The sequence below is a fragment of the Pseudomonas migulae genome, assembly GCF_024169315.1.
Lineage (GTDB): Bacteria > Pseudomonadota > Gammaproteobacteria > Pseudomonadales > Pseudomonadaceae > Aquipseudomonas > Aquipseudomonas migulae_B.
Genome location: NZ_JALJWR010000001.1, coordinates 5,079,360 through 5,137,030, shown reverse-complemented (window position 1 = coordinate 5,137,030; position 57,671 = coordinate 5,079,360). Strand labels below are relative to the sequence as shown.

Genomic DNA, 57,671 nt, shown 5'->3' with positions numbered 1-57,671 from the left:
TAGGCTGATACTTTCCATCTCGATCACCACTCAATAGTCCGAAAACGAAGTGCCTGGGGCGTGTTCACAATAAGTGACCATCGGCCCGAGAAGAAAGTTCTGGATTCCAGTTGCAGACGCGTCGGCGTCGCTGGTTGATGGAGCATGCATGGGGGAGATGACAGGTTTGTGTATTTTGGGCAGTGGGGATCGGGATTGGGATTGGGATTGGGTGAATATCCGTTTCTTTGGTAATGGCAGCTATTGGTTTCGCCCTTACGGCGAGTTACTTGGAAAAGCGCCAAGTAACCAAGCGCCTGCGCCCCTGACGTACGGTGGCTCGCTTAGGCTCGCCATGCCCTCGCTCCGGTCCTGCTCCGTGGGCCCGCCGCCATCGGCCATCCATGGCCGGGGGCGGCTACCGCGGCATCCTTGCCGCGGTGCCCACTACGCAGAACCTGCGCTCGGCCTTCCGACGGGGCAGATCAAGATCAAAAGCCAGATCAAAAACAAAGCGAGGCGGCCTGAAAGCCGGCCTGAAGTCCGTCAGGATCATCGGCGGTGAACACCCATGTCATGCCCGCCAACATTCCCCTGTGGGAGCTAGCCTGCTAGCTCCTACAGGGGAATGCGTACGATCAATGAGCCAGGTCGGCCCGAAGGCCGCCTCGCGGTGCTGTGGCGGTGGTCGCCCCCTCGAGAGGCCGAGTGCAGGTTCTGCGCAGTGGGCAACCCGGCAGGGATGCCGGGTTAGCCGCCCCCGGCCATGGATGGCCGATGGCGGCGGGCCCACGGAGCAGGACCGGAAGGAGGGTATGCCGAGCCTTAGCGAGGCACCGAACGAAAGGGGCAAAAGCCCTTTGGTTACTTTGGGGCTTTTCCAAAGTGACTCGCCGTAAGGGCGAAACCCTAAGTCGCCGTTACCGCAAAAACGGATATGTACTCAACCGTTAAAGCGGCTTCCCACGATTCCCATGCTGACCAACAAAAGCCTGCACAGCCTTGAGGTCATTTGGCAACACAGTGCAACGCTCATCCCGCTCAAACAGATCAGCCAAATGCACCGGCAATTCCAGCGCCTTGCCGACACCAGCCTTCTCCACCGCATCCGGGAATTTGACCGGGTGTGCGGTGCCAAGGATCACCATCGGAATATCCAGACTACGACGGCATTCACGCGCAGCCTTCACGCCGATCGCCGTGTGCGGGTCCAGCACTTCGCCAGTCTGCTCATAAACTTCGGCAATGGTTTCGCAAGTTTGCGCATCATCCACCGCCAACGAATCGAACAGCTTGCGCGCTTCAGTCCAGCGCTCCTGTTCAACGCTGAAACCACCGCCCTGCTTGAACGAATCCATCAGACCGGCAATCGCCGCGCCATTGCGACCGTGCAGATCAAACAGCAAACGCTCGAAGTTCGACGACACCATGATGTCCATGGACGGCGACAGCGTGGCGTGCAGGGTTTCCTTGACGTACTGATTGCCGCTCATGAAGCGGTGCAGGATGTCGTTGCGGTTGGTAGCGACGATCAACTGGTTGATCGGCAGGCCCATGTTGCGCGCCAGGTAACCGGCGAAGATGTCGCCGAAGTTGCCGGTCGGCACCGAGAACGACACCGAACGCGCCGGGCCGCCCAACTGCAGGGCTGCGTGGAAGTAGTAAACGATCTGGGCCATGATCCGCGCCCAGTTGATCGAGTTCACCGCCACCAGGCGCGTGCCTTTGAGGAAGCTCTGGTCGGCGAAGCTCGCCTTGACCATTTCCTGGCAGTCATCGAAGTTGCCTTCGATGGCGATGTTGTGGATGTTCTCGCCAAAGATGGTGGTCATCTGGCGACGCTGCACTTCGGACACGCGGTTGTGCGGGTGCAGAATGAAGATGTCGACGTTTTCGCAGTGCTTGCAGCCTTCGATGGCGGCCGAACCGGTGTCGCCGGACGTAGCGCCGACAATCACCACGCGCTCGCCGCGTTTTTCCAGCACGTAGTCGAGCAAACGACCGAGCAGTTGCAGGGCGAAGTCTTTGAACGCCAGGGTCGGGCCGTGGAACAGCTCCAGCACCCACTCGTTGCCGTTCAGCTGACGCAGCGGCGCGACGGCGCTATGAGCGAATACGCCGTAGGTTTCTTCAAGGATCTTTTTGAAATCGGCATCAGGAATGCTGCCGGTAACAAACGGGCGCATCACCCGGAAAGCCAGCTCGTGATACGGCAGGCCGGCCCAGGAAGCGATTTCTTCCTGGGTGAAACGTGGCAGGTTTTCCGGGACGTACAGACCGCCGTCGGTGGCGAGACCGGCCAGCAGGACGTCTTCGAAATTCAGGGCCGGTGCCTGGCCGCGGGTACTGATATAACGCATGACTGGCTCCAATAGACAGTGTTCGCAAACCCGGGCCCGCATGCAGGCCCGGTGAACGATAACGGCTTAGTTCAGGTGCTCGACGCGGATCCGTACAACCGGACCGACCACGCCTGTCAGGGCTTCGAGGGCGGCGATCGCATCGTTCATGTGCTGTTCCAGCACACGGTGAGTCAGCAGGATCATCGGCACCAGACCGTCATGCTCTTCGACTTCTTTCTGCATGATCGATTCGATGTTGATGCCGCGCTCCGACAGGATGCTCGCGACCTGAGCCAATACGCCCGGGTGGTCCTTGGCCTGAATGCGCAGGTAGTAAGCGCTTTCGCAGGCTTCGATCGGCAGGATCGGGTGCGCCGACAGCGAATCCGGCTGGAAAGCCAGATGCGGCACACGGTTTTCCGGGTCGGAGGTCATGGCGCGAACCACGTCCACCAGGTCGGCGATCACCGACGAAGCGGTCGGCTCCATGCCGGCGCCGGCGCCGTAGAACAGGGTCGAACCGGCAGCGTCACCGTTGACCATCACCGCGTTCATCACGCCATTGACGTTGGCGATCAGGCGATCGGCCGGGATCAGCGTCGGGTGCACGCGCAGTTCGATACCGGCCGCGGTGCTGCGCGCCACGCCCAGGTGCTTGATGCGATAGCCCAGCGCTTCGGCGTAGTTCACGTCAGCCGTGGTCAGCTTGGTGATGCCTTCGGTGTAAGCCTTGTCGAATTGCAGCGGAATGCCGAACGCGATGGAGGCCAGGATCGTCAGCTTGTGGGCCGCGTCGATGCCTTCAATGTCGAAGGTCGGATCGGCTTCGGCGTAACCCAGGGCTTGCGCCTCGGCGAGTACGTCTTCGAAGGTGCGACCCTTCTCGCGCATCTCGGTGAGGATGAAGTTGCCGGTGCCGTTGATGATGCCGGCGACCCAGTTGATGCGGTTGGCCGACAGGCCTTCGCGAATCGCCTTGATCACCGGAATGCCACCGGCCACAGCCGCTTCGAATGCCACGATCACGCCTTTCTCGCGAGCCTTGGCGAAAATTTCATTACCGTGAACGGCGATAAGCGCCTTGTTCGCGGTGACCACATGCTTGCCATTCTCGATGGCCTTGAGTACCAGCTCGCGGGCAACGGTATAGCCGCCCATCAGCTCTATAACGATGTCGATCTCAGGGTTCGTGGCCACTTCGAAGACATCGTTGGTAATCGCAATACCGGTCGTTTGGAACTGAGGCTTTGGCGTGCGCATGGCAATTTGTGCCACTTCGATTCCACGCCCGGCACGACGAGCAATTTCCTCGGCGTTGCGCTGAAGTACGTTGAAGGTACCGCCACCGACGGTCCCTAACCCACAGATGCCTACTTTGACCGGTTTCACTGTGAACTCCCCATGAAACGGCCGACTCAAGGCCGGCCGTGAAAACAGCCGCATGCTCGCGGCTCTCTATTAATGGCCCGGCAAATGTTGCCACCGGACCATGATCGTCAAAGACTGGCCGTGACGATGCGAATTTATTTCGCGCCCAGCGCCAGTTTGGCGACTTGTGGCGCAGGCTGGTAGCCCGGAATGACCTGACCGTCGGCCAAAACGATGGCCGGTGTGCCGTTCACGCCAATCGACTGCCCGAGGGCGAATTGCTTGGAAACCGGGTTATCGCACTTGGCGGCCTTGATTTCCTTGCCGTCGACCATTTTGTCCATGGCGGCTTTCTTGTCTTTCGAGCACCAGACGGCTTGCAGCTGTTCGTCACCCGGCGAGCCCAGGCCCTGGCGCGGGAACGCGACGTAACGCACTTCGATCCCGCGCTTGTTCAGCTCAGGCACTTCGGCGTGCAGTTTGTGGCAGTACGGGCAGGTGGTGTCGGTGAACACGGTGATGTGCGATTTGGTTTCGCCGATGGCCGGGTAAACCACGGTTTCCGCGAGCGGAATCTCGTTGACCAGCTTGGAAATGCCCAGGCGTTCGGCCTTCTCGGTCAGGTTGACCGGTTTGCCGTCCTTGAGCTGGAACATGTAGCCCTGAACCACGTACTGGCCGTCGGCGCTGGCGTAGAGCACGCGGCTGCCCTTGAGTTTGACTTCGTACAGGCCAGGCAACGGGCTGGCGGAAATGCTTTCTACCGGCACTTCGAGCTGGAGGTTTTCCAGGCTTTTACGAATGGCTTTGTCGGCCGCGTCATCGGCGACGGCAAAGGTGCTGACCAACGCAATGGCTGCGGCGGCGAAAATCTGGGTCAGACGCATGAGAACTCCTGAAGGCGGACAAATGGGAAGGCCAGAACGCCCGTGCCGAAACACCGGGTCTTAACCGCCCATCGTGCAAACCGGCAAAGCCTATCACATAAGGGCTGCGTGGCCGAATGCGCCTGTCGCAAGACGCTGCATTGTTAGCTGACACCCATTATTGTGGTGAGGGAGCTTGCCCCCGTTGGACTGCGAAGCAACCCCAAAATGGGACTGCTGCGCAGTCCAACGGGGGTAAACCCCCTCGCCACAGGTCAGCATTTCAATTTCGGTAACGGTGCTAGCCGCGCGGGTGGTGTTTGGCGTGCAGATCCTGCAATCGAGCCCGGGCAACATGGGTGTAAATCTGGGTGGTCGACAGGTCGCTGTGGCCGAGCAGCATTTGCACCACCCGCAAATCGGCGCCGTGGTTGAGCAAATGCGTGGCGAACGCGTGGCGCAAGGTGTGCGGCGACAGCGACTTGCCGATCCCGGCGACTTTGGCCTGATGTTTGATCCGGTGCCAGAAGGTCTGGCGCGTCATCTGCTCGCCGCGCTGACTGGGGAACATGACGTCGCTGGGACGTCCGCCGAGCAGCTCTTGGCGGCCATCGCGCATGTAGCGCTCGACCCAGACAATCGCCTCCTCGCCCATCGGCACCAACCGCTCCTTGCTGCCCTTGCCCATCACCCGCAGCACACCCTGACGCAGGTTGACCTGCTCCAGCGTCAGGCTGATCAGCTCCGTCACCCGCAAGCCGCAGGCGTACAGCACTTCGAGCATGGCGCGGTCTCGCTGGCCGATTGCTTCACTCAAGTCCGGCGCCTTCAGCAGCGCTTCCACGTCTGCTTCCGACAAGGATTTGGGTAACGGCCTACCGAGCTGAGGCATATCGACGCGCAAGGTCGGATCGACCGCGATCAACTTTTCCCGCAGCAGGTAGCGATAAAAGCCGCGCACACCCGAGAGAAATCTCGCCGTGGAACGGGGTTTGTAGTTCTGCTCCAGGCGCCAGGCCAGGTGATCGAGGATCAATTCGCGGCCAGCGTTGATCAACTCCAGCCCCTTCTCCTGCAGCCAGCCATTGAACAGGGCCAGATCGCTGCGATAGGCATCGCGGGTGTTATCGGAAAGACCTTTCTCCAGCCACAGCGCGTCGAGAAACTGGTCTATCAAGGGATGATCGATGGCGGGCATAAAGGCTCAGGCAAGACCGACAGTACGGTCAGGGAAGATAAATCGCAGGCAACAAAAAAGCAGCCCGTAGGCTGCTTTTTTCTGCATCGGAAGCTGGACTTAAGCCAGTTTTTCCTTGATGCGAGCTGCTTTACCGGACAGGTCACGCAGGTAGTACAGCTTGGCTTTACGTACGTCACCGCGACGTTTAACGGCCATGCTGTCGATTTGCGGGCTGTAGGTCTGGAAAGTACGCTCTACGCCAACACCGTTGGAGATTTTACGAACGGTGAAAGCACTGTTTACGCCGCGGTTACGCTTGGCGATAACAACACCTTCGAACGCTTGCAGACGCGAACGGTCGCCTTCCTTCACTTTCACCTGAACGACAATGGTGTCGCCCGGGGCAAAGGTAGGGATCTCTTTGGTCATCTGCTCTGCTTCGAGTGCAAGGATGATTTTGTTAGTCATGCTGTGCTCCTAAGGTAAATCGTCGGATCTACCATCGATACGTTGTTAACTATCGTCCCGCTCGCGGATGTATTCCTCGAGCAGCTTCTTCTCTTCTCCAGAAAGCGAGCGGCTTTCCAGAAGATCGGCGCGTCGTTCAAAGGTCCTACCAAGGGACTGCTGTAAACGCCAACGCCGGATGTGCGCGTGATTGCCACTTAGCAATACGTCGGGAACACGCTGATCCGCATACACCTCCGGTCGGGTGTAGTGCGGGCAATCCAGCAAACCATCCGTAAAGGAATCTTCCTCGGCGGAGTCCGCATGCCCTAAAGCTCCAGGCAGCAGTCGTGTAACCGCATCGATCAGGACCATCGCCGGCAGCTCGCCGCCAGACAGTACATAGTCGCCAATCGACCACTCTTCATCGACATGAGCATCAATAAAACGCTCGTCAATGCCTTCATAGCGGCCGGCAATCAGGATCAATGCATCCAGATTCGCCAACTCGCGTACCGCCGACTGAGTCAGTTGACGGCCTTGGGGGGACAGGTAAATCACCTTCGCCGCCTCCCCGGCTGCTGCCTTGGCCTGAACCAGAGCATCTTCCAGGGGCTTGATCTTCATCACCATGCCCGGACCACCGCCAAATGGGCGATCATCCACAGTGTGATGTCGATCCGTCGTGTAGTCTCGCGGATTCCAACAGGTGAGCTGCAAGAGCCCCTGTTTCACCGCCCGACTGGTGATGCCGTACTCGCTGATGGCGGAGAACATCTCGGGAAACAAACTGATCACTTCTACGCGCAAATTAGCCACGTTTAGAAGTCCGCGTCCCAATCCACCTTCATCTCGCCTGCCGCAAGGTCGACAGCCAACACGCATTGCTCCGTATAGGGCAACAGGCGTTCGCGATCATCCAGGCTGCCAGCGCAAGGCTTGACCACCATGACATCGTTCGAGCCAGTCTCCAGCAGGTGATCGATCTTCCCGAACAGTTGCCCGAGGGTGTCGATAACCTTGAGACCTTCCAGCTGGTACCAGTAGTACTCGCCGTCGGTCAGTTCCGGGAACAGGTTGCGCGGCACGCAGATCTCATAACCGGCCAGAAGACGAGCTTCTTCGCGATCATCGAGGTCCTTGAGCTTTGCGACCAGGAACTTGTCATTCCCGCGTCCGCTGACCAGCTCTACCTGCTTTACATTGCCGTCACGCTTGAGCGTCCAGGTTTTGTAGTCCAGCAGGTTCTTGATTGGATCAGTAAAGGAATACACCTTCACTTCGCCGCGAACGCCATGAACAGAATAAATTTTGCCGATAACGATCAAATCATCAGCAACAGCTGGCGTCGCGTTCATATTGCTCAGGCCGCAGCCTTAGCAGATTCCTTCAACAACTGAGCAACGCGCTCAGAAGGTTGTGCACCAACGCTCAGCCAGTAGGCTACGCGCTCTTGGTTCACGGACAGACGAACTTCTTGACCACGAGCAACAGGGTTGAAGAAACCAACCTGTTCCTTGTGCGAACCGTCGCGCGGGTTGCGGCTGTCGGTTACGGTCAAGTGGTAAAACGGGCGCTTTTTGGAGCCGCCAAGGGCAAGACGGATTGTTAGCATGTGAACATCGTTCCTGTAGTCGGTGCTGCAAATCTAAAGGCACAGCGGGCATAGGTGCCCGAAAGGCCGCATATTCTAAGGAATATCCGGACTTTTGCAAATGTCTTTTTCCGGCGGTCTATCGGCCGCCATCCAGATTTGCTATAGAGCCGTCGTTGAAAACGGCCAGTCAGCTCCCGCCAAGTGCGGGTTTGCTGGAGATCCCACTTCCGTGTGGGCTGCGCAAGAGCAAGCCCTTGCGCGAATTCTTTACATTTTCGGCATGCCGCCGCCGGGCAACATACCGCCCATGCCGCGCATCATTTTGGCCATTCCGCCTTTCGCGGAGAATTTCTTCATCATCTTCTGCATCTGCTTGTGCTGCTTGATCAAGCGACCGATGTCCTGCACCTGGGTGCCGGAACCCATGGCGATCCGGCGCTTGCGCGAACCGCTGATCATCTCAGGGTCGCGGCGCTCGGCCGGGGTCATGGAATTGATGATGGCTTCCATCTGCTTGAATTGCTTCTCTGCCGCGCCCTGGGCGTTGCCCATCTGCGCCAGGTTCACACCGCCGATGTTCGGCAGTTTGTCCATGAGACCGCCGAGGCCGCCCATGTTCTTCATCTGTTGCAGCTGATCGCGGAAGTCTTCGAGGTCGAAGCCCTTGCCCTTCTTCAGCTTCTTGGCCAGTTTGTCGGCCTTGTCCTTGTCGAGGGTCGCTTCGGCCTGTTCGATCAGGCTGAGCACGTCGCCCATGCCGAGGATGCGCGACGCGATACGCTCAGGGTGGAACGGTTCGAGCGCTTCGCTCTTCTCGCCCATACCGATGAACTTGATCGGCTTGCCGGTGATTGCACGGACCGACAGCGCGGCACCGCCACGGGCATCACCGTCGACCTTGGTCAGGATCACACCGGTCAGCGGCAGTGCATCGCCGAAGGCCTTGGCCGTGTTCGCGGCGTCCTGGCCGGTCATGGCGTCGACCACGAACAGCGTTTCGACCGGGTTGATCGCGGCGTGCAACGCCTTGATCTCGCCCATCATCTCTTCGTCGATGTGCAGACGACCGGCGGTATCGACGATGACCACGTCGATGAATTTCAGTTTCGCTTCTTTAATAGCCGCTTGCGCGATCTCGACCGGCTTCTGGCTCAGGTCGGACGGGAAGAAGGTCACGCCCACTTCACCCGCGAGCATTTCCAGCTGCTTGATCGCTGCTGGACGGTAGACGTCCGCGGACACGACCATGACCGACTTCTTCTTGCGCTCCTTAAGGAAGCGCGCAAGTTTGCCGGCGGTGGTGGTTTTACCGGCGCCCTGCAAACCGGCCATCAGCACGACGGCGGGTGGAACGGCGCTCAGGTTCAGGTCTTCGTTGGCCGCGCCCATCAGGCTTTCGAGTTCGGCCTGGACGATCTTCACGAAAGCCTGGCCCGGCGTCAGGCTGCGCGACACCTCGGTGCCGACGGCGCGTTCCTTGACCGAATTGACGAAGTCCTTCACCACCGGCAAGGCGACGTCGGCTTCGAGCAACGCCATGCGCACTTCGCGCAGGGTGTCTTTGATGTTGTCTTCGGTCAGCTTGGCCTTGCCGGTGACATGGCGCAGCGTCTGCGAGAGACGGTCGGTTAAGTTTTCAAACATTGCGCGATCCTTTCAGGCCCTGTGTAGACCGGGATAATGGCGGCCCAGACCGGAATCAACATGTGCTCGGCGAGCCTGCGGCGTGGGCAGGTCGCGGATTATAGCGAAGACTGCGACTGGCGGACACCTCGCACTTTCGTGCCGTGTCGGTTCTATGCCAAACTCAGCGCCTTTCGGGCTTGCCTAACAGGATTTATGCTCCCCTTGTCACCCAGTTTACTGACCACTCTCGCCGCCGCCTGCTTATATGCCGCTGCGACCATCTATCAGGGCACTCGCCTGGCCACCGGAGCCAAGGCGAACAAACGCCTGCTGGTCACGCTCGGCGTTTTGGCCGTGCTCGCTCACAGCGCCAGCCTGTTCACCCATCTGCTGACGCCCATCGGCCTGGGCCTGGACTTCTTCAGCGCCGCCAGCCTGATCGCCGCCGCGGTCATCGCCCTGACCCTGCTGGCCTGCTCGCGGATCCCGGTGGAAAACCTGCTGATATTGCTGTTCCCGCTGGGAGCCGCGACCGTGCTGCTGGCGCAGTTCGCCCCCGCCGGCACGGTGCAGATCATCGATGAAGCGCCGGGCATCCTCGCGCACATCCTGCTGTCGATCCTTGCGTATGGCATGTTCACCATCGCGGTGTTCCAGGCCTTGCTGCTGCTGGTTCAGGACCATCAACTCAAGCACAAGCATCCATCCGGGCTGATCAAGAACTTCCCGCCGCTGCAAACCATGGAAAGCCTGCTGTTCGGTTTCCTCTGGGCCGGCTGGACCCTGCTTTCACTGTCCTTGATCTCTGGCTGGCTGTTCGTCGACAACCTGTTCGCCCAGCACCTGGTGCACAAAACCCTGCTGGCGTGCCTGGCCTGGATCGTCTTCAGCGTGCTGCTCTGGGGTCGTAACCGCCTCGGCTGGCGCGGGCACAAGGCCATTCGCTGGACCCTCGCCGGTTTCTGCCTGCTGATGCTGGCGTATTTCGGCAGCAAGCTGGTCCGTGAATACATCCTGCACATCTGACGGGCGGCATTAATGGACGACTTGCCCATAGGGCCGATGCTCGCTGTAGTGGCCCTGTTGATTTTATGGTCGGGGCTGTTTACCGCGATCGAGGCAGCGCAGCAGCACTTGCTGGCCCAGCGCACGGCCTCGCGTTCCAGCGACAAGCCGGTGGCGAAGTTGAGTTTTCCGCTCAACAGCCTGATTTTCTGCAACACCCTGTGCCGCGCACTGGTGGTGGTCATCAGCACTTTGCTGGCGATTTTCACCTGGACCGACAATGGTCCATGGGCGGCTTGCGTCGGCGCTGGCGTGATTCTGCTGGTATTCGCCGACTACCTGCCGCGCACCCTCGCCGCCCGCTACCCTGACGCGATCCTGTCCCTGGGCAACACCTTGCTGGGCGCCCCCCTGAAAATCATCTACCCGGCCGCCTGGCTGCTCAATGGCATCAGCCAGTTGTTGATGCGACCGTTTGCCCGCAAGGCCAACGTGGTGCAGCAGAGCGAAGACGAAACGCCAAATGATCGGCGCGACGACCCTGAACACTCTGTCTGCCGCCCGCACCCGGTGGCGGGCATCCATGCGTTGGACAACATCACGGTCAACGACATTCTGGTGCCGCGCAGTGATGTCGACGGGATCAACCTCGACGACTCGATCGAAGAAATTATCGAGCAGCTTCGGGCCAATCGGCGCACGCGCCTGCCGGTTTTCCACAGCGACATCAATCAGGTCGAGGCGGTGCTCAACACCCGGCAGATCCGCCATCTGCTGCCCGATGGCCACCTGACTCGCGAGGCGCTGCTGGCCGCGTGTCACGATCCGTACTTCGTGCCGGAAAGCACGCCGCTGCAGTTGCAACTGCTGAATTTCCACAAGCAGCAGCGACGCCTGGGCATGGTGGTCGACGAGTACGGCGAAGTGCTGGGCATCGTCACGCTGGAGGACATTCTCGAAGAAATCGTCGGCGAATTCGAAAGCCAGCACAGCCTGGACAACCCGCACATCCATCCGCAGGCCGATGGGCGACTGGTGATCGATGGCGCAGCCTCGATTCGCGACTTGAACAAAAGCCTCGGCTGGCACCTGCCCAGCGACGGTCCGAAAACCCTTAACGGGCTGGTGACCGAGGCGCTGGAGACGATTCCGGACAGCGCGGTGTGCCTGAAGATCGGGCGTTATCGGCTGGAGATTCTGGAGACCGAGGACAATCGCGTCACTCGGGTTTTGATTTGGCATACAAGCTCAGTGCCAGTAGTTATCTGAACCCTGATTCATTCCCCTCTGTTGAAGGGTTTATCTGTGGCGAGGGGATTTATCGAAACGTCGCACCGCCCCGTTGCGTTGCGAAGCGGCGCCAAAACCTGCAACCGTGCCTTCCTGATACATACGTATACCGATCTTACGACTGCTTCGCAGCCGGACGGGGATAAATCCCCTCGCCACAACTGCATTGCCAGCCCTTAGTCACTTGTTGCCATCACAAGCCCTGGGCCACTTGTTTGATCGTTAGCCACCTTCCTATAATCGAATCCGCTTACCCAAGCCCCGCCACACCCCCGTGCTACCCGCACTTCGCATCAAACCCACATCCCTGGGTGTTCGACCATAATAATTCGCTCCACTGGGGCACATGACTGTCAGGGATAACCGCATGACGACCAGCACGACTTATACCGAAACCACGCCTACGCAACCGACAAACTCCGCCACCCGCGTGGCCACCGCGAGTTTCATCGGCACCGCCATCGAGTTCTACGACTTCTACGTATATGCCACTGCCGCGGCGCTGGTGATCGGTCCAGTGTTCTTTCCGCAGACCTCCGGCACCGCCCAGATGTTGTCGGCGTTTCTCACGTTCGGCATCGCTTTCCTGGCGCGACCGCTGGGCTCGGCGCTGTTCGGGCACTTTGGTGATCGAATCGGGCGCAAATCGACCTTGGTTGCCTCCCTGCTGCTGATGGGTGTCTGCACCACCCTGATCGGCGTGCTGCCGGGTTACGACGCCATCGGGGCCTGGGCGCCGATCCTGCTCTGCGTGCTGCGCTTCGGCCAGGGTCTGGGACTGGGCGGCGAATGGGGCGGCGCGGCATTGCTGGCCACCGAGAATGCACCGAAGGGCAAGCGTGCCTGGTTCGGCATGTTCCCGCAGCTTGGCCCTTCGATTGGCTTTCTGGCGGCCAACGGACTGTTCCTGACGCTGGCAATGACGCTGAACGACGAACAGTTCCGTTCGTGGGGCTGGCGGATTCCATTCCTGCTCAGCGCCGCGCTGGTGATGGTCGGCCTGTATGTACGCTTGAAACTCCACGAAACCCCGGTCTTCGCCAATGCCATGGCGCGCCAGGAACGGGTGAAGATCCCGCTGGTCGAGCTGTTCAGCCAATACTGGATGCCGGTGTTGCTGGGTGCCGGGTCGATGGTGGTGTGCTACGCGCTGTTTTACATTTCAACGGTGTTTTCGCTGAGTTATGGCGTGTCGACGCTCGGCTACACCCGCGAAACCTTCCTCGGCCTGCTGTGCTTCGCCGTGTTGTTCATGGCCGCCGCGACGCCGTTGTCGGCGTGGGCCAGTGACCGTTATGGGCGCAAACCGGTGCTGATCATCGGGGGCGTGCTGGCGGTTCTGTCCGGGTTCTTGATGGAGCCGTTGCTGACCCAGGGCTCGACGTGGGGCGTGGCGTTGTTCCTGTGCATCGAACTGTTTCTGATGGGTGTGACGTTCGCACCAATGGGGGCGCTGTTGCCGGAACTGTTTCCGACACACGTGCGCTATACCGGCGCGTCAGCGGCCTACAACCTGGGCGGCATCGTCGGAGCCTCGGCAGCGCCATTCTTTGCGCAGAAGCTGGTGGCGATGGGCGGTTTGAGTTATGTCGGCGGGTATGTGTCGGGGGCGGCGGTGCTGAGTTTGATTGCGGTGCTGTGCCTGAAGGAGACGCGGCATAACGATTTGAATCGGGTGGCCTGAAGAAAAAGCAAAAGCTTCGCGAGCAAGCCCGCTCCCACATTAGATTTTGGGTGTATACAAAATCTGTATTCACACCGATCAAATGTGGGAGCGGGCTTGCTCGCGAATGGCGCGCCTCGGTTTACAGCTCTACAACAACAGCCTTAGAAGCGCGGGTCGCTTTAGCGCGAGCAGCCTCGATCGACTCATCCCGCGCCAGCGCCACACCCATCCGGCGCTGACCATTGACCTCAGGCTTGCCAAACAGACGCAACGCCGTATCCGGCTCGCTCAACGCAGCGCCCAGATTGGCGAAAGCCGTCTGGGTCGATTGCCCTTCAACCAGAATCACCGCCGAAGCCGATGGCCCGAACTGACGGATCAACGGGATCGGCAGGCCCAGAATCGCCCGCGCGTGCAGCGCGAATTGCGACAGGTCCTGAGAGATCAGGGTCACCAGACCGGTGTCATGCGGGCGCGGCGAGACTTCGCTGAACCACACTTGATCGCCTTTGATGAACAGCTCGACACCAAACAGACCTCGACCGCCCAAGGCTTCAGTGACCGCCTTGGCCACACGCTCGGATTCCGCCAGGGCCACCGGGCTCATGGCTTGCGGCTGCCACGACTCCTGATAGTCGCCTTTCTCCTGGCGGTGACCGACAGGCGCGCAGAACGTGGTGCCGCCGACGTGACGCACGGTCAGCAGGGTGATTTCGTAGTCGAAGTCGATAAAACCTTCAATGATCACGCGGCCCTTACCGGCGCGGCCGCCTTCTTGCGCGTAATCCCACGCGGTCTTCACATCATCGGCGCTGCGCAGCAGGCTCTGGCCTTTGCCCGAGGAGCTCATGACCGGCTTGACCACGCACGGGAAACCCAGGTCCTGAACGGCCTTGCTGTAATCCTCGAAGGTGTCGGCAAAGTAGTACGGCGACGTCGGCAGGCCCAACTCTTCAGCGGCCAGGCGACGGATGCCTTCACGGTTCATGGTCAGTTGCGCGGCACGCGCGGTCGGGATCACGGTGAAGCCTTCGGCTTCCAGTTCGACCAGGGTCGCGGTGGCGATGGCTTCGATTTCCGGCACGATGAAGTGCGGCTTCTCGGCTTCGATCACTGCACGCAGGGCGGCGCCGTCGAGCATGTTGATCACATGGCTGCGATGGGCGACTTGCATGGCCGGCGCGTTGGCGTAACGGTCGACGGCAATCACTTCAACGCCCAGGCGTTGCAGCTCGATCACCACTTCCTTGCCCAACTCACCACAGCCACACATCAATACGCGGGTCGCGGTTGGCGACAATGGAGTTCCGATACGGGTCATCTCAGGTCCTCAAAGGAGCGGATCATCGAGGGATGCAACGCCATGCGCGCTTCCCATGGGGAGAAAGCGCGGCATTTTACATGAACCTGAGGGTTTGGCTTCAGCCGGCGACAGCCTGTTTGCGCAAGCGCCAGGCCATGATCAGCCACACGGCCGTTACGCCGGCGAACTTCGAGCCCATGGCGGTGAGGATCACGGCCGGGGTGAAGGCGTCGATCATGCCGAAGAAGATGAAGGTATCGAGGGGAATGCTCAGGGCCGAACTTATCCACAGGCGGTCGTGCAGCGGACGCTTGGTGATGCTGAATACCAGCCAGTCGATGCACTCGGACACCGCGAACGCCGTGGCGCTGGCCAGGGCGATGGACGGATCGGACGTGACATACGACAGCACCAGCGCCGCCAGCATGGCCGCGATCGCGCCATGGCCGAAGCGGGTTTGCACCATGTCGCGCAGCACAAACACCAAACCGCCCCACGCGGACCAGATGATGTCCAGGTGTGGCGCGGTGGAGAAGGCGTAGTTGATCAGCACGACGCTGCTTATGTAAGCGATCAGGAAGAGCATGGGGCGGGGGGATACCTGTCAATTTGGCGCACAGATTACTTTATCTATGATTCACACATAACCTGTGGCGAGGGGCTTGCCCCCGTTGCGCTGCGAAGCAGTGCCATACCCAGCACCCGTGCACTGTCAGGTACACGCTATTTTCCTTTTTTGCGACTGCTTCGCAGCCGGACGGGGGCAAGCGCCCTCGCCACAAGGATCTCGTCGACCAAAGAAACTCACATGGCTCAGGAATCGGATTTGGAAGGCAGCATCCACAGCAATCCGCTGGACTTGGCCCGTTCATGGCACAACCCCAACACCACCCGGCGCTCTTCGTTGTCCATCCGGCTCCAGCGCGTGATCTCTTCCACTGTGCGCTGGCACCCGGTGCAAATGTCATCGTCGTCCAGCGCGCAGATATTCACGCAAGGCGATCGGACCGGGCGTTCTGGCGTGTTCATTCTTCCTGCTCGACCAGATCGCGGGCATAGCGCTGCGAGTTATGCACATAGTGCGCGGCGCTGGCCTCCAGCATTTTCTTTTGCGGTTCGGTCAGCTCGCGAACAACCTTCCCCGGCGAGCCCATGACCAGCGAACCGTCCGGAATTTCCTTGCCCTCGCCGATCAGCGAGTTGGCGCCGATGATGCAGTTCTTGCCGATCTTCGCGCCGTTGAGGATGACCGCGTTGATACCGATCAGGCTGTAATCACCGACGGTGCAGCCGTGCAGCATGGCGTTGTGGCCGATGGTCACGCCAGTGCCGATGGTCAGCGGATAGCCCATGTCGGTGTGCATCACGGTGCCGTCCTGGACGTTGCTGTTCTTGCCGATCAGGATCAGTTCGTTGTCGCCACGCAGCACGGCGTTGAACCAGACGTTGGCGCCCTCTTCCAGCTTAACCTTGCCCACCAGCACGGCATTGGGTGCAACCCAGCTCTGCGGATGGGTTTCGACACGGGCGTCGCCCAGGCGGTATTTCATCGTGTAGTCCTCAGGCCAGGCAGGCTTGCTGGTAAAAAGCAGGTCTCACGCCATACGAATCGATGGCTTCAGGTGTTGATAAAACTCTTGGGAGGCTGGTGCAGGCTGATTTTGGCGTCATAGAGCAGGTTGATCAACTCGACGATCATGATCGCCGTCAGGCCCCAGATCTTGTACTCGCCATAACGATAACTCGGCACATACCAGCTGCGCCCCTGGTAATCGATACGATGGGTGTGTTCGCGCGGGTCCTTGCGGAAGAATTCCAGGGGCACGCTGAACACGGCGGCGATCTCGGCATCGTTGGCCCGGTACTCGACGAAATCCGGAATCACACCGACGTAAGGCGTGACCTTGATGCCGTGCAGGGAGATCAGCGGGCTCAACGGTCCGATCACTTCGACCAGTCCCGGCGGCAGGCCGATTTCTTCTTCGGCCTCACGCAGCGCGGTGAAAATCAGGTCCGGGTCTTCGGGGTCCCGTCGTCCGCCCGGGAAGGCGACTTCACCGCCATGGGTCGAGAGCCCGCTGGCGCGCAGGGTCAGAACCAGTTCCGGTTCATCACTGCGAGTGATGGGCACCAGTACCGCGGCCTCAGGGAAACGCTTGTCGGTTTCCAGTGTGCGTGGAGTGTGGTTGCTTACTCGATGCAGTAGCTCGTCCAGCATGAGTCTTCTCGATTTATTCTCTACCTCGCATCATGCACCAATCGCACCGACCGCCCAACCCCCGAACTGCCGCGTGTCGCGAAACGACAACTTGCCGACTGACACCGCCGCACGCCAAGATAGGCGCAGCATTCAGGAACCCAAGCATGAAATTTTGCAGTCAGTGCGGCAACCCGGTGACCCAACGCATTCCGGAAGGCGATTCGCGCCTGCGTTTTGTCTGTGACAGTTGTCACACCATTCACTACCAGAACCCCAACATCGTCGCCGGCTGCGTGGCGACCTGGGGCTCGAAAGTGTTGCTGTGCCGACGTGCCATCGAGCCACGGCTCGGTTACTGGACCCTGCCCGCCGGTTTCATGGAGAACGGCGAAACCATCGAGCAGGCGGCCATTCGCGAAACGGCTGAAGAAGCCTGCGCGCGGGTGCGCAACCTGAGCATCTATACGCTGATCGATGTGCCGCACATCAGTCAGGTGCATGTGTTCTTCCGCGCCGAGCTGGTGGACCTGGATTTTTCCGCCGGCCCCGAGAGCCTGGAAGTGGCACTTTTCGACGAAGCCGACATCCCGTGGTCCGACCTGGCTTTCCGCACGGTGGGCCGTACCTTAGAATGCTTCTTCGCTGATCGGCGGACCGAGGTCTACCCCGTGCGGTCCGAGTCGATTCCGCCGCTTGCTCAGCCTGCCATTACCTGAAAGCGTTTGTCAGTAAAACCACCTATAACTATTAAATCGTCGTGACACTCCTAGGGATATCGTTTCAATGCGCTGGTTGCTTGCCCTGTTTTGCCTGTCGTTCGCTGTCGTGTCCCAGGCTTCCACCGTGGTCACCCTGGATGGCAAATCCATCGAAAAAGTACTGGTGCTCAAGTCCGCCCATCAACTGCAATTGATCGCCGACGGCAAACCGTTGCGCACCTACCGCATTTCCCTGGGCAAGCAGCCTAGGGGCGCAAAGTTGATGGAAGGCGACAAGCGCACGCCCGAGGGGTTTTACTGGGTGGACTGGCGCAAGGTCAGTGACCGATTCAACCTGGCGATGCACATTTCCTATCCGAACGTCACCGACTCTGCCCGCGCCCGCCGCGAGGGCGTCGAGCCTGGCGGCATGATCATGATCCACGGCACGCCCGACACCTATGACTACCCGGAAAACCTGTTCCACACGCTGGACTGGACCGACGGCTGCATCGCCATGCGCAACATGGACATGCGTGAAGTCTGGGGTCTGGTGCCGGACGGCACGATGATCGAGATTCGCCCGTAATCCCCAATCTATGAGGGTAATGCTGTTCGGGCACCTAAATTTGTGAATTGCATCGCCGTCGGCTTTGTGTTCTGACCACTACCTTCGGTCGCCCTTCGAAAAATAAATTCAAAAGATCGCAGCCTGCGACAGCACCTGACGGGGAGATACCAATTTCCTCCGCAGGTGCTGCCGAAGGCTGCGATCTTTGCTTCCAAAATCCCCACCTCTAATACCACTTGAAACCAAAGCATATTTACGTCGCTCAACAGGGCAGGCTTTGCCGCGCCCAGAGCAAAGTACTGGCATTGACATGGTATTTAAGTGGTATTAGTTTTCGCTGCACTACCGGGCGACAACATTCCAATATCCGCATCGGACACCCCACATGAATGACCTCCAGGCACTCCGTCCTGACGACACCCAGCCCACGCCGCTGTACCTGCAACTGGCGCGCAATCTGGAAGCGGCGATCCATGCCGGCCAGTGGAAAGCCGAGCAGGCGATGCCGTCGGAACGCAACCTGAGCGAACTGCTGGGCATCTCCCGCGTGACCGCGCGCAAGGCGCTGGAGGTTCTGTTCGATCAAGGACTGATTCGCCGCAATCAGGGCTCCGGCACCTTCATCACCCCACGTCTGGAGCAACCACTGTCGCGCCTTTCGGGGTTCAGCGAGATGTTGCGACTGAAAGGCTTCGTCCCCGGTTCGCAATGGCTGGAACGTGAAATCACCCCGCCCACCCACGAAGAACTGATCCGCCTCGGTCTCTCGCCGAACGACAAGGTGGCGCGACTCAAACGCCTGCGCAAAGCCGACGACACCGTGATGGCCATCGAGATGAGCACCCTGCCCGCCTCGATCATTCCCAAGCCGCTGGCCGTGGGCGACTCCCTTTACGAATACCTCGACGGCATTGGCAAACCGATTGTCCGCGCCTTGCAGCACATTCAGGCGATCAACGCCTCGGACGAATTCGCCGCGCTGGTCGGAATCGCCCCCGGTACCGCCATGTTGCTGATGACCCGGGTCGGCTACCTCGAAGACAACACACCAATCGAAGTCACCGACACCTATTGCCGCAACGACTACTACGACTTTGTCGCAGAGCTTCGTAGATAAAGCGCTTCGCTGCTCAAACCGAGAACCGATCATGTCCGAAGACAACATCCTCACCGCCGGCGGCTGGATACGCGGCCGGCTGATTCACCAGCACGGCAAGGTCGTGTCGATCGAAGGCGTGCCCTGTAATCCGGCAGACAACGACCTGCCTTACCTGCTGCCGGGTTTCATCGACCTGCACGTTCACGGCGGCGGCGGCAAAGACATCATGGAAGGTGCGACCGCCTTCGAAACCATCACCCGAACCCACGTGCGTTTCGGCACGACTTCGCTGTTGGCGACCACCATGACCGCGCCGAGCGAAGAGATTTCGAGCGTGCTCAAAGCCGTCGGCGAGTTCTGTGAGCAACGCCCGACCGGCAGCGCCCGGGTGCTCGGCGTGCATCTGGAAGGCCCGTACATCAACCCCGGAAAACTCGGCGCCCAGCCGAATTTCGCCCACACCGCGTTGATGGCCGAAGTCGAAGAATACCTGGCGCTGGCGCCGATTCGCGTGATCACCATCGCCCCGGAAATCGCCGGCCATGACGCCTTGATCCGCGCCCTCAGCGCACGTGGCGTGCGCATGCAGATCGGCCACACCCTCGGCAGTTATGAGGAAGGCGTGGCGGCGCTGAATGCCGGCGCGACCAGTTTCACTCATCTCTACAACGCCATGAGCCCGCTGCATCACCGCGAGCCGGGCATCGTCGGCGCGGCGCTGGCCCACGCAAAATACGCGGAACTGATTCCAGACTTGCTGCACGTCCACCCCGGCGCAATCCGCGTAGCCCTGCGCTCGATCCCGTGCCTGTATTGCGTCACCGATTCCACCGCCGCCGCCGGAATGCCCGACGGTGAATACAAGCTCGGCAGCCACACCGTGACCAAATGCCTGGGCGGCGTGCGCTTGCCCGACGGCACCCTGGCGGGCAGCACGCTGACCATGGATCAGGCCCTGCGCAATCTGGTGAAGATCGGTTTGCCGATCAGCGAGGCTTCGCAGCGTCTTTCGCAATTCCCCGCCGACTACCTCGGCCTCACTGAACGCGGACGCCTGCAACCCGGCGCCTGGGCCGACTGCGTGCGGCTGGATCGCTCACTCACACTCACCGCCGTCATGGTCGAAGGAGAAGACATTGACTTCAAAAATGCTTGAAGAGGCGCTGTCCTCGTTCGAAGCCGTGCAAGCGCAATTGCAGCAGCTCGACCCGCAGATGATCGAGATCGCCGGCCGCCTGCGCCGTCAGCCGCCGCAAGTGGCGATGACGGTCGCTCGCGGCAGCTCCGACCATGCCGCCAGCTACTTCGCCTACCTGACCATGCAGCAACTGGGGATTCCCGTGGCGTCGATGCCGATGTCGGTGGTGACCATGCAGCAAGCGCCCTTGAAGGTCAGCGGGCAGGTGGCGTTCGCCTTCTCGCAATCCGGGCAGAGCCCGGACCTGGTCAACAGCCTGCGTTTGCTGCGCAAGCGCGGCGCCTTGAGCATTGCCATGGTCAACGCCGAGAGCTCGCCGCTGGAAGCCGCGTGTGAATTCAGCCTGCCGCTGTGCGCGGGAACGGAAAGCAGCGTCGCCGCGACCAAGAGCTTTATCGCCACCCTCAGTGCCAGCGCCCGCCTGATCGCGCACTGGAAACAGGACGAGGAGTTGCTGGAGGCCGGCCTTGCACTGCCAGAAGGTCTGCGCGACGCCGCCCGACAGGACTGGAGCCTCGCCATCGACGCACTGCGCGATTGCCAGCGTCTGATGGTCATCGGCCGAGGCGCCGGTTTTGCCATCGCCCAGGAAGCGGCACTCAAATTCAAGGAAACCTCGGCGATCCAGGCTGAAGCCTTCAGCAGTGCCGAAGTCCGTCACGGGCCGATGGCGTTGATCAACGAGAACTATCCATTGCTGGTGTTTGCCCCACGGGGTGCCGAGCAGGCGGGCTTGCTCAGCCTCGCCGCCGACATGCGCCAACGCGGCGCCCGCGTGTTGCTGGCCGCGCCGGATGACATCGCCGAACGCGACCTCACCCTGACCCGCGCCGAGCACCCGGCCCTTGACCCGATTCTGGCGATCCAGAGTTTCTATGTCATGGCCGCCGGTTTGGCAGTCGCCCGTGGCATGGACCCCGACCAGCCGCGGCACCTGAGCAAAGTCACGCGCACGCATTGATTCAAATGGCGAATGCATAACCCTGTAGGAGCAGAGCTTGCTCGCGAAGACGTCGGTACATCCGATGCTTCATCGGCGGCTGGAATGCCGCCTTCGCGAGCAATCGAGCGTCGACCGGCTGCTCCTACAGGAGACGGCGTTGATCCGAACTGTATTTTTAATGAGACCGAGCCATGCACAACAATAATAAAGAGCTGACCCTCAGCGCCCCGCTCAGCGGTCCGGTGCTCACACTCGCCAAAGTCCCGGACCCGGTGTTCGCCAGCGGCGCCATGGGCGACGGCATCGCCATCGACCCGCTGAACGACACCCTTCATGCGCCCTGCGCCGGGGTGGTGGTGCACGTCGCCCGCACCGGCCACGCCATCACGTTGCGCGCCGACAACGGCGCCGAACTGCTGCTGCACCTGGGCCTCGACACGGTCGAGTTGCAGGGCGAAGGGTTCTCGATGCTGGTCAAGGAAGGCGCTCGGGTCAGCAACGGACAACCGCTGTTGCGCTATGACCTGGACAGGGTGGCGCAGCAATGCAAAAGCCTGGTCAGCCTGATGATCCTGACCAACAGCCAGGACTTCCAGGCCCGGCCGATCACGCTGAAATCAGTGAAAGTCGGCGAGCCGTTGCTGCACATCATTCGTCGGCATGCGCCGGGGACGCAGACTGAAGCGGACCTGGCCGGGGAAGCCTTTGTCGGCCACATTCGTATCGCTTATCGCGGCGGCCTCCACGCTCGCCCGGCAGCGCTGATTCGCCAGACCGCTCAGGGTTTCAAGAGCAAATCGCAGCTGCACTTCGCCGGTAAATCGGCGACCTGCGACAGCCTGATCGGGCTGATGGGCCTGGCCGTCGGCGAGCAGGATGAAGTGCAGGTCAGCTGTCAAGGCCCGGACGCCGAAGCGGCGCTGCAAGCCTTGTTGGTGGCGTTATCCACCGCGCTGGCCGAGGACAATCATGCGGTTGCGCCGGCACCGATTGACCGACGCAACCGGACGGCTGAAGCGGGTGTGCTGCACGGTGTCTGCGCTGCTCCCGGTCTGGTCAGCGGGCCATTGTTTCGCTTGAACGCCATCAGCCTGCCGATGGATGCCGGCAACCACGACCCCGAACAACAACTGCACGCCCTGGATACCGCACTGACCGTCGTGCGCAGTGAAATCGGCAGCACCCTGGCCCAGGCCAAAAAGCACAAGCACACCGATGAAGAAGCAATCTTCGCCGCCCACCTCGCGCTGCTCGAAGACCCGGCGCTGCTGGAGGCGGCGAACGCCTCCATCGACCGGGGCATGGCCGCGACGCACGCCTGGAGCCAGTCGATCGACCTGCAATGCGAGATGCTTGCGCAACTCGGCAGTCCGCTGCTGGCCGAACGCGCCAACGACCTGCGCGACCTCAAGCAACGGGTGCTGCGCGCCTTGCTCGGCGAGACCTGGCATTACGACGTACCGGCCGGCGCCATCGTTGCGGCCCATGAGCTGACTCCGTCCGACCTGTTGCAACTGAGCCAGCAAGGTGTCGCCGGCCTGTGCATGGCCGAGGGCGGCGCGACGTCCCATGTGGCGATTCTCGCTCGCGGCAAAGGCTTGCCGTGCATGGTCGCGCTGGGGTCGACGCTGCTGGATCAACAACAGGGACAAGCGGTGGTGCTGGATGCCGACGGCGGTCGCCTGGAACTGCTGCCGACCGCCGAACGTTTGGCGCAAGTGCATCAGGCACAACTTGACCATCAGCAGCGCCGCGCCGAGCAACAAGCCCAGGCACATCACCCGGCACTGACCCTCGACGGTTTGCACATTGAAGTCGCTGCCAATGTCGCTTCCAGCACTGAGGCCGCCGATGCGCTGGCCCAGGGTGCCGATGGCGTCGGTCTGCTGCGTACCGAGTTTCTGTTTGTGGATCGCAACAGCGCTCCGGACGAAGAAGAACAACGCAGCGCCTATCAAGCCGTGCTCGACGCCATGGGTCAGAAGTCGGTGATCATCCGCACCATCGACGTGGGTGGCGACAAGCAACTCGACTACCTGCCGCTCCCCGTCGAAGCCAATCCAGTGCTGGGTCTGCGCGGTATTCGCCTGGCCCAGGTCCGTCCGGAAATCCTCGATGAGCAACTGCGTGCGCTGCTGCACGTCAGTCCGCTGTCGCGCTGCCGGATCCTGCTGCCGATGATCACCGAAGTCGACGAGCTGCTGCACATCCGCCAGCGCCTCGACGCCTTGTGCTCTGAACTCGGTGTGACTGAACGCCCCGAGCTGGGCGTGATGATCGAAGTCCCGGCCGCTGCGTTGCTGGCCGAGCAACTGGCCGAGCACGCCGACTTCCTGTCCATCGGCACCAACGATTTGTCGCAATACACCCTGGCCATGGACCGCGACCACGCGGGCCTCGCTTCCCGGGTCGACGCGATGCACCCGGCGCTGCTGCGGTTGATCGCCCAGACCTGCGCCGGTGCGGCGCTGCATAAGCGCTGGGTCGGCGTGTGCGGTGCGCTCGCCTCCGATCCGCTGGCCACGCCGGTCCTGATTGGCCTCGGCGTCAGCGAGCTGTCGGTCAGCCCCGTGCAGGTCGGCGAAATCAAGGACCGCGTCCGCCACCTCGACGCCGCCGAATGCCGACGCCTCAGCCAAGGCCTGCTCAAGCTGAGCAGCGCCGCGGCCGTGCGTCATGCCTGTCACCAGCAATGGCCTCTGAGCTGAACAACAAAAAAAATCCAGGGAGATCCGCCATGTACCAATATTTCATCGAAGGCCTGCAACGCCTCGGCCGCGCGCTGATGCTGCCGATCGCGATCCTGCCGATCGCCGGCCTGTTGCTGCGTCTGGGCGACACCGACCTGCTGAACATCGCCATCATCCACGACGCTGGCCAGGTCATCTTCGCTAACCTGGCGATGATCTTCGCCATCGGCATCGCGGTCGGTTTTGCCAAGGACAACAACGGCACCGCCGGCCTCGCCGGGGTGATTGGCTACCTGGTGATGATCTCCACCCTCAAGGTGCTCGACGCGAGCATCAACATGGGCATGCTCGCCGGGATTGTCAGCGGCTTGATGGCGGGTGCGCTGTACAACCGCTTCAAGGACATCAAGCTCCCGGAGTATCTGGCGTTCTTCGGCGGACGGCGTTTCGTGCCGATCGTCACCGGGTTCGCCGCGGTCGGCCTGGGCGTGGTGTTCGGGTTGATCTGGCCACCGATCCAGCACGGCATCAACAGCTTCGGCACCCTGATGATGGAGAGTGGCAGCTTCGGCGCCTTCATCTTCGGCGTGTTCAACCGCCTGCTGATCGTCACCGGGCTGCACCACATCCTCAACAACATGGCGTGGTTCGTCTTCGGCAACTTCACCGACCCGACCACGGGCGCAGTCATCACCGGCGACCTGTCGCGCTATTTCGCCGGCGACCCGAAAGGCGGCCAGTTCATGACCGGCATGTTCCCGATGATGATCTTCGGCCTGCCCGCCGCGTGCCTGGCGATGTACCGCAACGCCCTGCCGGAACGCCGCAAGGTGATGGGCGGGATCTTTTTGTCGATGGCACTGACCTCGTTCCTGACCGGCGTGACCGAGCCGATCGAATTCGCCTTCATGTTCCTCGCGCCGTTTCTGTATTTGCTGCATGCGCTGTTGACCGGGTTGTCGATGGCCGTCACCAATGCGCTGAACATCCACCTCGGTTTCACCTTCTCCGGCGGCTTCATCGACATGATTCTCGGTTGGGGCAAATCCACTAACGGCTGGCTGGTGGTTCCGGTCGGGCTGGCGTATGCGGTGATCTATTACGTGGTGTTTGATTTCTGCATCCGTCGATTCAATTTGAAAACGCCGGGGCGTGAAGGGGTCGCCATCACCGAGACAGCGGTGGTCGCCGAAAACGAGCGGGCCGGCGCTTATATCAAGGCGCTGGGCGGCGCGCAGAATCTGATCACCGTGGGTGCCTGCACCACTCGGCTGCGGCTGGACATGGTGGATCGCAGCAAGGCCAACGATGCCGAGCTGAAAGCGCTGGGCGCGATGGCCGTGGTGCGTCCGGGCAAGGGTGGGAGTTTGCAGGTGGTGGTCGGGCCGATGGCCGACAGCATCGCCGATGAGATCCGCTTGGCGATGCCGGCGCTGGGCCGCACGGTGGTGTCCACGCCACCGGCTGCCATCGACACGCCGGCACCGGCTGCGGTGCCGACGCCGGAAGCACAGCAATGGCTGAACGCGCTGGGCGGCGGAGAGAACGTGTTGCAGATGGATTGCGTGGCCATGACCCGGATTCGCCTGCAACTGGCGGATGGCAAGGCGTTGTCGGAGTGCGATTTGAAGGCGTTGGGTTGTCAGGGAGTCAGTCAATTGGAGGGTGGCGTCTGGCATCTGTTGATTGGAGACAGGGCTGCGAGTTTGAGTGATGCGCTGGAGGTATTGGTCAATCGCAGCGAGGTGAGCGCCAAGGTTTAGGCCTTCAGCGCCTGAAAGGCCGCTATCGCTGGCAAGCCAGCTCCCACAGGGGGCGGGGGTGTCAGCGGAAATCGGGTCGGCTGTCGGGCCGCCATCGCTGGCAAGCCAGCTCCCACAGGGGGCGGGGGTGTCAGGGGAAATCGGGTCGGCTGTTGGGCCGCCTTCGCTGGCAAGCCAGCTCCCACAGGGGGCGGGGGTGTCAGCAGAAAACTGGTCGGCTGTCGGGCCGCCTTCGCTGGCAAGCCAGCTCCCACAGGGGGCGGGGGTGTCAGCGGAAAACTGGTCGGCTGTCGGGCCGCCATCGCTGGCAAGCCAGCTCCCACAGGGGGCGGGGGTGTCAGGGGAAATCGGGTCGGCTGTTGGGCCGCCTTCGCTGGCAAGCCAGCTCCCACAGGGGGCGGGGGTGTCAGCGGAAAACTGGTCGGCTGTTGGGCCGCCTTCGCTGGCAAGCCAGCTCCCACAGGGGGCGGGGGTGTCAGCAGAAAACTGGTCGGCTGTCGGGCCGCCTTCGCTGGCAAGCCAGCTCCCACAGGGGGCGGGGGTGTCAGCGGAAAACTGGTCGGCTGTTGGGCCGCCTTCGCTGGCAAGCCAGCTCCCACAGGGGGCGGGGGTGTCAGCGGAGAACTGGTCGGCTGTCAGGCCGCCATCGCTGGCAGGCCAGCGCCTACAAAAAGCTGGCCGGCGCACACCCGCTTTCCACCACTCATCAGGCCGAGCGTTAGCTCGCCTGCAGCTCTTGATCTTGATCCACCCGCCCCTTCGGGAGGCTGAGTGGAGGTTCTGCGCAGTGGGCAACCCGGCATGGATGCCGGGTTAGCCGCCCCCGGCCATGGATGGCCGATGGCGGCGGGCCCACGGAGCAGGACCGGAGCGAAGGAACGCCGAGCCTGAGCGAGGGGCCGGACGCCGGGGCAAGACTTTTTGGTTCCTTTTGTGGCGTTTGACAAAAGGGACTCGCCGTAAGGGCGAAACCGCCAGCCGCCGTTACCGCAGAAATGGATATGTACCCAACCACCCAAAAACCTGGTCGGCCCAGAGGCCGCCACTACCTGTCCAGACCCTGAACACACACCTTGAATTATCCAAGACCATTGAAACCACCCCCCACCTGCCCCATCTAAGACCCATACCCCATTGCGCAGGTGCCCCATGAGCGACCAGCAAGAATTCCCCGAAGACCCGAGCGAATACGCCGACCCAGAGAACGCCGAACACCACTCCACCGGCAAAGGCCTCGCCCTGCCCGGCCAGAACCTGCCGGACAAGGTCTACATCATCCCGATCCACAATCGCCCGTTCTTCCCGGCCCAAGTGCTGCCGGTGATCGTCAACGAAGAACCGTGGGCTGAAACGCTGGACCTGGTGAGCAAATCCGATCACCACTCCCTGGCCCTGTTCTACATGGACACGCCCCAGGAAGACCCGCGCCATTTCGACACCTCGGCCCTGCCGCTCTACGGCACGCTGGTCAAGGTGCATCACGCCAGCCGCGAAAACGGCAAACTGCAGTTCGTCGCCCAAGGCCTGACCCGTGTGCGAATTCGCACCTGGCTCAAGCACCATCGCCCGCCGTATCTGGTGGAAGTCGAATACCCGCACCAGCCCACTGAGCCGACCGACGAGGTCAAGGCCTACGGCATGGCGCTGATCAACGCGATCAAGGAACTGCTGCCACTCAACCCGCTGTACAGCGAAGAGTTGAAAAACTACCTCAACCGCTTCAGCCCCAACGATCCGTCGCCGCTGACCGACTTCGCCGCCGCGCTCACCTCGGCCACCGGCAGCGAGCTGCAGGAAGTGCTCGACTGCGTGCCGATGCTCAAGCGCATGGAAAAAGTCCTGCCGATGCTGCGCAAGGAAGTCGAAGTCGCGCGCCTGCAGAAAGAAATCTCCGCCGAAGTTAACCGCAAGATCGGCGAGCATCAGCGCGAGTTCTTCCTTAAAGAGCAATTGAAAGTCATCCAGCAAGAGCTGGGCCTGACCAAGGACGACCGCAGCGCCGACATCGAGCAGTTCGAGCAACGTCTGGAAGGCAAGGTGTTGTCGGCGCAGGCGCAGAAACGCATCGAAGAGGAAATGAACAAGCTGTCGATCCTCGAAACCGGATCGCCGGAGTACGCGGTCACCCGCAACTACCTCGACTGGGCCACCTCGGTGCCGTGGGGCGTGTACGGCGAGGACAAACTCGACCTCAAGCACGCGCGCAAGGTGCTGGACAAGCACCACGCCGGCCTCGACGACATCAAGGACCGCATCCTCGAATTCCTCGCGGTCGGTGCCTATAAAGGCGAGATCAGCGGTTCCATCGTGCTGCTGGTGGGTCCGCCGGGCGTGGGCAAGACCAGCGTCGGCAAATCCATCGCCGAATCCCTTGGCCGACCGTTCTATCGCTTCAGCCTCGGCGGCATGCGCGACGAAGCCGAGATCAAGGGCCACCGCCGCACCTACATCGGCGCGCAGCCGGGCAAACTGGTGCAGGCGTTGAAAGACGTCGAAGTGATGAACCCGGTGATCATGCTCGACGAGATCGACAAGATGGGCCAGAGCTACCAGGGCGACCCGGCCTCGGCGCTGCTGGAAACCCTTGACCCGGAGCAGAACGTCGAGTTTCTCGACCACTACCTGGACCTGCGTCTGGACCTGTCGAAAGTGCTGTTCGTCTGCACCGCCAACACCCTCGATTCAATCCCCGGCCCATTGCTGGACCGGATGGAAGTGATTCGCCTGTCGGGCTACATCACCGAAGAAAAAATCGCCATCGCCAAGCGTCACCTGTGGCCGAAACAACTGGAAAAGGCCGGTGTGTCCAAAGGCAGCCTGTCGATCAGCGACAGCGCATTGAAGGCACTGATCGACGGTTATGCCCGTGAAGCCGGGGTGCGCCAGTTGGAAAAACAACTGGGCAAACTGGTGCGTAAAGCCGTGGTGAAGCTGATCGACGAACCGAAAGCGGTGATCAAAATTGCGCCGAAGGATCTCGAAGCGTCACTGGGTCATCCGGTGTTCCGCAATGAGCAAGTGCTGTCCGGCACCGGCGTGATCACCGGCCTGGCCTGGACCAGCATGGGCGGCGCAACCCTGCCGATCGAAGCGACGCGGATTCACACGCTCAACCGGGGCTTTAAACTGACCGGGCAATTGGGTGATGTGATGAAAGAGTCGGCGGAAATCGCCTACAGCTACGTCAGCTCCAACCTGAAGTCGTTTGGCGGTGATCCGAAGTTCTTCGACGAAGCGTTCGTCCACCTGCACGTCCCGGAAGGCGCCACCCCGAAAGACGGCCCGAGTGCCGGTGTGACCATGGCCAGCGCCCTGCTGTCCCTGGCCCGCAACCAGCCGCCGAAAAAAGGCGTCGCCATGACTGGCGAACTGACGCTGACCGGGCATGTATTGCCGATTGGCGGGGTGCGCGAGAAGGTGATTGCGGCGCGGCGGCAGAAGATCTTCGAACTGATTCTGCCGGAGCCTAACCGTGGGAGTTTTGAGGAATTGCCGGATTATCTGAAGGAAGGGATTACCGTGCACTTTGCCAAGCGCTTTGCGGATGTGGCGAAGATTCTGTTCTGACGGTCCTGTAGCGTTTGCAAGATCGCTTTCGCGGGCAAGCCTCGCTCATACGGTCATGTGTCGTACCCAATGTGGTGTAACACACAATCTGTAGGAGCGAGGCTTGCCCGCGAAGGCGTCAGCCCGGACGACATCTCTCCCGCTGTCCGTCACAATTTGTCTCATCTTCAGTTATGCTCGCCGTTCGTCGTGAATGCCGGAGCCACTGACCTTATGTCCCCCACCCGCCTGTTTATCCCCCTCGCGCTCGTCCTGCTGACCGCTTGTACTACGCAACCCAAACAGAACGTGACTGTGGAAAAACAAAGCGCATGCCCGGTGAAGATGCACAACGGGCAAAACCTGATCCTGACCCTGCCAAGCAACCCGACCACGGGTTACCGCTGGGCGATCCAGGATTCGGCGGGGGGTGTATTGCGCGCACTCGGGCCGGAGGTTTATCGAAACCCGGAAGATGCCGGTGTCGTGGGCGCCGCCGGTGTGTCGACCTGGCGCTTCCAGGCGTTCGCGGCCGGCTCGGGGCGTTTGCGCCTGACGTCGCAACAGCCTTGGGCACCTGAAGTGCCGGCGGTAGAAACCTTCGACTGCGCGATCTCGGTTAACTGATCGTGGGCTGGCTGATCCTGGCGCTGATGGGCGCGGTGACCTTTCTCTACGGCGTGAGTGTGCATGCCACGCTGCTTTGCCTGCTGGTCAAACCGATGCCCGTCCTGGCCTTGCTCGGTTGGCTGCACGACGCACCGCCCAGCGAGTATCGGCGCTGGATCAGCCTTGGATTGATTTTTTCCCTGCTCGGCGACGTATTGCTGGCGTGGCCGGTGGATTTGTTTGTGTTTGGTCTCGGGGCGTTCCTGGTCGCGCATCTGGCGTATCTGAAGGCCTACTTGAGCGATTGCCGGCGATTGGCGCTGCTACCGCTGATTATCGCGCTGGCTGTCGGCGCGGTGTTGCTGGGGATTTTGATTGCCAATGGGCTGGGTCCATTGCTGATCCCGGTGATTGTCTATGGCCTGGCCATCAGCGCCATGCTCTGGAGGGCGCTGGCTCGCCTGGGCACCGACATCCCAAAACGCTCGGCACTCCTGGCGGCAGCGGGTGCGCTGGCGTTTGTGTTCTCGGACAGCGTGATTGGTATCAACCGGTTTGTTGCGCCGTTTAATGCCGCGCCTTACGTGATTATCCTCAGTTACTGGCTGGGGCAATGGGGTATCACGGCGTCGGCGTTCACTCAAAAACAACACTGACCCCTGTGGCGAGGGGATTTATCCCCGTTCGGCTGCGAAGCAGGCGCCAAGCGACGACTCAAGGACTGCTGCGCAGTCCAACGGGGATAAATCCCCTCGCCACAGATAAATCCCCTCACCCCATCCGACAACCCGCGCATCCCCGCGCCAAGTTGGCTAAAATGCCGGCCTTTTCCACCTACGCCGCTGGAACCGCCGTGAGCAAAGAACCCGATCGCCTTTTCGCCCAGCCTTTGGCCCAGGTGCCTGACTTCGCCTTTAACGAGGACGTGGTGCGGGTGTTCCCGGACATGATCAAGCGCTCGGTGCCAGGTTATCCGACCATCGTCGAAAACCTCGGCGTGCTCGCCGCACAATTCGCCCAGCCCAACAGCGTGCTCTATGACCTGGGTTCGTCCCTCGGTGCAGTGACCCAGGCGTTGCGCCGACATGTGCGCACCGACGGTTGCCGCGTCATCGCTGTGGATAACTCCGCCGCCATGGTCGAACGCTGCCGCGAATACCTCAACGGTCAGGACTCGATGTTCCAGGAGTTGCTCCCGGTCGAAGTGATCGAAGGCGACATCCTCGCCCTGCAATTCCAACCCGCCTCGGTGGTGGCGCTGAACTTCACCCTGCAGTTCATTGCGCCGGATCAGCGCACTGCGTTGCTCTCGCGTATTCGCCAATCATTGCTGCCCGGCGGCGCGTTGATCCTCTCGGAAAAGCTGCGCTTCAACGACCCCGAAGAACACGCGCTGCTCACCGACCTGCACGTCGCCTTTAAACGCGCCAACGGCTACAGCGAACTGGAAATCGCCCAGAAGCGCAGCGCCATCGAAAATGTCATGAAGCCCGACAGCCTCGAAGAACACCGCGAACGCCTGCTGGCTGCCGGTTTCTCGAAAGTCGTGCCGTGGTTCCAGTGTCTTAACTTTGCCTCGTTGATTGCCTTGCCATGATTGATCTGTCCCCCCTCGCCCGCCGCTTGGCGGGCACTCCGCTGGCCGATTGGGCCAACACCCTACAAGCGCAACTCGACAAGAAGATGGAAAAGGGTCACGGCGACCTCGAGCGCTGGCAAAGTGCGCTGGACGCCTTGCCGAAGATCCAGCCGAGCGAAGTGGATTTGCTGAACGGTCTGACGCTGGACACCGATTGCGACGACGCAACCCGCGCGCAGATGCGTACAGCGCTGATGGGCTTGTCGCCGTGGCGCAAAGGGCCGTTCGATCTGTTCGGCGTGCATGTCGATACTGAATGGCGCTCGGACTGGAAATGGTCGCGGGTCGCCCCGCACCTGGACCTGAAGGGCAAACGCATCCTCGATGTCGGCTGCGGCAACGGCTACTACATGTGGCGCATGCTCGGTGCCGGAGCGGACAGCGTGATCGGCGTCGATCCGAACTGGCTGTTCTTTTGCCAGTTCCAGGCGGTGCAGCGTTACCTGTCCGAGCCGAATGCCTGGCACCTGCCGTTCCCGTTCGAAGACCTGCCGCCCAATCTTGAAGGGTTCGACACGGTGTTTTCCATGGGCGTGTTCTACCACCGCCGTTCACCGATCGAGCATTTGCTGGCGCTGAAGGATTGCCTGGTCAAGGGCGGCGAACTGGTGCTGGAAACGCTGGTGATCGAAGGCGATCAGCAGCAAGTGCTGGTGCCGGAAGATCGCTATGCGCAGATGCGCAATGTGTGGTTCCTGCCGTCGGTGCCGGCGCTGATGCTCTGGTTGCGCCGCGCCGGGTTCACGGATGTGAAGTGCGTGGATGTGAGCGTGACGACCATCGAGGAACAGCGCGGGACGGAGTGGATGAAGTATCAGTCGCTGAGTGATTTCCTTGATCCGGACGATCACAGCAAGACTGTTGAAGGGCTGCCGGCGCCGATGCGTGCCGTGATCGTCGCTCGCAAGTAAAAGCTTCGCGGGCAAGCCTCGCTCCTACGGATCACCGATTCCTGTAGGAGCGAGGCTTGCCCGCGAAGGCGGTGGATCAGTCAACATATCTGTTGGATGTTAAACTGCATTCGCGAGCAAGCTGAACTGGTCAAGTAATCTTGGACACCAATTAAGGTTTACGCCGCCAGTCTCTCCATCGTGACTGGCGGCCGGTAGTCGTTGTAACTGTGAGGCCTGGCGATGTTGTAGCGCGAGACATAGCGCTGCACATCCGCTCGGGCCTCATGTTCCGATCCGTAGCCTGTTTCGGGCACCCACTCTGATTTCAAACTGCCAAAGAAGCGCTCCATCGGAGCGTTGTCCCAGCACTCGCCCTTACGGCTCATGCTTTGCCGGAGCCCGTGTGCCAGCAGCTCATTCCTGAACTTATGGCTGGTGTACTGACAACCTTGGTCTGAGTGAAACAGTACGTCTTTTGGGCGACTGCGCAACTCAACCGCCATCCGCAAGGCTTCGCAGGTCAGGGTGGCATCGGAGATCATCGAAAACGACCAGCCCACGATCCGGCGGGCGTACAAATCCAGAACCGCCGCGAAATACAGCCACCGCTTACCGACCTTGATATACGTCACGTCCCCGCACCACACCTGATTGACCGCCGTGACATCAAACTTGCGCTTGAGGACGTGCGGCGCCACCAACGCCTCAACGCCGGGCGATTTGTACTTATGGCGCCGGCGCTGACGGCTGGCGATACCAGCTTCGCGCATCAAGCTGCGGGCCATGTACCGCCCGACACGATGTCCATCAGCTTGCAGCTCTTTGGCCAAGGTGCGTGCGCCCGCAGACTCCCTCGACGCCCTGTGATGCTTAACCAGCACGGCCTTGAGCTTCTCCCGCTCAGGGTTCACTTTGCCTTGGCGCTGACGCCAGGCGTAAAAGCTGCTGCGGTTGACACCAAAAACCCGACAGCAATTGTTAACGCCGTACTGCTCGTCCAGCTCATCGATCAACGAGAATGATCTTTGGCGTCCAAAAGCAGGAGAGCACTGGCCTTTTTTAGGATTTCGATATCCAGGTCTTTTTGCCTGAGCAAGGCTTTGAGTTTCTGGATCTCTCGCTGATCCGCGGTAATCGCCTTGGCGCCCACCGGAGTCGAGCCCAAGCGCTCCTTGCGAACTTGATCGACCCAGCGGCGCAAGGCCGTAGGACCGATATCCAGATTGGCACAGACCTCGGGAACCGACTGCCCCTCATCCAGCACCAGGCTGGCAGCCTTGAGTTTGAACTCACTCGAATAGGATTTACGCATATCCAAACACCTCAGATTTGGGCGCCATCATAGCGCCCGATTGAGATGTCCAAAATCATTAGGCCAGTTCAAGCCCGCTCCCACATTGGTCGGTGTTTATTCTGAAGGTTTTGCGCGACGGGCCTTGAAGAACTCACTCAAAACCGCCCCGCACTCTTCCGCCAACACCCCACCTTCATACAACACCCGGTGATTCAAAAAGCCCTGGGTAAAAAACTGCCCCTGACTCTGCACAATCCCCGCTTTCGGCTCCAAAGCGCCATACACCACCCGCGCAATCCGCGAGTGCACGATCAACCCGGCGCACATGCTGCACGGCTCGAGCGTCACGTACAGCGTGCTGCCCGGCAGGCGGTAGTTGCTGGCCGCCAAAGCCGCGGCACGGATCGCGACCATCTCGGCATGCGCGCTCGGGTCGTTGCCGCTGATCGGGCAATTGAAACCACGACCGATGATTTCACCGTCCTGAACCAGCACCGCGCCCACCGGCACTTCGCCCAGCGCCGCACCTTGGGCGGCCAGGGCCAGGGCTTCGCGCATGAAATCACGATCACGGCTGCGGTCGATGATCGCGGCGGGACGAATCTGACGCATCACGCCACCTCGATGGCGGCCATCAGGCCGGTTTCCATGTGGTCGATCACATGGCAATGGAACATCCACACCCCAGGGTTATCGGCGACCAACGCGACTTGCGCACGTTCGTTCTTGCCCAACAGGTAGGTGTCGGTGAAGTACGGAATCACCTTGTGCCGATTCGACGCAATGACTTTGAAGCTCATGCCATGCAAGTGAATCGGGTGCTGATACTGAGTCATGTTCTTCAATTCGAAAATGTAGCTCTTGCCCTTCTCAAGCTTGGCAATCGGACGGTCGGCGCAGGTCTTGTCGGTGATGTCCCACGCCTTGCCGTTGATCTGCCACAGGCTCGGCGGCTTGCCGTTGTCGACGTTCACCGACACCGAGCCGACCCATTCGAAATTGAAGTTGAGTTTCTCGGCATTGGCCAGGTCGGGCTCGGCCACCGGGTTGGCGGGCAGCGCGGGCGGCCACTGGGTCGGTGCATCGGCGTTCGCCACGGAGCGGAACGTACCCAGGCGAACCGGGCCGTTGCGCAGGGATAGCTCTTCACCGGCCGGTGGCGCCTTGATCGCCAGGCAAATGCGCATGCCCGGGCCGAGCCAGTATTCCTTGCCGAGCGGGCGCGGTTCGATGGGGTTGCCGTCCAGCGCGTAGATCTGCGCTTCGACGCCCGGAATGTTGAGCCGGTAGGTCAGGGTGTTATCGAGGTTGAGCAGACGCACCCGGGTGATCTGCCCGGCGGGCAAGTCGATCACCGCTTGCGAGACACCATTGATGGTCGACAGACGCCCTGCGGTACCGCCACGGGCTGCTTCGCGAGGAATACTGAACGCAACGAACGCGCCTTCTTCATCGACGTGCCAGCTCTTGAGGCTCAAGGTCTTTTCGTATTTGAAACCGGTCGGTTCGCGCTCTTCGATGATCAACGGACCCACCAGGCCCCGGCCAAGTTCTTCGCTGCTGTTCACGTGCGGGTGATACCAGTAGCTGCCGGCGTCGGGCACGCGGAATTTGTAGTCGAAATATTCACCCGGCAAGACCGGAAGCTGCGAGACGTAGGGCACGCCGTCCATTTCCAGCGGCAGGCGGATGCCGTGCCAGTGAATGGTGGTCGCCACCGGCAGATGGTTGATGAACCGCACCCGCAGCCATTCGCCCTGACGCACGCGCAACTCGGTGCCCGGCGCCGACGGGCCGAACGCCCAGGCTTCGGTCTTGTGCCCCGCCACCAGCTCGACGTCCAGCGGCGCGGCGATCAGTTCATAGTCGTGACCGGTCTCCGCGTCGGCCATCTTGCCCAGCCAATACCGCGATGCGCCCCCCGCTCCGACACCAACGACAACAAGACCGGCCAGGCCACCGAGAATTTGGCGACGGGTAAAGGACATGAACTCAACTACCTCACGTATCAGCGACAGGCCCGAGGGCCTGTAAAAGGCGAATACGATACACCTGCAATTGAGAAATATTAAGTGAAGTATTGTCGCGCCACTCCCCCAACGACGACCGCGAGAAGTGACAAGGGGCGCCTTGATGACGCCCCTGCAGTTCGAACTACGTCGCAATGTCCTTCGAAACGCTGGTTGCCCACTGCATCACAAATACGGCCACTCTTTGTTCAATGCGGCTTTCGACGGTTCGCAAGCGTAGCAAGGGAATTTCACACTTGCGCAGGATGCTGTCTTTCAAGGCATCGCGTTCAGCCTGATCCGGCTTGTCATGGCTGCCACCATCGACCTCTATCACGCCCAGCGGTTTTTTCCCGACCTTGAAATAGAGCACGAAGTCGCAACTGGCGCCGTTTCTCATGAATGAGCGCTCCCGTGGTGTCAGGCTTTCGCTGGCTGGCGAGGCCAATTGGTTCAGCACGATCTGCGAGTGGAACGTGATCGCCTGGCACGCCTCCTGACTCAGCATCTCTCGCAGTATCTGCGCAACGATCCGCTCGGACTTGTACTCCGAATCATTGCGTCGCAATCGCGCATTGAGTCGTTCGAGCGATTGGTCGTATTCGTTGTAGAGCAGGTCAAAGGCCGATATTACCGGCGCGCGGTGCATCTGCCCTTCTTCGGCGTAGTATTCGATGTAGCGCACCAACGCCGCGACATGCCCGTTGTTCGCCGTGAAGACTTCGTCTCCGGTAACCAGCGTGAAGCGATTTTTGGCTCTGGATACCGCCACATTGACCATGCGCGGATCATCCACGAAAGCCAGTAATTTCGGAGTATTGCTCTTTTTATCCAGCACGGTTGAAAAGACGATCTCGTCGCACTCTCGTCCTTGGAATTTATGCACGGTGTCATTGACGAAATCAGCCGGCAACAGCGTGCCTGAAAGCGTCGCCTGTGCCCTGAAAGGTGCAATGAAGCCCCTTCCGTCCTCTCCCTCCCATGTACTTTCGCCTTCGCCTTCAAGCATCGCCAACAGCGAATCAAGCTCTCGCAGGTTAGTTGTCTTTCGCGTGTGGTTGCCCTTAGCGGTAACGAGCAGCGACAACGGCTTTTCCCCACAGTCTTGCGTCATCGCAACCAACTGGTTGTCGTAGAACTGCTGATTGCAGAACTGAATGATTCGCGGGTGACAACGATAGTGCTCTTTCAACAAAGTCATCGGGATCGAACCCTTGAACACACTAATGCACGAATCGAGCAGGCTGTATTTCTCGCAGTCGTAGTCGTCCTTGGGCGCCGTCATGCCCAGTTCTGCCGGAATGTGCGCCAACTGCTTTCTGTCGCCGACGATAATCAGGTTCTTCGCACAACCCAGCGCCAATATTCCCGGAACGATGTCCTGTTGGGAGGCCTCGTCAATAATGACGTAGTCGAGCATCGCCCCGCCTTGAAGCGAGTTGATGATCGAATGCGTACTGCTGGAGATGATTGGATAGCGCCTCACGAATTCATCGAATTTGCGCTTGTAAGTCTTGGCGTCAAAGGGCTCGTCCGGCACATGCTGATGCAGGTGCTGCTTGAGATACTTCATCGAAGCGCCCGTCAGCTCATCCAGCAGCGCCTGGTAATTGCCGAGTCGCAACGTCTCCTGATGAGTGGCCAATGCGGCTTTTCGTTCCTGCAGTGCCTTGTCGTAGTAATGAAGCTGCAGGCCATAGAAGGTCGATTTGCGCTTTTCCCAGTTATCAAATGGCCTGATGCGCAAAATCCTGAAATTGAACAGCAGTTCGATTCTGTCCTTGACCCTGACACGGTCGCCTCCAAGATGCGTCAGGTAAGCCATCAGGTCGGCGGCCTTCTGCGGGGTAAGCTTGTACTTATCCAGGGCGACGGGAGCCTGCACGCCGTTATCCTGCTGCCATTGCCGGAGATAGCCCTGTTCCACCTCAAGCTCATGGATTTCAGTCTGCAGCTGCGCCACCACGTTCCGAACCTGCAGAAATTGCTTCAACTGCTGCAAGACGACCTGGATACGCTCCATCGAAGGCGAGGTTTGAGGAATAGCCGAAGGTCGAGGACGAGGGTTGGCGAAGAATGCTTCGCGGTTCTCTTTGCTGCCCAACTCGGCGACAAGATAATCCAGCCCGGACTTGCCCAGTTTTTCACAGACATTCGCGACGGCTGAATTGTTGTTGGACACCACCGCCACGTTTTTCCCACGCAACAGGATATTGGCGACGATGTTCAGAATGGTTTGGGTCTTGCCAGTGCCAGGAGGCCCTTCGATCAGACTGATCTGTGAGGTGAAGGCACGCTCGACGGCTTGAAGTTGGCTTTCATTGATACCGAAAGGAAAGATGAAGTCTCCCGTTTGTGTATGCCGTCCGTTCTGCCCGGAGCAGTAGGCGTGCAATGCCGTATCAGCGCATGCAGTTATTGCATCCAGCTGTCGCAACACATTTTCGGCGATTGGCTTGTCCTTCAGGTCGGCTCGATCAACTCGGGCAGTAGCCACAGAACGGAAATAGTGGAATGCCGGCTCGTCCTTCATCGCCGTCGGTGGAACCAGTTCGATCGCGTCCATCTTGAACACGTAACTCGTCGTGTTCCCCGGATACTGAATGACGGCGTACTTCTCACCGTAGATCACAGCCTTCGCAATTGCGCTTGTTACTGAGCTGCCCTTTTTCCGTAGTAGCTGGTCTTTCACCTCTCGGGTAGGAACGACCTCGCAGTCATCCAACGGGTTAGGAAAGCTCTTGCCCGATGGATAGTGGCAAGTCAGCAAAAATCCACCGCGCCTGTCACTTTTTATTGTCCAGTCACTGATCTGCCGGGTCTTGTCTACACCGCACACGTTGATGGAAACCATATTTTCCTTAAACAGGCTCGATTAACGCCTGTACACATCCATGTTGTCGGAATCCAAATCTAGCGACTTGGCGAAATTGATACTATTTTGACATCACTCTTTATCCGGGCACCAGCATCAGTGGGTACATCGAATAGACCGATATAAAAGGATTACTCCAGATGCAACAAGGGCGCCTCCCGGCGCCCTTGCTGTTTAACTTATTCCCACTCAATCGTCGCTGGCGGCTTGCTCGACACGTCGTAAGTGACGCGGGAGATGCCTTCGATTTCATTGATGATCCGGCCGCTGACGGTTTCCAGCAGTTCGTAAGGCAGGTGAGCCCAACGCGCGGTCATGAAGTCGATGGTTTCCACGGCACGCAGGGCCACGACCCAGGCGTAACGACGGCCATCGCCGACCACGCCAACCGATTTCACCGGTTGGAACACAACGAATGCCTGGCTGACCTTGTGGTACCAGTCGGCCTTGCGCAGTTCTTCGATGAAGATGTGGTCGGCGCGACGCAGCAGGTCGGCGTATTCCTTCTTCACTTCACCGAGGATCCGCACGCCCAGGCCCGGGCCCGGGAACGGGTGACGGTAGACCATGTCGTACGGCAGGCCGAGTTCCAGGCCCAGACGACGGACTTCGTCTTTGAACAGCTCGCGCAGGGGTTCAACCAGCTTGAGGTTCATTTCTTCCGGCAGGCCGCCCACGTTGTGGTGCGACTTGATCACGTGAGCCTTGCCGCTTTTCGCGCCAGCCGACTCGATCACGTCCGGGTAGATGGTGCCCTGGGCGAGGTACTTGATGTTGTCCAGTTTGTTGGACTGGGCATCGAAGACGTCGATGAAGGTGCGGCCGATGATCTTGCGCTTTTTCTCTGGGTCGCTTTCGCCTGCCAGATTGTCGAGGAACTGGTCTTCGGCGTTGGCGCGGATCACCTTGACGCCCATGTTCTCGGCGAACATGGCCATCACTTGCTCGCCTTCGTGCAGACGCAGCAGGCCGTTGTCGACGAAGACGCAGGTCAGCTGGTCGCCGATGGCTTTGTGCAGCAGCGCGGCAACCACCGAGGAGTCAACGCCGCCGGACAGGCCGAGCAAGACGTTGTCGGTGCCGACCTGGGCGCGAACCTGAGCGATGGCGTCTTCAGCAATCTTCGACGGCGTCCACAGGGCTTCGCAGCCGCAGATGTCGAGGATGAAGCGCGACAGGATGCGACCGCCCTGCTTGGTGTGGGTCACTTCCGGGTGGAACTGCACGCCGTAGTAGCCGCGAGCGTCGTCGAACATGCCGGCAATCGGGCAGCTCGGGGTGCTGGCGAGAATGTGGAATTCCTGCGGCATTTTGGTGACTTTGTCACCGTGGCTCATCCACACGTCGAGGCCGAACAGGCCGTCGGCGTCGATATGGTCTTCGATGCCGTCCAGCAGACGGCTTTTGCCGACCACGTCGACACGGGCGTAACCGAACTCACGCAGCTCGGAACCTTCGACCTTGCCACCCAGCTGTTCAGCCATGGTTTGCATGCCGTAGCAGATACCGAAGACCGGAACGCCCAGGTCAAACACCGCTTGCGGGCAGCGCGGGCTGTCGGCTACGTGCACGGACTCGGGGCCGCCGGCGAGAATGACGCCTTTTGGAGCGAATTCGCGAATCGCTTCGTCATCCATGTCGAACGGATGCAGTTCGCAGTACACGCCGATTTCACGCACGCGGCGGGCAATCAGCTGGGTGTACTGGGAACCGAAATCGAGGATCAGGATGCGGTGAGCGTGGATGTCGAGGGCCATGATTCAGTCTCGTCTAAGTCATTCAGAAACAGTCGTGATTCAGAAACAACTCGGGGCTGAATCGAACAGCCCCGGGTTACTTAACGTTTTGCTTGAAGCCTCAACCTACGCGGTAGTTTGGCGCTTCTTTGGTGATCTGTACGTCGTGGACGTGGGACTCGGCCATGCCAGCGCCGGTGATCCGCACGAACTCAGGCTTGGTGCGCATTTCTTCGATGTCGGCGCTGCCGGTGTAGCCCATCGAGGAACGCAGGCCGCCCATCAGTTGATGGATGATGGCGCTCAGGCTGCCTTTGTACGGGACACGCCCTTCGATGCCTTCCGGAACCAGCTTCTCGGCACCCGCGGAGGAGTCCTGGAAGTAACGGTCGGAGGAACCTTGAGCCTGGGACATGGCGCCCAGCGAACCCATGCCGCGGTAAGCCTTGTACGAACGACCCTGGAACAGTTCGATCTCGCCCGGCGCTTCTTCAGTACCGGCGAACATCGAGCCCATCATCACGCAGGAAGCACCGGCCACGATGGCCTTGGACAGGTCACCGGAGAAACGGATGCCGCCGTCGGCGATCAACGGAACGCCGGTGCCTTCGAGGGCAGCGGCGACGTTGGCGATGGCACTGATTTGCGGGACGCCGACACCGGCGACGATACGGGTGGTGCAGATCGAGCCTGGGCCGATACCGACCTTGACCGCGTCAGCGCCAGCTTCGGCCAGGGCCTTGGCGGCAGCGCCGGTGGCGATGTTGCCGCCGATGACCTGCACTTCAGGGAAATTCTGTTTGACCCAGCGAACGCGGTCGATCACACCTTTGGAGTGACCGTGCGCGGTGTCGACCACCACCACGTCAACGCCGGCATTGACCAGGGCCGCGACGCGGTCACCGGTGTCTTTACCGGTACCGACTGCAGCGCCAACGCGCAGACGACCTTGATCGTCCTTGCTGGCCAGCGGGTAAGCCTTGGCTTTTTCGATGTCTTTGACGGTCATCATGCCTTTGAGGGCAAACTTGTCGTCGACGATCAGGACTTTTTCCAGGCGGTGCTTGTGCAGCAGCTCGCGGACTTCGTTCTTGTTGGCGCCTTCGCGTACGGTGACCAGACGCTCTTTAGGCGTCATCACTTCACGTACGGTGGCTTCCAGACGGGTTTCGAAGCGTACGTCACGGGAAGTGACGATGCCGACCAGGTCGCCATCGTGCAGTACCGGAACGCCGGAGATATTGTGCATGCGGGTCAGTTCGAACAGATCACGAACCGTGGCGTCAGCCTCGATGGTGATCGGATCCTTGACCACGCCGGCTTCGAACTTCTTGACCTTGCGCACTTCGGCAGCTTGCTGCTCGATGGTCATGTTCTTGTGGATAATGCCGATGCCACCTTCCTGAGCCATGGCAATTGCCAGACGGGCTTCAGTAACGGTGTCCATGGCGGCAGAAACCAGGGGAATATTCAGCTCGATGCCACGGGTTAGGCGGGTCTTGAGACTGACTTCGTTAGGAAGCACCTCGGAATAACCGGGCACTAGGAGAATGTCGTCGAATGTCAGAGCTTCTTGGCTGATACGCAGCATCGCGGGGGCTCCCGAGCGGGAAAATGGAAGCGCGCCATTATAGTCAGACACCCCCTCGGGTTCAATGTAAAACTCTGTCTATTATCGATACGGTGATCGGCGGGGGTTTTGCGGCATAAATCCCGTAGGAGCGAGGCTTGCCCGCGAAGGCGTCCTCAAGTGCGCCTTCGCGGGCAAGCCTCGCTCCTACAATTCGACTTTCACCCAACTGACGGGCTGATCCAGCCAATCGGCAAATTCGTCGATAAAGCTCTGCTTGAACCCGGCCTCGGCCCAGTTGTTGAAGATAAACCCCAGGTTGGAAAAGCCGCATTCCTGCAGGAAAAGAAACCCGTTGATGTCATCTTCATGCCCGCATTCCGGGCAGGTGAAGTTATCGGTGCGCCCCGGCATCCAGTCTTCCAGGCTCTCGAACAGCGCTTCGCCGACTTCCTTGCGGCACTCGGCGCAGCCCGCCTCCTCCAGGAAGCCCTTGGCCGGCGTATAGATGCAGCGTTTGGTGATGATCTCCAGGCCATTGACCGGCTCGCCGAACGGCAGTGCTTCCGGATGCAACACCACGGCGCGGGCACCGTCGGCGATGGCATGCCCCATGCGGCTACCGGTGCGGCCACAGGTGGTCAGTTCTTCCTTGACGATGTTCTTGCGCACCAGCCAACGCACGACCGCCCGGGCCCGGGGTTCGTGCACCGGCAGCGTGGAGATTTTCGGGACAATGATGCTTTGAGAATTCATGGGTGCAAGCCTGCTGCGTCAAAATGCAAAGTTCTGCGGTGTACCGTTTGACGCCTTCGCGGGCAAGCCTTGCTCCTACAGGATTCGTGTGATTTCACGATCACCGATAATCCTGTAGGAGCGAGGCTTGCCCGCGAAGGCTTCAGGGCGGCCGGCAGCTTAATCCCTGACAAAATCCGGTCAAGTACTCAAATAACGCCCGATCAAGGCAATCCCGCTGGCCAGCACCAGCCAGGTCACCAACCGCACGAACGCCTCGCGGGACAATCTCATGGTCAACCGGCGGCCGATCCACAACCCCAATGCCATGGCCGGCAACAAACACAAAGCCAATACCAATAAGGGTAGCTCGGCATACACACCCGCGACAGCGAACAGGCTCAGGCGCACAACCGTGCTGCAACTGATCAGCGCACTCTGGGTGGCTCGGGCGGAATCCTTGGGCAGGCGGCTGTTCAGATAGATCGCATATAAAAAGCCGCCACTGCCAAACAGCGCCCCGAACATCCCGCCCACCGTGCCCATCGGCACCGCCCACGCAGCAGACAACTGCGTCGGGCGGGCTTTGACCCACAGGCTGTAAATCGCATAGGCGCTGATAAACAGCCCCATCAACAGCAATAGCAGGTCGGACTTCAGGTTCAGCAGAAAGATCACCCCCAACGTGCAGCCCACCGCCATGCACGGTAGCAATCGCAGCAATTCGGGTTTCGCCACGTCCCGGCGCGAGGGCAGCAGATTGCCGAACGCCGCGACGAAATCCAGCAGCACCAGCAACGGCACGATCTTCGACAGCGGCATGAACAGGATCAATATCGGCCCCGCCACCAACGCAGTACCGAACCCGGCGATACCGAACACGATGTAGGCCAAGGCAATACCCAGCCCGATGACCAGCCAATCCGTCGCACCGAAGGGCCATTGGCTTAACAACTCAAGCACATTCATTCCGTGTCTTCCTTGAATACCGGAGCTGACTTTAACCCTTGTGGGAGCGGGCTTGCTCGCGAATGCGGTCTGTCATTCAGCATTGATATCGATTGATACCCCGCCTTCGCGAGCAAGCCCGCTCCCACAGGGGATTTTCGTTGATTCATGGAGATTGACCGACGAATGCATTTAAACTGCGCCCCATGATTAAAGATCCCTTTGCAAGACTCGGCCTGGACCGTGAAGTCCTGACTGTCAGCCAGCTCAACGGCCGCGCGCGGGTGTTGCTCGAAGACGTGTTCAGCAACATCTGGGTGGAAGGCGAAATCTCCAACCTCGCCCGCCCGGCGTCTGGCCATGTGTATTTCACATTGAAAGACAGCGGCGCCCAAGTGCGTTGCGCACTGTTCCGGCAGAACGCGGCACGGGTTCGTCAGGCCCTGAAAGACGGCCTGGCGGTCAAGGTTCGCGGCAAGGTTTCATTGTTCGAAGGACGTGGCGACTATCAACTGATTCTCGACACCGTCGAACCGGCCGGTGACGGCGCCCTCCGTCTGGCCTTCGATGCGTTGAAGGAAAAACTCAGCGCCGAAGGCCTGTTCAGCGCCGAGCGCAAAGTGCCGCTGCCGGCGCATCCGCAACGCATCGGCATCATCAGTTCGCCCACCGGCGCGGTGATTCGCGACATCATCAGCGTGTTCCGCCGCCGTGCGCCGCAGGTGCAACTGACGCTGATCCCCACGGCCGTGCAGGGTCGCGAGGCCACGGCGCAGATTGTCCGTGCGCTGAAACTGGCGGACGCCCGCGGTTTCGATGCCTTGATCCTGGCCCGTGGCGGCGGCTCGCTGGAAGACCTGTGGTGTTTCAACGAAGAAGCCGTGGCCCGCGCCGTGGATGCCTGCGTGACGCCGATTGTCAGCGCCGTCGGCCATGAAACCGATGTGTCGATCAGCGACTTCGTGGCCGACGTTCGCGCCCCGACCCCTTCCGCCGCCGCCGAACTGCTGGCGCCGGACTCCAGCGACCTGGTGCGTCGGGTCGAAAGCCTGCATCGACGGCTGGTGATGCGCATGCGTGACCGCTTGATGCGTGATCGACTGCGCCTTGAAGGCATCTCTCGCCGCTTGCGCCATCCCGGCGAACGGCTGCGCCAGCAGGCGCAACGTCTGGATGATCTGGACATGCGCATGCGCCGCGCGTTCGAGCGCAGCCTCAATACCCGTCGCGAACGCTTGATCCGCCTGGAAACCCGCCTCGCCGGGCAACATCCGGGCCGGCAACTGGCGATGCTGCGTCAGCGTCTCGACAGCCTCGCCGAACGTCTGCCACGAGCCATCCGCGAAGGCCTCAAGTCCCGTCGACTGCAACTGCAAAGTCAGGTGCAGACGCTGCACGTGGTCAGTCCGTTGGCGACCCTGGGCCGTGGCTACAGCATTTTGCTGGACGAGCGCGGCAACGCGATCCGCAACGCCGCGCAAACCCACAACGGCCAGCGCCTGAAAGCCAAACTGGGTGAAGGCGAACTGCACGTGCGCGTCGAAGACAATCACCTGACGCCTGTCACCCTTTCTTTACTGGATTGATCCATGCCGCGTTTTCTAGCTCCACTGTTGTTGCTGTGCCTGACCTTCAACGCCCACGCTGACAGCTACATCACCCGCTTGCTGAACAAACCGGTACCAGGCGGCGTGGCGGTGGTGGACCTGGGCGTCTCCGCCCAGTCGCCGAAAGCCAGTTACCAGGGCAAACCGGTGTTGGTGGTCAAGGAACAGAATAATTGGCTGGCGATTGTCGGTGTGCCGTTGACGGTCAAACCGGGGGCGCAATCCATCAGCAGCGGCGGTCGCAACCTGAGTTTCACCGTCGGCAGCAAAAAATACCCGGAACAGCGCATCACCTTGAAAAACACCCAACAGGTCAATCCAGACCCGGACAATCTCAAGCGCATCGAGCGCGAACTGGCCGAGCAGATCGCCGCCTACCGCACGTTCAGCCCGAATACTCCGAGCAACCTGCTGCTGGACAAACCGGTCAACGGCCCGCTGTCGAGCAAGTTCGGTGTACGCCGCTTCTTCAATGGCGAAGAGCGCAATCCCCACTCAGGCCTGGATTTCGCCGTCGGGGCCGGCACGCCGATCAAAACCCCGGCGGCGGGCAAGGTGATCCTGATCGGTAACTACTTCTTTAATGGCAACACGGTGTTTGTCGACCATGGACAGGGCTTTATCAGCATGTTCTGCCACATGTCGAAGATTGATGTGAAGGTCGGGCAGCAGATGGCCCGTGGTGGTGTGGTCGGCAAAGTCGGCGCCACCGGGCGGGCGACCGGGCCGCATATGCACTGGAATGTCAGCCTGAATGATGCGCGGGTGGATCCGGCGATTTTTATCGGGGCGTTTCAGCCTTGAATTATTTGTGAGGCTACTGGCCTCTTCGCGGGCAAGCCCGCTCCCACAGGTTCCGGGGTGGAATACAAATCTGTAATCCACTGACGCCCACTGTGGGAATGGGCTTGCCCGCGAAGACGGCCTCATAATCGCCGAATCGTCCCCGGACAAATCGCGCAATTGGAATCGACACCGGCCAACTTACTCAATTGCGCATCCCTCAAACCCCGCGCAAACATCCAAACGATCACCTTGTTTCACCGCAATAAAATCTCGATAAATCCCCCCATTCGAGTATTCCTCTCAATTTTTTTCGACTGCTTGCCATCCTTTCTCCTCGCGGTTAGGGTTGAAGGCATGAAAACCTCTCACACCCTCATTCAGCTTCGCCAGCACCGCAGCCTGTGCCTTGTCAGTGCCCGACTGCCGGGCTGAATCGCGGTGCCTCGCCCCACGCCTTTCCCCAAGAACATTTGATCCACCGGCAGGCCGCCTTTTTTCGGCCCACACAATAAGGATTTCCCGATGAGCATGCTCAAAGACCCGTCTTCGAAATACCGCGCGTTCCCGACCATCGATATCCCGGACCGCACCTGGCCGTCGAAGACCATCACCGCCGCGCCGATCTGGTGCAGCTCCGACCTGCGCGATGGCAACCAGTCGCTGATCGAGCCGATGGACGCGGTCAAGAAGCTCCGTTTCTGGAAAACCCTGGTGCAGGTCGGCGTGAAAGAAATCGAAGCCTCGTTCCCGGCCGCTTCGCAAACCGACTTCGACTTCGTGCGCACGCTGATCGAAGGCAACCACATCCCGGACGACACCACCATTCAGGTGCTGACCCAGGGCCGTGAAGACCTGATCGAGCGCACCTTCGAATCCCTGCGCGGGGCGAAGAAAGCCATCGTTCACCTGTACAACGCGACCTCCCCTTCCTTCCGCCGCATTGTCTTCAACCAGGACAAGGACGGGATCAAGGCCATCGCCGTGAACGCGGCCAAGCTGTTCGTCAAATACGCCGCCCAGCAGCCGGACACTCAGTGGACGTTCGAATACTCGCCGGAAACCTTCAGCGCTACCGAACTGGAGTTCGCCAAGGAAGTCTGCGACGCCGTCATCGAAGTCTGGAACCCGACGCCTGAGCACAAGGTGATTCTCAACCTGCCGGCCACCGTCGAATGCGCGACCCCGAACATCTACGCCGACCAGATCGAATGGTTCGGCCGTCACATCAATCGTCGTGACAGCGTGATCATCAGCCTGCACACCCACAACGACCGTGGCACTGGCGTGGCCGCCACCGAGCTGGGCCTGATGGCCGGCGCGGACCGTGTCGAAGGCTGCCTGTTCGGCAACGGCGAGCGTACCGGCAACGTCGATCTCGTGACCGTGGCGCTGAACCTGTACACCCAGGGCATTCACCCTGAGCTGGACTTCTCCGACATCGACGGCGTGCGCAAAGTCGTCGAAGAGTGCAACCAGATCCAGGTGCACCCGCGTCACCCGTACGTCGGCGACCTGGTTCACACCGCGTTCTCCGGCTCGCACCAGGATGCCATCCGCAAGGGCTTCGCCCAGCAGAAACCGGACGCCCTGTGGGAAGTGCCGTACTTGCCGATCGACCCGGCCGACATTGGCCGCAGCTACGAGGCGGTGATCCGCGTCAACAGCCAGTCGGGCAAGGGCGGTATCGCTTACCTGCTGGAACAGGAATACGGCATCAGCTTGCCGCGTCGCATGCAGATCGAGTTCAGCCAGGTCGTGCAGCGTGAAACCGATCGCCTGGGCCTCGAAATGACCGCCCAGCAAATCCACGCGCTGCTGCACAGCGAGTACTTGCAGGCCAACACCCCGTACGCGCTGGTCAGTCATCGCCTGCAGGAAGAAAACGGTCACAGCGCCGTGGAAGTGGAAGTCTCCGGCAAAGGCCAGGGCGAAACCAACCTGCACTGGCGTGGCAAGGGCAACGGCGCGCTGGAAGCGTTGGTCGCCGGTCTGCCGATTCCGGTGGAGATCATGGACTACAACGAACACGCGATCGGCGCGGGCACCAATGCCAAGGCAGCGGCCTACATTGAACTGCGCGTGAATGGTGAGCGTGCGGTACACGGCGTGGGTATCGATGAGAACATCACCACCGCCAGCTTCAAGGCCCTGTTCAGCGCGCTGAACCGCTCGTTGAGCCAGCCGGAAGCGAAAGCGGCGTAAGCGTTCGCTGAAATGCAAAAGGCCCCAAGGTGCGAACCTTGGGGCCTTTTTGTTTGCCTGGTGTTTTTGTGCTGCCCGTCATGGCCTCTTCGCGGGCAAGCCCGCTCCAACAGGGACCGGATGTACACATAATATGTGCTCACCCCGCCCACTGTGGGAGCGGGCTTGCCCGCGATGAGGCCCGCTCAGACAACAACGATGTCAGGCATGGGTATCAACGCTGAACATCGCCTGCAACAACGCCGCCTGCAGCACTTGCAAGTTACTGCTGGTCACGGCGATCTGGTTCTGGATTTCCATCACCTGCTGCGCCTTCTGCTCGTCGTTCTGGCTCTTCTGTGCACTCGCCAGTTGAGCCTGCTGTTCGGCCAGCAGTTTTTGCGCTTCTTCGATCTGCTTTTTCAACGCCGTAACCGGGTCGCTGGCGCTGTCGACAGAGTCGATCCTGGCTCCGGCACTGTTTACGCGCAGCTTGCCATCCTCGTCAGTCGCGTCTTCAACCGGGACCAGCTTGCGTTCGTCAGGTTGACCGGTCGCGACATTCGGCGAGGATACGGCGTACGAGTTAATGGTGATGGTGCTCACGTTGATCATGGGTCACTCCTCCTTGGCTGACCTTGCTATCGGCCCGCCCGGAGAAATCTGTACCCATCAATCGTTCAACCTTCACCGATCAGGTGAACTCAAAGGTGTCGGCATCCAGATTCGCCGGAAAACGTGTGCGGTACGCCTGAAGGTCGGCGGCATTCAGCACCACCTGAAACACGCCATCGGCTTCGCCGGCACTGAGCAACGTCTCGCCCTGGAAATCGAGCACCTGACTGTCGCCGGTATACGCGAAGCCTTTTCCGTCAGTCCCGATGCGATTCACTGCCGCTACATAGCAAAGGTTTTCAATCGCCCGTGCAGGCAGCAAACGGTTCCAGTGCTGACGCCGCGCACCTGGCCAATTCGCGGTGTACAGCAACAGGTCGGTGTCCTGGGCGTCACGGCTCCATACGGGGAAACGCAAGTCGTAGCAAATCAGCGGCCGCACACGCCAGCCTTTGAGTTCGAACTGCACCTGGCGCTCGCCCGGTGTGTAGTGATTGTGCTCGCCCGCCATGCGGAACAGGTGACGCTTGTCGTAGTGCCAGACTTCTCCGTCCGGCCGCGCCCACAACAGGCGATTGCGATGACTGCCGTCGGCGGCCTGAACGATGACACTACCGGTGATCACAGCGTCAAGTTGCGCAGCCTGTGCACGCAACCATTTGCTGGTGGGACCGTTTTCCGGCTCGGCGAGCGTCTCGGATTCCATGGAGAATCCGGTGGTGAACATCTCCGGCAGGATGATCAGGTCAGCGCCGCGAGCCTGTTCCAGCAGTTGTTCGAAATGCTCCAGATTGGCCTGGCGGTCGTGCCAGGCCAGGGTCGTCTGGACCAGCGCAATGTTCAGATTCGGCAGTGCACTCAGATCACGCATAATTTTGCCGCTGCTTCACGCAGGGTCTCCTCACGCTTGGCAAAGCACAGGCGCACCAGGCGCTGGCCTTCGGGTGGCGTCTGGTAGAACACCGAGATCGGGATACTCGCCACCCCGTGTTCGCGGGTCATCCACAGCGCCATCTCGACGTCGTTGAGGTCCGGGCGGATCTGCGAGTAATCGACCAACTGGAAATAGGTGCCGGTCACGCGGGTAAAACTGAAGCGCGACGGCGTCAGAAGATCACAGAACAGGTCGCGCTTGGCCTGATAAAAAGCCGGCAGTTCTTCGACATGCTCCGGGTGCTCGGCCATGAAATCGGCCAAGGCAAACTGCAGTGGCGTGACACCGCAGAAACTGACGTACTGGTGAACCTTGCGCAGCTCTGCGGTGAGGGCCGGCGGTGCGACCACGTAGCCGGTTTTCCAGCCCGTCACGTGATAGGTCTTGCCGAACGAGCTGACCACAAAGGCACGCTGATACAGCTCTTCGTGGTTCAGCACGCTGACGTGAGGCACACCGTCAAACACCAGGTGTTCGTAGACTTCGTCGCTGACGAGGTAGATGTCGCGATCACGAATCAGGTCCGCCAACTGGTCCAGTTCGGCACGGCTGATCAATGCGCCGCTCGGGTTGTGCGGGGAGTTCAGCACAATCATTCGCGTGCGCGGCGTGATGGCCTCGGCCAGTTTCTGGAAGTCGATGGAGAAATCATTCAGTCCGAGCTGCACATGCACGCAACGACCACCCGCCAGTTCAACCGATGGCTCGTAACTGTCGTAGCACGGATCGAACACGATCACTTCGTCGCCGCTGTGGATAACCGCCTGAATTGCGCAGAAGATCGCCTGGGTGGCGCCGGGGGTGATGGTCACTTCGTTGTCGGCATCGACATTGATGCCGTAGCTGCGAGCGATCTTCGCCGCCACTTGCTGACGCAGCGCCGGCAGGCCGGTCATCGGCGAATACTGGTTATGGCCACTGGCAATATGCCGACCGCCCGCATCGCACAGGGCCTGCGGGGCATCGAAATCGGGAAAACCCTGGGACAGGTTGATCGCCCCGGTTTGCGCCGCGAGCTGAGACATCTGCGTGAAGATAGTGATGCCGACATTCGGCAGCTTACTGGTGATCATCGGTGATTCCCTGCTCTACACCCGGCTCTAACGGCGGCGCGGGAGAGCCCGAGGATAGCCCAAACGGCGCCCATAAAAAAAGGGCGCCAAACGGCGCCCTTCTTTCTCAACATCACTGCATTACCTGTGGCGAGGGGATTCATCCCCGTTGGGTGGCGTAGCCGCCCCAAAACCATTCACTGCGGTTTGTCAGATAAACCGCGGCGCTGGGTTTACGACTACTTCGTAGCCGAACGGGCGGTGCGACGTTTCGCTAAATCCCCTCGCCACAACAGCCCTACACACAAGATGGTGTGGGGCTGCAAATCAACGCTTGTCGCGGCGCTTCTTGTCGGCCTTCTTGTGGTGCGACATCAAGCGACGCTTCTTGTTGACCTGACGGTCGGTGAGCGAGTTCTTGTTGCCTTCGTACGGGTTCTCGCCGCCCTTGAACTCGATGCGGATCGGCGTACCGACCAGCTTCAGAACACGACGGTAAGTGTTTTCCAGGTAACGGACGTAAGACTTCGGCACCTTCTCGATCTGGTTACCGTGAATCACGATGATCGGCGGGTTCGCGCCACCCAAGTGGGCATAGCGCAGCTTGATCCGGCGGTTGTTGACCATCGGTGGCGCGTGCTCACCGACCGCATCTTCCAGAATCTGGGTCAGGCGGTTGGTCGGCCAGCGGGTGACCGCGGACTTGAACGAGTTCTGTACGGAAGCGTAGAGGTTGCCCACGCCAGTGCCGTGCAGCGCCGAGATGAAGTGGATGTCGGCGTAGTCAACGAAGAACAGTCGACGTTGCAGCTCGACCTTCACGAAGTCGCGCTCGCTCGGCGTCATGCCGTCCCACTTGTTGATCGCGATAACCAGCGCACGACCCGATTCAATGGCAAAGCCCAGCAGGTTGAGGTCGTGATCGACCACACCTTCGCGGGCGTCCATCACGAAGATCACCACGTTGGCGTCTTTGATCGCTTGCAGGGTTTTGACCACGGAGAATTTTTCGACTTCTTCGTGGATCTTGCCGCGCTTGCGCACACCAGCGGTGTCGATCAGCGTGTACTTCTCGTCGTTACGCTCGAACGGGATGTAGATACTGTCGCGGGTGGTGCCGGGCTGGTCATAAACGATGACGCGGTCTTCACCGAGCATGCGGTTGACCAGGGTCGACTTGCCCACGTTCGGACGGCCGATGATGGCGATCTTGATCCCGTCTTTTTCGCTTGGGCCAGGAATGCGCTTGGCTTCCTCGCCTTCGGCAACGATCTCTTCTTCGCCGTCTTCCGGTTCTTCTTCATCTTTCGGGAAGTCGCTCAGGGCGATTTCCAGCATCTGGGTGATGCCACGGCCATGAGCGCCGGCGATCGGAATCGCGTGGCCCATGCCCAACGGGGCGAATTCGGCGCGGGCCATTTCAGGGTCGATGTTGTCGACCTTGTTGGCAACCACGTAGGAACGCTTGTTACGTTTGCGCAAATGCTCGGCGATCATCTGGTCGGCGGCGGTGAAACCGGCCTTGGCATCTACCAGGAACAGAACGACATCGGCTTCTTCAATGGCCAGCAGCGACTGCTCGGCCATTTTTTCGTCCATACCGTGCTCGTCACCGGAGATACCGCCGGTGTCGACCAGAATGTAGGAACGCCCTTGCCACTTGGCCTCACCGTATTGGCGATCACGGGTCAGACCGGACAAGTCGCCGACGATGGCGTCGCGAGTCCTGGTCAGGCGGTTGAACAAGGTGGACTTGCCGACGTTCGGTCGGCCCACCAGGGCGATTACGGGAACCATGCGGCTCTCCACTTCGTTATTTCAGAAAATACAAAAGCCGCTGCGAGGCAGCGGCTGGTGCTCGGGGCAGCGTTTGAAAACGCTGCGAGCCCCGCAGAACGGGGCCGCTTGGGGGTTAAACCCCAAGCATAGTCCTTACTTGATGGTCAGGGCTTCCAGTTTGCCACTGTTGCCATACAGATAAATCGTGTCACCCACCACCAGCGGACGGGCACGAAGGCCATCGCTGTCGATGCGCTCGCGGCCGACGAAGCGACCGTCCACCTGGCTCAGCAGGTGTACGTAGCCTTCCATGTCACCGACTGCAACATAGCTGGAGAACACTTCCGGAGCCGACAGTTGACGGCGAGCCAGCGAGTCGTTGCTCCACAAAGCCGTGGTGGAACGCTCGTCGACGCCTTCAACAGTGCCCGAAGAAAGGCTCACATAAACAGTGCCAAAACCTTGGGCGACGCCGGCATAGCTGGAAGCATCACGCTGCCAGAGTTGACGACCGCTTTCCAGGTCCAGTGCCGCAACGCGACCCTGATAGCTGGCGACGTACAGCGTACCGCCGGACAGCAGCAAGCCACCGTCGATATCGACAACACGCTCCAGTTCCGAACGACCTTGTGGAATCGCTACCCGCTGTTCCCACACCGGCACGCCGTTGGAAATATCGAGAGCGACCACTTTACCGGTCGACAGGCCAGCCACCGCGAGGCGGTTGGTGACGATCGGAGCACTGGTGCCGCGCAGGGTCAGCACCGCTGGCGTGCTGTCATACAACCAGCGCTGGTTGCCGGTAGCGGCATCCAGACCGATCAGACGGTCGTCCTGAGTCTGAACCACCACCACGTCACCGTTGTTGGCCGGTGGCGCGAGGACTTCGCTGGACACGCGAGCGCGCCATTTCTCTTCACCGTTGGTAGCGTCCATGGCAACGATTTCGCCCTTGGTCGTACCGATCACGAGCAGGCCATAACCTACGCCAACGGCGCCGGAAACAGGCAGTTCGAGGTCTTTCTTCCATTTGACGTCGCCATTGCTGCGATCCATCGCCATCACCACGCCAGTGACGTCGGCAGCATAGATGGTATCGCCATCGATCGCCGGAACCAGCATGTTGTAGGTTTCGCCCTGACCGTCACCGATCGAACGACTCCACTGCTTTTGCAGGACCACTTCTTCTTTGAAGTCGACCAGCTCGGCAGGCGGCAATTCTTTTTTGCTGTTGCTGCTGCAACCCGCGGCCAATACGGCCAGAGCCAGCAATGCTGCATGTTTCCAACGGATCACGTCACGCATCCCCTTTGGCCAGATCGTCCAGCTTGATTTGTAGGCCACCGACTGCCGCTTCATCCGACAGTGCCGCCTTGGCTTTTTGATACGCAGCGTTCGCTTCATCGGTACGACCCAACTGCACCAGCAGGTCGCCCTTGAGTTCTTCGCGAGTGGCGAGGAATGCTTTATCGGCATCGCCTTCGAGCAGTTTCAGGGCTTCATCGGCCTTGTTCTGCGCGGCCAGTACCTGTGCCAGGCGCTGACGGGCGATTTCACCCAGTGCCGGGTTGGCCGGTTTGGCAACGATGGCTTTAAGCTCGGTGGCAGCGTCGTCCAGCTTGCCGCTGTCGACCGCGACTTTCGCCACGAACAGGCTGCCGTATTGCGCGTAGGCAGTACCGCCGAACTCGCTGTTGAGCTTGCCGGCCAGATCCGAAACACGGGCGGCGTCAGGCTTGCCGTCAGGCGTCAGCGTGGTTTCGAGCAATTGCTGATAGAGAATCGAGGCGCTTTGCGACTGATTGCTCTGATACTTGTGAAAGGCCTGCCAGCCGAACACGATGACCAGCGCCAACAGGCCGCCAGTGACCAGGGGCTTGCCGTTGCGTGTCCACCAGTCCTTCAAATCCGCAAGGTTTTCGTCTTCGGTACTCGACACCCCAATACTCCTTAATCGCTAAATCGGCTGTTTATGACAGCTTCAACCCTGCACGACGCAGGTGGCCAGGTGTGCAGCAAGCGCATCCCAGGCAATGCTTTGTTGTTCGCCCTGGCCACGCAGGGGTTTGAAACCTACCACTTGCTGGGCCATTTCGTCGTCACCGAGGATCAGCGCGTACAGCGCACCGCTCTTGTCGGCCTTCTTGAACTGGCTTTTGAAGCTGCCAGCGCCGGCATTGATCTGCAGGCGCAGGTTGGGCAATTGATCGCGAACCTTCTCGCTCAACGTCAGCGCAGCCAACTCGGCAGCCTCGCCGAATGCGCAGAGATAGACGTCGACCTGACGGGAGATCTCTTCCGGGATCTGCTCCAGGGTTTCCAAAAGCAGCACGAGGCGCTCGATGCCCATGGCGAAACCAACGCCCGGGGTCGGCTTGCCGCCCATCTGTTCCACCAGACCGTCGTAACGACCACCGGCACACACGGTGCCTTGGGCGCCCAACTTGTCGGTGACCCATTCGAAAACGGTCTTGCTGTAGTAATCCAGCCCGCGAACCAGCTTCGGGTTGATCACATAAGGAATACCGGCGGCGTCCAGGCGAGCCTTGAGGCCCTCGAAGTGCACGCGGGATTCGTCGTCGAGGTAGTCGGCCATTTTCGGCGCGTCGACCAGGATCGCTTGAGTGTCGGCGTTCTTGGTGTCCAGAACACGCAACGGGTTGGTCTTCAGGCGGCGTTGGCTGTCTTCGTCGAGTTTGTCCAGGTGAGCGGACAGGAACTCGACCAGCGCTTCGCGATAACGACCACGAGACTCGCTGGTGCCAAGGCTGTTCAGTTCAAGCTTGACCGCATCGCGGATGCCAAGCTCGCCCCACAGGCGCCAGGTCAGCACGATCAGCTCGGCGTCGATGTCCGGACCGTCGAGGTTGAACACCTCGACACCGATCTGGTGGAACTGGCGATAACGGCCTTTCTGCGGACGCTCGTGGCGGAACATCGGGCCGATGTACCAGAGTTTCTGTACCTGGCCGCCACCAGTGATGCCGTGCTCAAGCACCGCACGCACGCAGGCCGCCGTACCCTCGGGACGCAGCGTCAGCGAATCGCCGTTGCGGTCTTCGAAGGTGTACATCTCTTTTTCGACGATGTCGGTCACTTCGCCGATCGAGCGCTTGAACAGCTCGGTGAACTCGACGATCGGCATGCGGATTTGCTTGTAACCGTAGTTATCCAGCAGACGCGAAACAGTGCCCTCGAAATGACGCCACAGGGGCGTCTGTTCGGGCAGGATGTCGTTCATGCCACGTATGGCTTGCAGAGACTTGCTCACTATCAATCCTTAAATTTGTTCGGCTCTTTAGTCAGGCTCAGCCACGCGCAATAACGGCAGCGTCGGCTTCGACCTTTTCGGCCGCTTTCTGGCGGATCAAGCGTTCGAGCTCATCCACCAGATTGTCATTCGTCAGTTTCTGCGACGGCTTGCCGTCGATGTAAATCAGGTTTGGCGTGCCGCCGGTCAAGCCGATATGAGCTTCCTTGGCTTCGCCCGGCCCGTTGACCACGCAACCGATGACCGCGACATCCAGCGGCACCAACAGGTCTTCAAGGCGCCCTTCCAGCTCGTTCATGGTCTTGACCACATCGAAGTTCTGCCGCGAGCAACTCGGGCAGGCGATGAAGTTGATGCCACGGGAACGCAGGTGCAGGGATTTGAGAATGTCGTAGCCGACTTTCACTTCCTCGACCGGGTCGGCCGCCAACGAGATGCGGATAGTATCGCCAATCCCTTCGGCGAGCAGCATACCGAGGCCTACGGCAGATTTCACCGTGCCGGAACGCAAACCACCGGCTTCGGTAATCCCCAGGTGCAGCGGCTGGACGATTTCCTTGGCCAGCAAGCGGTAAGCGGCGACGGCCATGAACACGTCGGAGGCTTTCACGCTGACCTTGAAGTCCTGGAAATTCAGGCGTTCAAGGTGTTCGACGTGACGCAGGGCAGATTCGACCAGCGCGGCCGGGGTCGGCTCGCCGTATTTCTTTTGCAGGTCTTTTTCCAGGGAACCGGCGTTGACGCCGATGCGGATCGGAATCCCGCGATCACGGGCGGCATCGACCACCGCACGCACGCGGTCTTCACGACCGATGTTGCCCGGGTTGATCCGCAGGCAGTCAACGCCCAGTTCGGCTACGCGCAGCGCGATCTTGTAGTCGAAGTGAATGTCGGCCACCAACGGCACTTTGACCAGTTGCTTGATCTTGCCGAAGGCTTCGGCGGCGTCCATGTCCGGCACGGAAACCCGCACGATATCGACGCCAGCGGCTTCCAGACGATTGATCTGGGCGACGGTGGCGGCCACGTCATTGGTGTCGCTGTTGGTCATGCTCTGCACAGCGATGGGCGCATCGCCGCCAACAGGCACGTTACCGACCCAGATTTTCCGGGATTCGCGACGCTTGATTGGAGATTCGCCGTGCATGACTTATTGACCCAACTTCAGGCGAGCAGTCTCGCCACTGGTGAACGGAGCGACATCAACCACCTGCCCGTTGTAGCTGACCTGCGCGCCACGGGCGAAGCCCAGACGCACGGCAAACGGCGGCTTGCCGCTGACAGTAACGTTTTCGCCTTTGCGCTTGAGGCCACTCAGCAGCACTTTGCCAGTGCCGTCAGTGACTTGTGTCCAGCAATCGGCGGTGAATTGCAGCTGAACCTGACCCTGGCCGGCAGCCGGAGCAGCCGCTGCCGGAGCGGGAATGGTCGGCGTGACCGAAGCGCTCGCAGGCGGGGTTGATACGACAGGTGCCGTCGGAGCTGGCGCTACCGGCGTCGCGACAACCGGCGCGGTGCTGTGCGTCGGTGCAGCAGGCGCCGGGGCAACCGGTGCAGTCGGAGCGGCAACAGGTGCAGTCGCTTCAGCTTCGGCCGGCGCTTCAGTGGAGTTCTCGGCTTGCGGCAATGCCAGAGACGTCGTGCCTTCAGCCTGACCTTCCGCGACAGCCTGGTCTTCCGGCTCGTCCAGCGGATGGATCTGGGTGGTGCCGTCGGCGCCTTCGACTTCAACGTGTTCCGGGCTCAGGCTGACCTGCTCTT

The 57,671-nt window shown here is 60.4% G+C and carries 51 protein-coding genes (2 of these 51 cut by a window edge); 18 read left to right on the top strand and 33 right to left on the bottom strand.

The features are described 5' to 3' along the window. The 10 genes from J2Y86_RS23460 to ffh form a co-directional block, all read right to left on the bottom strand. Nucleotides 1-18, bottom strand: the 5' end (the start) of a protein-coding gene (locus J2Y86_RS23460; RefSeq protein WP_253437023.1) for a DUF3509 domain-containing protein. Its footprint begins 267 nt before the window's first position; the window shows 18 of its 285 coding nt (coding positions 1-18); it begins with the start codon at nucleotides 16-18; the stop codon falls past the left edge of the window. Nucleotides 19-929: 911 nt separating this feature from the next. Then, nucleotides 930-2,339: a threonine synthase gene (thrC, locus tag J2Y86_RS23455; RefSeq protein WP_253437020.1), complete on the bottom strand. Its 1,410-nt coding sequence runs from the start codon at nucleotides 2,337-2,339 to the stop codon at nucleotides 930-932. A 66-nt stretch (nucleotides 2,340-2,405) separates the two neighbouring features. Then, on the bottom strand, nucleotides 2,406-3,710 hold the full coding sequence (locus J2Y86_RS23450; RefSeq protein WP_253437018.1) for a homoserine dehydrogenase: 1,305 nt from the start codon (nucleotides 3,708-3,710) through the stop codon (nucleotides 2,406-2,408). Nucleotides 3,711-3,844: 134 nt separating this feature from the next. Then, a complete protein-coding gene (dsbC, locus tag J2Y86_RS23445) occupies nucleotides 3,845-4,576 on the bottom strand; it encodes a bifunctional protein-disulfide isomerase/oxidoreductase DsbC (RefSeq protein WP_253437015.1) in 732 nt (243 codons plus the stop codon). 280 nt (nucleotides 4,577-4,856) lie between these two features. Continuing rightward, nucleotides 4,857-5,753: a site-specific tyrosine recombinase XerD gene (gene xerD, locus J2Y86_RS23440; RefSeq protein WP_010462986.1), complete on the bottom strand. Its 897-nt coding sequence runs from the start codon at nucleotides 5,751-5,753 to the stop codon at nucleotides 4,857-4,859. Nucleotides 5,754-5,852: 99 nt separating this feature from the next. Further along, a complete protein-coding gene (gene rplS, locus J2Y86_RS23435; protein WP_003175895.1) occupies nucleotides 5,853-6,203 on the bottom strand; it encodes a 50S ribosomal protein L19 in 351 nt (116 codons plus the stop codon). A gap of 45 nt (nucleotides 6,204-6,248) precedes the next feature. Beyond that, entirely contained in the window at nucleotides 6,249-7,001 is a 753-nt protein-coding gene (gene trmD / locus J2Y86_RS23430; RefSeq protein WP_007897583.1) for a tRNA (guanosine(37)-N1)-methyltransferase TrmD, read from the bottom strand. Nucleotides 7,002-7,003: 2 nt separating this feature from the next. Further along, nucleotides 7,004-7,540 carry a ribosome maturation factor RimM gene (gene rimM / locus J2Y86_RS23425; protein ID WP_253437012.1) on the bottom strand — a complete coding sequence of 179 codons (537 nt, stop codon included), beginning with the start codon at nucleotides 7,538-7,540 and terminating at the stop codon, nucleotides 7,004-7,006. A 5-nt stretch (nucleotides 7,541-7,545) separates the two neighbouring features. Then, on the bottom strand, nucleotides 7,546-7,797 hold the full coding sequence (gene rpsP / locus J2Y86_RS23420; protein ID WP_003198088.1) for a 30S ribosomal protein S16: 252 nt from the start codon (nucleotides 7,795-7,797) through the stop codon (nucleotides 7,546-7,548). Between the two features lie 249 nt (nucleotides 7,798-8,046). Next, entirely contained in the window at nucleotides 8,047-9,423 is a 1,377-nt protein-coding gene (gene ffh, locus J2Y86_RS23415; RefSeq protein ID WP_084321880.1) for a signal recognition particle protein, read from the bottom strand. Between the two features lie 195 nt (nucleotides 9,424-9,618). Here ffh and J2Y86_RS23410 point away from each other — a divergent pair, with 195 nt between their 5' ends. The 3 genes from J2Y86_RS23410 (at nucleotide 9,619) to J2Y86_RS23400 (ending at nucleotide 13,384) form a co-directional block, all read left to right on the top strand. Continuing rightward, a complete protein-coding gene (locus tag J2Y86_RS23410) occupies nucleotides 9,619-10,431 on the top strand; it encodes a cytochrome C assembly family protein (RefSeq protein WP_214380863.1) in 813 nt (270 codons plus the stop codon). Nucleotides 10,432-10,443: 12 nt separating this feature from the next. After that, a complete protein-coding gene (locus tag J2Y86_RS23405; protein ID WP_253437008.1) occupies nucleotides 10,444-11,679 on the top strand; it encodes a transporter associated domain-containing protein in 1,236 nt (411 codons plus the stop codon). 388 nt (nucleotides 11,680-12,067) lie between these two features. Further along, nucleotides 12,068-13,384: an MFS transporter gene (locus J2Y86_RS23400; protein WP_253437004.1), complete on the top strand. Its 1,317-nt coding sequence runs from the start codon at nucleotides 12,068-12,070 to the stop codon at nucleotides 13,382-13,384. Between the two features lie 121 nt (nucleotides 13,385-13,505). On the opposite strand, the gene purT is transcribed toward J2Y86_RS23400, so the two are convergent. The 5 genes from purT to J2Y86_RS23375 all read right to left on the bottom strand — a co-directional run bounded on the left by purT (nucleotide 13,506) and on the right by J2Y86_RS23375 (nucleotide 16,887). Next, on the bottom strand, nucleotides 13,506-14,687 hold the full coding sequence (gene purT, locus J2Y86_RS23395) for a formate-dependent phosphoribosylglycinamide formyltransferase (RefSeq protein ID WP_253437001.1): 1,182 nt from the start codon (nucleotides 14,685-14,687) through the stop codon (nucleotides 13,506-13,508). Between the two features lie 100 nt (nucleotides 14,688-14,787). After that, nucleotides 14,788-15,255 carry a VUT family protein gene (locus J2Y86_RS23390; RefSeq protein WP_253436998.1) on the bottom strand — a complete coding sequence of 156 codons (468 nt, stop codon included), beginning with the start codon at nucleotides 15,253-15,255 and terminating at the stop codon, nucleotides 14,788-14,790. Nucleotides 15,256-15,482: 227 nt separating this feature from the next. Next, on the bottom strand, nucleotides 15,483-15,698 hold the full coding sequence (locus J2Y86_RS23385; RefSeq protein ID WP_253436996.1) for a DUF1289 domain-containing protein: 216 nt from the start codon (nucleotides 15,696-15,698) through the stop codon (nucleotides 15,483-15,485). Continuing rightward, nucleotides 15,695-16,219: a gamma carbonic anhydrase family protein gene (locus J2Y86_RS23380; protein ID WP_007954617.1), complete on the bottom strand. Its 525-nt coding sequence runs from the start codon at nucleotides 16,217-16,219 to the stop codon at nucleotides 15,695-15,697. The genes J2Y86_RS23385 and J2Y86_RS23380 overlap by 4 nt, the downstream gene beginning before the upstream one ends. 68 nt (nucleotides 16,220-16,287) lie before the next feature. Next, nucleotides 16,288-16,887, bottom strand: coding sequence for a CoA pyrophosphatase (locus tag J2Y86_RS23375; protein WP_007944856.1), 600 nt, complete (start codon nucleotides 16,885-16,887; stop codon nucleotides 16,288-16,290). Nucleotides 16,888-17,033: 146 nt separating this feature from the next. On the opposite strand from J2Y86_RS23375, the gene J2Y86_RS23370 reads away from it, so the two are divergent. The 12 genes from J2Y86_RS23370 (at nucleotide 17,034) to cmoB (ending at nucleotide 32,536) form a co-directional block, all read left to right on the top strand. Continuing rightward, on the top strand, nucleotides 17,034-17,585 hold the full coding sequence (locus tag J2Y86_RS23370) for an NUDIX hydrolase (protein ID WP_253436993.1): 552 nt from the start codon (nucleotides 17,034-17,036) through the stop codon (nucleotides 17,583-17,585). Between the two features lie 67 nt (nucleotides 17,586-17,652). Further along, a complete protein-coding gene (locus J2Y86_RS23365; protein WP_253436990.1) occupies nucleotides 17,653-18,156 on the top strand; it encodes a L,D-transpeptidase family protein in 504 nt (167 codons plus the stop codon). Between the two features lie 367 nt (nucleotides 18,157-18,523). Next, the gene (locus J2Y86_RS23360) at nucleotides 18,524-19,255 is read left to right on the top strand and encodes a GntR family transcriptional regulator (RefSeq protein WP_253436986.1); all 732 of its coding nucleotides are present in this window, start codon (nucleotides 18,524-18,526) and stop codon (nucleotides 19,253-19,255) included. Nucleotides 19,256-19,286: 31 nt separating this feature from the next. Next, nucleotides 19,287-20,393 (top strand): N-acetylglucosamine-6-phosphate deacetylase, encoded by a 1,107-nt coding sequence (gene nagA, locus J2Y86_RS23355; protein WP_253436983.1) that lies wholly within the window; start codon nucleotides 19,287-19,289, stop codon nucleotides 20,391-20,393. Next, entirely contained in the window at nucleotides 20,386-21,396 is a 1,011-nt protein-coding gene (locus tag J2Y86_RS23350; RefSeq protein WP_437180694.1) for an SIS domain-containing protein, read from the top strand. Before nagA ends, J2Y86_RS23350 begins: the two co-directional genes overlap by 8 nt. A 173-nt stretch (nucleotides 21,397-21,569) precedes the next feature. Then, nucleotides 21,570-24,086 carry a phosphoenolpyruvate--protein phosphotransferase gene (ptsP, locus tag J2Y86_RS23345; RefSeq protein ID WP_253436977.1) on the top strand — a complete coding sequence of 839 codons (2,517 nt, stop codon included), beginning with the start codon at nucleotides 21,570-21,572 and terminating at the stop codon, nucleotides 24,084-24,086. A gap of 29 nt (nucleotides 24,087-24,115) precedes the next feature. After that, nucleotides 24,116-25,831: an N-acetylglucosamine-specific PTS transporter subunit IIBC gene (nagE, locus tag J2Y86_RS23340; protein ID WP_253436974.1), complete on the top strand. Its 1,716-nt coding sequence runs from the start codon at nucleotides 24,116-24,118 to the stop codon at nucleotides 25,829-25,831. Nucleotides 25,832-26,980: 1,149 nt separating this feature from the next. Next, on the top strand, nucleotides 26,981-29,398 hold the full coding sequence (gene lon / locus J2Y86_RS23335) for an endopeptidase La (protein WP_253436971.1): 2,418 nt from the start codon (nucleotides 26,981-26,983) through the stop codon (nucleotides 29,396-29,398). Nucleotides 29,399-29,611: 213 nt separating this feature from the next. Further along, nucleotides 29,612-30,004, top strand: coding sequence for a protease inhibitor I42 family protein (locus J2Y86_RS23330; protein WP_253436968.1), 393 nt, complete (start codon nucleotides 29,612-29,614; stop codon nucleotides 30,002-30,004). Between the two features lie 2 nt (nucleotides 30,005-30,006). Then, nucleotides 30,007-30,642, top strand: coding sequence for a lysoplasmalogenase (locus tag J2Y86_RS23325; protein ID WP_253436965.1), 636 nt, complete (start codon nucleotides 30,007-30,009; stop codon nucleotides 30,640-30,642). A 161-nt stretch (nucleotides 30,643-30,803) separates the two neighbouring features. Beyond that, nucleotides 30,804-31,583: a carboxy-S-adenosyl-L-methionine synthase CmoA gene (gene cmoA, locus J2Y86_RS23320; RefSeq protein WP_253436962.1), complete on the top strand. Its 780-nt coding sequence runs from the start codon at nucleotides 30,804-30,806 to the stop codon at nucleotides 31,581-31,583. Further along, the gene (gene cmoB, locus J2Y86_RS23315) at nucleotides 31,580-32,536 is read left to right on the top strand and encodes a tRNA 5-methoxyuridine(34)/uridine 5-oxyacetic acid(34) synthase CmoB (RefSeq protein WP_253436958.1); all 957 of its coding nucleotides are present in this window, start codon (nucleotides 31,580-31,582) and stop codon (nucleotides 32,534-32,536) included. Before cmoA ends, cmoB begins: the two co-directional genes overlap by 4 nt. Before the next feature lie 158 nt (nucleotides 32,537-32,694). Here cmoB and J2Y86_RS23310 read toward each other — a convergent pair whose 3' ends face one another. The 9 genes from J2Y86_RS23310 to J2Y86_RS23270 all read right to left on the bottom strand — a co-directional run bounded on the left by J2Y86_RS23310 (nucleotide 32,695) and on the right by J2Y86_RS23270 (nucleotide 43,706). Next, entirely contained in the window at nucleotides 32,695-33,531 is an 837-nt protein-coding gene (locus J2Y86_RS23310) for an IS3 family transposase (protein WP_253427692.1), read from the bottom strand. After that, nucleotides 33,528-33,830 (bottom strand): transposase, encoded by a 303-nt coding sequence (locus J2Y86_RS23305; protein WP_253427691.1) that lies wholly within the window; start codon nucleotides 33,828-33,830, stop codon nucleotides 33,528-33,530. Before J2Y86_RS23305 ends, J2Y86_RS23310 begins: the two co-directional genes overlap by 4 nt. Before the next feature lie 96 nt (nucleotides 33,831-33,926). Then, entirely contained in the window at nucleotides 33,927-34,424 is a 498-nt protein-coding gene (gene tadA, locus J2Y86_RS23300) for a tRNA adenosine(34) deaminase TadA (RefSeq protein ID WP_109634571.1), read from the bottom strand. Beyond that, entirely contained in the window at nucleotides 34,424-35,800 is a 1,377-nt protein-coding gene (locus J2Y86_RS23295) for a multicopper oxidase family protein (protein WP_253436955.1), read from the bottom strand. Before J2Y86_RS23295 ends, tadA begins: the two co-directional genes overlap by 1 nt. 166 nt (nucleotides 35,801-35,966) lie before the next feature. After that, nucleotides 35,967-38,675 carry an AAA domain-containing protein gene (locus tag J2Y86_RS23290; protein WP_253436951.1) on the bottom strand — a complete coding sequence of 903 codons (2,709 nt, stop codon included), beginning with the start codon at nucleotides 38,673-38,675 and terminating at the stop codon, nucleotides 35,967-35,969. 200 nt (nucleotides 38,676-38,875) lie between these two features. Beyond that, nucleotides 38,876-40,453, bottom strand: a complete 1,578-nt coding sequence (guaA, locus tag J2Y86_RS23285) for a glutamine-hydrolyzing GMP synthase (RefSeq protein WP_253436948.1) — start codon at nucleotides 40,451-40,453, stop codon at nucleotides 38,876-38,878. Nucleotides 40,454-40,553: 100 nt separating this feature from the next. Next, nucleotides 40,554-42,023: an IMP dehydrogenase gene (gene guaB, locus J2Y86_RS23280; RefSeq protein ID WP_017340298.1), complete on the bottom strand. Its 1,470-nt coding sequence runs from the start codon at nucleotides 42,021-42,023 to the stop codon at nucleotides 40,554-40,556. A 186-nt stretch (nucleotides 42,024-42,209) separates the two neighbouring features. Continuing rightward, nucleotides 42,210-42,758, bottom strand: coding sequence for a sugar ABC transporter ATPase (locus J2Y86_RS23275; RefSeq protein ID WP_253436945.1), 549 nt, complete (start codon nucleotides 42,756-42,758; stop codon nucleotides 42,210-42,212). Between the two features lie 180 nt (nucleotides 42,759-42,938). After that, nucleotides 42,939-43,706, bottom strand: coding sequence for a sulfite exporter TauE/SafE family protein (locus tag J2Y86_RS23270; protein ID WP_253436942.1), 768 nt, complete (start codon nucleotides 43,704-43,706; stop codon nucleotides 42,939-42,941). Nucleotides 43,707-43,891: 185 nt separating this feature from the next. Here J2Y86_RS23270 and xseA point away from each other — a divergent pair, with 185 nt between their 5' ends. The 3 genes from xseA (at nucleotide 43,892) to leuA (ending at nucleotide 48,280) form a co-directional block, all read left to right on the top strand. Continuing rightward, entirely contained in the window at nucleotides 43,892-45,271 is a 1,380-nt protein-coding gene (xseA, locus tag J2Y86_RS23260; RefSeq protein WP_084320789.1) for an exodeoxyribonuclease VII large subunit, read from the top strand. Nucleotides 45,272-45,274: 3 nt separating this feature from the next. Continuing rightward, on the top strand, nucleotides 45,275-46,096 hold the full coding sequence (locus J2Y86_RS23255) for a peptidoglycan DD-metalloendopeptidase family protein (protein ID WP_253436939.1): 822 nt from the start codon (nucleotides 45,275-45,277) through the stop codon (nucleotides 46,094-46,096). A gap of 504 nt (nucleotides 46,097-46,600) precedes the next feature. After that, nucleotides 46,601-48,280, top strand: coding sequence for a 2-isopropylmalate synthase (gene leuA / locus J2Y86_RS23250; protein WP_090180500.1), 1,680 nt, complete (start codon nucleotides 46,601-46,603; stop codon nucleotides 48,278-48,280). Nucleotides 48,281-48,481: 201 nt separating this feature from the next. On the opposite strand, the gene J2Y86_RS23245 is transcribed toward leuA, so the two are convergent. From J2Y86_RS23245 to J2Y86_RS23205, 9 genes are all read right to left on the bottom strand, one after another. Then, entirely contained in the window at nucleotides 48,482-48,874 is a 393-nt protein-coding gene (locus J2Y86_RS23245) for a hypothetical protein (protein ID WP_253436936.1), read from the bottom strand. Nucleotides 48,875-48,953: 79 nt separating this feature from the next. After that, on the bottom strand, nucleotides 48,954-49,745 hold the full coding sequence (locus tag J2Y86_RS23240) for an amidohydrolase (protein WP_253436932.1): 792 nt from the start codon (nucleotides 49,743-49,745) through the stop codon (nucleotides 48,954-48,956). Further along, nucleotides 49,733-50,881: a pyridoxal phosphate-dependent aminotransferase gene (locus J2Y86_RS23235; RefSeq protein ID WP_253436929.1), complete on the bottom strand. Its 1,149-nt coding sequence runs from the start codon at nucleotides 50,879-50,881 to the stop codon at nucleotides 49,733-49,735. Before J2Y86_RS23235 ends, J2Y86_RS23240 begins: the two co-directional genes overlap by 13 nt. A gap of 306 nt (nucleotides 50,882-51,187) precedes the next feature. Next, nucleotides 51,188-52,657, bottom strand: a complete 1,470-nt coding sequence (gene der / locus J2Y86_RS23230) for a ribosome biogenesis GTPase Der (RefSeq protein ID WP_017340309.1) — start codon at nucleotides 52,655-52,657, stop codon at nucleotides 51,188-51,190. 135 nt (nucleotides 52,658-52,792) lie between these two features. Then, entirely contained in the window at nucleotides 52,793-53,944 is a 1,152-nt protein-coding gene (gene bamB, locus J2Y86_RS23225) for an outer membrane protein assembly factor BamB (protein WP_017340310.1), read from the bottom strand. Then, complete coding sequence (locus J2Y86_RS23220; protein ID WP_253436926.1) at nucleotides 53,937-54,578, bottom strand: tetratricopeptide repeat protein; 642 nt, start codon at nucleotides 54,576-54,578, stop codon at nucleotides 53,937-53,939. Before J2Y86_RS23220 ends, bamB begins: the two co-directional genes overlap by 8 nt. A 42-nt stretch (nucleotides 54,579-54,620) precedes the next feature. Continuing rightward, nucleotides 54,621-55,910, bottom strand: a complete 1,290-nt coding sequence (gene hisS, locus J2Y86_RS23215; RefSeq protein ID WP_008042422.1) for a histidine--tRNA ligase — start codon at nucleotides 55,908-55,910, stop codon at nucleotides 54,621-54,623. Between the two features lie 37 nt (nucleotides 55,911-55,947). Continuing rightward, nucleotides 55,948-57,057, bottom strand: coding sequence for a flavodoxin-dependent (E)-4-hydroxy-3-methylbut-2-enyl-diphosphate synthase (gene ispG / locus J2Y86_RS23210; protein WP_007903603.1), 1,110 nt, complete (start codon nucleotides 57,055-57,057; stop codon nucleotides 55,948-55,950). A gap of 3 nt (nucleotides 57,058-57,060) precedes the next feature. Beyond that, nucleotides 57,061-57,671, bottom strand: partial view of a RodZ domain-containing protein gene (locus J2Y86_RS23205; RefSeq protein WP_253436923.1) — the 3' portion only. The gene runs 424 nt beyond the window's last position; only the last 611 of its 1,035 coding nucleotides appear in the window; the start codon falls outside the window, past its right edge — the gene reads right to left on this strand; it ends in the stop codon at nucleotides 57,061-57,063.

Bases quoted from the DNA above. Each gene is read 5' to 3' on its own strand.
- J2Y86_RS23350 (WP_437180694.1), top strand. From the start codon at position 20,386: ATGCTTGAAGAGGCGCTGTCCTCGTTCGAAGCCGTGCAAGCGCAATTG.
- J2Y86_RS23380 (WP_007954617.1), bottom strand. From the start codon at position 16,219: ATGAAATACCGCCTGGGCGACGCCCGTGTCGAAACCCATCCGCAGAGC.
- J2Y86_RS23245 (WP_253436936.1), bottom strand. From the start codon at position 48,874: ATGATCAACGTGAGCACCATCACCATTAACTCGTACGCCGTATCCTCG.
- purT (WP_253437001.1), bottom strand. From the start codon at position 14,687: ATGACCCGTATCGGAACTCCATTGTCGCCAACCGCGACCCGCGTATTG.
- J2Y86_RS23365 (WP_253436990.1), top strand. From the start codon at position 17,653: ATGCGCTGGTTGCTTGCCCTGTTTTGCCTGTCGTTCGCTGTCGTGTCC.
- thrC (WP_253437020.1), bottom strand. From the start codon at position 2,339: ATGCGTTATATCAGTACCCGCGGCCAGGCACCGGCCCTGAATTTCGAA.
- nagA (WP_253436983.1), top strand. From the start codon at position 19,287: ATGTCCGAAGACAACATCCTCACCGCCGGCGGCTGGATACGCGGCCGG.
- ffh (WP_084321880.1), bottom strand. From the start codon at position 9,423: ATGTTTGAAAACTTAACCGACCGTCTCTCGCAGACGCTGCGCCATGTC.
- J2Y86_RS23385 (WP_253436996.1), bottom strand. From the start codon at position 15,698: ATGAACACGCCAGAACGCCCGGTCCGATCGCCTTGCGTGAATATCTGC.
- J2Y86_RS23370 (WP_253436993.1), top strand. From the start codon at position 17,034: ATGAAATTTTGCAGTCAGTGCGGCAACCCGGTGACCCAACGCATTCCG.
- J2Y86_RS23360 (WP_253436986.1), top strand. From the start codon at position 18,524: ATGAATGACCTCCAGGCACTCCGTCCTGACGACACCCAGCCCACGCCG.
- J2Y86_RS23405 (WP_253437008.1), top strand. From the start codon at position 10,444: ATGGACGACTTGCCCATAGGGCCGATGCTCGCTGTAGTGGCCCTGTTG.
- J2Y86_RS23375 (WP_007944856.1), bottom strand. From the start codon at position 16,887: ATGCTGGACGAGCTACTGCATCGAGTAAGCAACCACACTCCACGCACA.
- guaA (WP_253436948.1), bottom strand. From the start codon at position 40,453: ATGGCCCTCGACATCCACGCTCACCGCATCCTGATCCTCGATTTCGGT.
- J2Y86_RS23410 (WP_214380863.1), top strand. From the start codon at position 9,619: ATGCTCCCCTTGTCACCCAGTTTACTGACCACTCTCGCCGCCGCCTGC.
- J2Y86_RS23270 (WP_253436942.1), bottom strand. From the start codon at position 43,706: ATGAATGTGCTTGAGTTGTTAAGCCAATGGCCCTTCGGTGCGACGGAT.
- der (WP_017340309.1), bottom strand. From the start codon at position 52,657: ATGGTTCCCGTAATCGCCCTGGTGGGCCGACCGAACGTCGGCAAGTCC.
- J2Y86_RS23330 (WP_253436968.1), top strand. From the start codon at position 29,612: ATGTCCCCCACCCGCCTGTTTATCCCCCTCGCGCTCGTCCTGCTGACC.
- cmoB (WP_253436958.1), top strand. From the start codon at position 31,580: ATGATTGATCTGTCCCCCCTCGCCCGCCGCTTGGCGGGCACTCCGCTG.
- xerD (WP_010462986.1), bottom strand. From the start codon at position 5,753: ATGCCCGCCATCGATCATCCCTTGATAGACCAGTTTCTCGACGCGCTG.
- nagE (WP_253436974.1), top strand. From the start codon at position 24,116: ATGTACCAATATTTCATCGAAGGCCTGCAACGCCTCGGCCGCGCGCTG.
- rimM (WP_253437012.1), bottom strand. From the start codon at position 7,540: ATGAACGCGACGCCAGCTGTTGCTGATGATTTGATCGTTATCGGCAAA.
- J2Y86_RS23290 (WP_253436951.1), bottom strand. From the start codon at position 38,675: ATGGTTTCCATCAACGTGTGCGGTGTAGACAAGACCCGGCAGATCAGT.
- J2Y86_RS23275 (WP_253436945.1), bottom strand. From the start codon at position 42,758: ATGAATTCTCAAAGCATCATTGTCCCGAAAATCTCCACGCTGCCGGTG.
- rplS (WP_003175895.1), bottom strand. From the start codon at position 6,203: ATGACTAACAAAATCATCCTTGCACTCGAAGCAGAGCAGATGACCAAA.
- tadA (WP_109634571.1), bottom strand. From the start codon at position 34,424: ATGCGTCAGATTCGTCCCGCCGCGATCATCGACCGCAGCCGTGATCGT.
- J2Y86_RS23390 (WP_253436998.1), bottom strand. From the start codon at position 15,255: ATGCTCTTCCTGATCGCTTACATAAGCAGCGTCGTGCTGATCAACTAC.
- xseA (WP_084320789.1), top strand. From the start codon at position 43,892: ATGATTAAAGATCCCTTTGCAAGACTCGGCCTGGACCGTGAAGTCCTG.
- J2Y86_RS23305 (WP_253427691.1), bottom strand. From the start codon at position 33,830: ATGCGTAAATCCTATTCGAGTGAGTTCAAACTCAAGGCTGCCAGCCTG.
- J2Y86_RS23240 (WP_253436932.1), bottom strand. From the start codon at position 49,745: ATGCGTGATCTGAGTGCACTGCCGAATCTGAACATTGCGCTGGTCCAG.
- ispG (WP_007903603.1), bottom strand. From the start codon at position 57,057: ATGCACGGCGAATCTCCAATCAAGCGTCGCGAATCCCGGAAAATCTGG.
- cmoA (WP_253436962.1), top strand. From the start codon at position 30,804: ATGCCGGCCTTTTCCACCTACGCCGCTGGAACCGCCGTGAGCAAAGAA.
- guaB (WP_017340298.1), bottom strand. From the start codon at position 42,023: ATGCTGCGTATCAGCCAAGAAGCTCTGACATTCGACGACATTCTCCTA.
- J2Y86_RS23400 (WP_253437004.1), top strand. From the start codon at position 12,068: ATGACGACCAGCACGACTTATACCGAAACCACGCCTACGCAACCGACA.
- ptsP (WP_253436977.1), top strand. From the start codon at position 21,570: ATGCACAACAATAATAAAGAGCTGACCCTCAGCGCCCCGCTCAGCGGT.
- J2Y86_RS23255 (WP_253436939.1), top strand. From the start codon at position 45,275: ATGCCGCGTTTTCTAGCTCCACTGTTGTTGCTGTGCCTGACCTTCAAC.
- leuA (WP_090180500.1), top strand. From the start codon at position 46,601: ATGAGCATGCTCAAAGACCCGTCTTCGAAATACCGCGCGTTCCCGACC.
- lon (WP_253436971.1), top strand. From the start codon at position 26,981: ATGAGCGACCAGCAAGAATTCCCCGAAGACCCGAGCGAATACGCCGAC.
- dsbC (WP_253437015.1), bottom strand. From the start codon at position 4,576: ATGCGTCTGACCCAGATTTTCGCCGCCGCAGCCATTGCGTTGGTCAGC.
- rpsP (WP_003198088.1), bottom strand. From the start codon at position 7,797: ATGCTAACAATCCGTCTTGCCCTTGGCGGCTCCAAAAAGCGCCCGTTT.
- J2Y86_RS23235 (WP_253436929.1), bottom strand. From the start codon at position 50,881: ATGATCACCAGTAAGCTGCCGAATGTCGGCATCACTATCTTCACGCAG.
- bamB (WP_017340310.1), bottom strand. From the start codon at position 53,944: ATGCGTGACGTGATCCGTTGGAAACATGCAGCATTGCTGGCTCTGGCC.
- J2Y86_RS23295 (WP_253436955.1), bottom strand. From the start codon at position 35,800: ATGTCCTTTACCCGTCGCCAAATTCTCGGTGGCCTGGCCGGTCTTGTT.